Raw genomic sequence first — 57,671 nt, forward strand, 5'->3', positions numbered from 1 at the left:
AGAGCTACAAGGGCTTCAAGGCCCTGAAGGGCGTCTCCTTGGACATCGAGGAAGGCGAGTTCTTCGGCCTCTTGGGCCCGAACGGCGCCGGCAAGACCACCCTGATCTCCACCATCGCGGGCCTGATCCGGCCCGATGCCGGCCGCGTGCGCATCCACGGCCACGACGTCGTGAGCGACTTCCGCGAAGCGAGAAAGCGCCTGGGCGTGGTGCCGCAGGAACTGGTGTTCGATCCCTTCTTCACGGTGCGCGAGACCCTGCGCCTGCAGTCGGGCTACTTCGGCATTCGCAACAACGACGCCTGGATCGACGAGGTGATGCACAACCTCGATCTCACTGACAAGGCCGACGTGAACATGCGCGCGCTGTCGGGCGGCATGAAGCGGCGCGTGCTGGTGGCGCAGGCCCTGGTGCACCGTCCGCCCGTGATCGTGCTCGACGAGCCGACCGCCGGCGTCGACGTCGAGCTGCGCCAAACCCTGTGGAAGTTCATCGCGCGTTTGAACCGCGAGGGCGGCCACACCGTGGTCCTCACTACCCACTACCTCGAGGAAGCGCAAGCCATGTGCCAGCGCGTGGCCATGCTCCGGCGCGGCAACGTGGTGGCGCTCGACACCATGAGCGCGCTGCTGCGCCGCGTGTCGGGTTCGCAGCTGGTGGTGCACCTGAAGTCGGGGGATCTGCCCGAGTCGCTGCGCCATCTCGTCTCGCACGACGAGCACACCAACGGCAATGGCAATGGCGGCGGCAACAAGTACACGCTGCGCGTGAACGATTATTCGGAGGTCGAGCCGATCCTGGCGCGCCTGCGCGAGAACGGCGCCGTCATCGACGAGATGCAGCTGGAGCAGGCCGACCTCGAGGACATCTTCATCCAGATCATGGAGGAGGGTAAGTAATGTTCTCGATCGGTTTCCGTACCCTGTTCTACAAGGAGTCGCTGCGCTTCTGGAAGGTCGCGACCCAGACCGTGGCCGCGCCGGTGGTCACCGCCATGCTCTACCTCCTGATCTTCGGCCACGTGCTCGACGGCCGGGTCGAGATGCTCGACGGCGTCGCCTACACCTCGTTCCTGATCCCGGGCCTGGTGATGATGAGCGTGCTGCAGAACGCCTTCGCCAATTCGTCCTCGTCGCTGATCCAGTCCAAGATCAGCGGCAACCTGGTCTTCATCCTGCTGCCGCCGCTGTCGCACGCCGAGATCCTGTCCGCCTACGTGCTGGCCTCGATGCTGCGCGGGATCGTGGTCGGCGCCGGCGTGTTCGTCATCACCGCCTGGTTCGCCCACCTGGAGTTCGTGGCGCCGGTGTGGATCGTGGTGTTCGCCCTGCTGGGCGCGGCCATCCTCGGCACCATGGGCACGATCGCCGGCATCTGGGCCGAGAAGTTCGACCAGCTGGCGGCCTTCCAGAACTTCCTGATCATGCCGGCGACCTTCCTGGCCGGCGTGTTCTATTCCGTCCAAAAACTGCCGCCTTTCTGGCTCGCCGTCTCGCATTTCAACCCGTTCTTTTATATGATTGACGGGTTCCGCTATGGGTTCTTCGGCCAGTCCGACGTTTCGCCATGGACCAGCCTGGCCGTCGTGACCGTGTTCTTCGCGGTGCTGACGGGCGTGGCGATCAATCTGCTCAAGCGCGGCTACAATCTGCGCCATTAATAGTACAAAGTTTAACTGGAGTTATCGTGGCGACCACACCCGAACTGATCCACGGCTATATCAGCGCCGGCCTCGAATGCACCCACCTCGACGTGAAGGGCGATGGCCATCACTTCGAGGCCGTGATCGTCTCGCCTGCCTTCGCCGGCAAGCGTCCCATCCAGCGTCACCAGATCGTGTACGCCGCGCTGGGCGACCGCATGCGCGAGGAAATCCACGCGCTGTCGATGAAAACCCTGACCCCTGAAGAATTCGGAGGATAAGCATGGACAAGCTCCAGATCGTCGGCGGCAAGCGCCTGGCTGGTGAGATTTCGGTATCCGGCGCCAAGAACGCGGCGCTGCCCATCCTGTGCGCCGGCCTGTTGACCGCCGGCGACCTGCAGCTGTCGAACGTGCCGCGCCTGCATGATGTGCGCACCATGCTCAAGCTCCTGGAAAAGACCGGCCTGAAGGTCGTGCAGGATGACGAAAAAGTCACCCTGAACGGCGGCGCCATCGACACCCTCGAAGCGCCGTACGAGCTGGTGAAGACCATGCGCGCCTCGATCCTGGTGCTGGGCCCGCTGCTGGCGCGCTTCGGCGAAGCCAAGGTCTCGCTGCCGGGCGGCTGCGCGATCGGCTCGCGTCCGGTCGACCAGCACATCAAGGGCCTGCGCGCGATGGGCGCCGAGATCACGATCGAGGGCGGCTACATCTACGCCAAGGCGAAGAAGCTGAAAGGCGCGCGCATCCACACCGACATGATCACCGTGACCGGCACCGAGAACCTCCTGATGGCCGCGACCCTGGCCGAAGGCGAGACCGTGCTCGAGAACGCCGCGCGCGAGCCGGAAGTGACCGACCTGGCCAATCTGCTGGTGGCCATGGGCGCGAAGATCGAGGGCATCGGCACCGACCGCCTGGTGATCCAGGGCGTGGACGAACTGCACGGGGCGACCCACGCGGTGATTTCGGACCGCATCGAGGCCGCGACTTTCCTGTGCGCGGTGGCGGCCACCGGTGGCGACATCGTCCTGACCAATACCCGCACCGACATCTTCGACGTGGCGCTCGACAAGCTGCGCGAGATCGGCCTGCAGCTGACCGTGGGCGGCGACACCATCCGCGCGCAGATGGATGGCCGTCCGCGTCCGGTCTCGTTCCGCACCACCGAATATCCGGGCTTCCCGACCGATATGCAGGCCCAGTTCATGGCCGTGAACACGATCGCGGACGGTCCGTCGAAAGTCACCGAGACGATCTTCGAGAACCGCTTCATGCACGTGCAAGAGATGAACCGACTCGGCGCGCACATTTCGACCGAGGGCAATACCGCCTTCATCAAGGGCGTCGAACGCCTGGTCGGCGCGCCGGTGATGGCGACCGACCTGCGCGCCTCGGCTTCGCTGGTGATCGCCGGCATGGCGGCCGAGGGCACGACCCTGATCGACCGCATCTACCACCTCGATCGCGGCTACGACCGGATGGAAGTGAAACTGTCGGCCGTTGGCGCCGATATCGTACGTATTAAATAAGCGTATTAAATAAGCTCAAGCACATGACATTCAATGGCGTACATGGAGAACCCCAGCTGATCCTGGCGCTTTCCAAGGGCCGCATCTTCGAAGATACCCTGCCGCTGCTGTCGGCGGCCGGGATCGAGGTGCTGGAAAACCCCGAGACTTCGCGTAAACTCATCCTCTCGACCAACGATCCGGGCGTGCGGGTGCTGATCGTGCGCGCGTCCGACGTGCCGACCTACGTCCAGCATGGCGCGGCCGATTTCGGCGTGGCCGGCAAGGACGTGCTGCTCGAGCATGGCGGAGAAGGGCTGTACCAGCCGATCGACCTGCGCATCGCCCAGTGCCGCATGTCGGTCGCGGTCAACGCCGGCTTCGACTACGACAGCGCCGTGCGCCAGGGCGCGCGCCTGCGGGTGGCGACCAAGTTCGTCAACACCGCGCGCGAGCACTTCGCCAGCAAGGGCGTGCACGTCGACCTGATCAAGCTGTACGGCTCGATGGAACTGGCGCCGCTGGTCGGCCTGTCGGACGCTATCGTCGACGTGGTCTCGACCGGCGGCACCCTGCGCGCCAACAACCTGGTCGAAGTCGAAAAGATCATGGACATCTCCTCGCGCCTGGTGGTGAACCAGGCCGCGCTCAAGCTCAAGCGCGAGCGCCTGCAACCAATTCTCGAGGCGTTCGAACGCGCCTCCCAACGACAAGGCTGAAGCATCATGGCAGTACAGATCCGCAAGTTAGACTCCACCGCGCCCGACTTCAAGAACACCCTCGACGCCCTGCTGGCGTTCGAAGCGGAAACCGATGACGCCATCGAGACCGCGGTCGCGCATATCCTGCGCGACGTGAAGGCGCGCGGCGACGCGGCTGTGCTGGAGTACACCAACAAGTTCGACCGCATCCCCAACGGCGGCGCGAAGTCGATGGCCGAATTCGACATTGGCCAGGCCGAGTTGGACCAGGCCCTGGCCGCGCTGCCGGAAGCCCAGCGCGCCGCGCTGCAGGTGGCGGCCGACCGCGTGCGCGTGTTCCACGAGCGCCAGAAGGACGCCTCGACCGGCTTCACCTTCACCGAGCCCGATGGCACGGTGCTGGGCCAGCGCGTGACCCCGCTGGACCGGGTCGGCATCTATGTCCCGGGCGGCAAGGCGGCGTATCCGTCGTCGGTGCTGATGAACGCGATTCCGGCCCACGTCGCCGGCGTGAAAGAAATCATCATGGTCGTGCCGACCCCGGACGGCGTGAAGAACCAGATGGTCTTGGCCGCCGCCGCGATCGCCGGCGTGACCCGCGTGATCACCATCGGCGGCGCGCAAGCCGTCGGCGCGCTGGCCTACGGCACCGAGACCATCCAGCCGGTCGACAAGATCGTCGGCCCCGGCAACGCCTATGTCGCCGCCGCCAAGCGCCGCGTGTTCGGCGTGGTCGGCATCGACATGATCGCCGGCCCGTCCGAGATCCTGGTGCTGTGCGACGGCACCACCGATCCGGACTGGGTGGCGATGGACCTGTTTTCGCAGGCCGAGCACGACGAACTGGCCCAGGCCATCCTGCTGTGCCCCGACGCCGACTACATCGCGAAAGTGGAGCAGAGCATCCACAAGCTGCTGCCGACGATGCCGCGCAAGGACACGATCACCACGTCGATGACCGACCGTGGCGCGCTGATCAAGGTGCGCGACATGGACGAGGCCTGCGAGATTGCCTCAAGCATCGCCGCCGAACACCTCGAAATCTCGGCGCTCGATCCGATGCAGTGGGCGGATAAAATCCGCCACGCGGGCGCGATGTTCCTGGGCCGCTTCTCGTCCGAATCGCTGGGCGACTATTGCTGCGGCCCGAACCACGTGCTGCCGACCTCGCGCACGGCGCGCTTCTCGTCGCCGCTGGGCGTGTACGATTTCCAGAAACGCTCGTCGATCATCCAGGTCAGCGAAGCGGGCGCGCAAACGCTTGGTAAAGTGGCCGCGACTCTCGCCTACGGCGAAGGCCTGCAGGCGCACGCGCGCAGCGCCGAGCTGCGCTTGAACCCAGTGCCGCCGCAGCAATCATGACGTCCTGGGTCAACCAGGTATTCTGCGAGGATGCGCTGGCCGGCCTGGCGCGCATCCCGGACGGGTCCATCGACCTGATCCTGACCGACCCGCCCTACAACTTGGGCAAGGACTACGGCAACGCGTCGGACCAGCAAAGCGTCGAGGCCTACCTCGCCTGGACCGAGCAGTGGATCGACGCCGCCATCCCCAAGCTCAAGCCCAACGGCAGCCTGTACATCTTCCTCACCTGGCGCTTCGCGCCCGAGATCTTCGTGATGCTGAAAAAACGCATGACGATGATGAACGAGATCATCTGGGACCGCCGCGTGCCGTCGATGGGCGGCAGCGTGCGCAGCTTCTCCTCGGTGCACGACACCATCGGCTTCTTCGCCAGGCGCAAGGATTACTATTTCGACCTGGACGCGGTGCGCATCCCGTATGACGCCGAGACCAAGAAGGCGCGTTCGCGCTCGATCTTCGTGGGCGCCAAGTGGCTCGAAGTCGGCTACAACCCGAAGGACGTGTGGAGCGTGTCGCGCCTGCACCGCGAACATCCGGAGCGCGCCGACCATCCGACCCAGAAGCCGCTCGAGATCATCGAGCGCATGGTCAAGGCCTCCTGCCCGCCGGGCGGCATCGTGCTCGACCCCTTCATGGGCAGCGGCACCACGGCCATCGCCGCCAAGCGCCTGGGCCGCCAGTACACCGGTTTCGAACTGAATCCCGACTACTGCGCCATCATCGCCGAGCGGCTGGCCGCGCCCGAGGTGCCGCTCAGCGGGGCGAAAGCAAAAAAACTGCGCAAGGCCGCCAAGGCCCTCACCACCACGGAAGAGACATCATGACCGACATCGCCAAACTGATCGAGAACACCATCCGCGCCGACGTGCGCGCCGTGGGCAGCTATCACGTGCCGGACTCGATCGGCTACGTCAAGCTCGACTCGATGGAAAACCCATACCAGCTGCCCGAGCCGCTGCGCGCCGAACTGGGCGCGCGCCTGGCCGAGGCGGCCCTGAACCGCTATCCGGTGCCGTCCTACCGCACCCTCAAGGACAGGATCTGCAGCAAGCTGGGCGTCCCGGAAGGCTATGACGTCCTGCTCGGCAACGGCTCGGACGAGCTGATCACGATCCTGGCGACCGCGATCGCGCGCCAGGAACGCGAAGCCGGCAGCAAACGTGCCGTGGTGATGGCCCCGGTCCCGGCCTTCGTGATGTTCTCGCGCTCGGCCCAGTTCGCGGGCGCCGACTTCGTCGGCGTGCCGATCCAGTCCGATTTCTCGCTCGACCTGCCGGCCATGCTGGCGGCGATTGCCGAGCACAAGCCGTCGCTGGTATTCCTGGCCTATCCGAACAACCCGACCGGCAACCTGTACGATGCCGGCGACATGGTCGCGATCATCGAGGCCGTGGGCGAGCACGGCATCGTGGTGGTCGACGAGGCGTATCAACCGTTTGCCCGGGTCAGCTTCATGGAGCGGCTGCCGCAACACCCGAACCTGGTCGTGATGCGCACCCTGTCCAAGCTGGGCCTGGCCGGTATCCGCCTCGGCTATATGTCGGCCGCCGCGCCGCTGCTGGCGGAGTTCGAGAAGGTGCGCCCGCCGTACAACGTCAATGTGCTCACGCAAGTGGCGGCCGAGTTCGCGCTCGACCACCTGGACGTGCTGGACCGCCAGGCCGGCCTGCTCAACGAGGAACGCACCCGCCTGGCCGCCGCCCTGGCGGCCCTGCCCGGTGTGGAAGTGTTCCCGTCGGCCGCCAATTTCATCTCGCTGCGCGTGCCCGATGCCGAGCGCGCCTGTGCGATTCTCCATGGCGAGAAGGTCTTGATCAAAAATTTGAGTAAAATGCATAAATTGCTGGCCAACTGCATCCGCGTCACGGTCAGCACCCCCGAAGAGAACGACCAGTTCCTGGCAGCCCTGAAGACGTCGCTGTAATCCAGCGCCCCTGACGGACACCATTTAATCCAGTCGGCTCCTGCCCAGCAAGAGACCGACCGACGACCGCCCTTAGCAATGACCCGCACTGCCGACATCACGCGCAATACCAACGAGACGCAGATCCGCGTCTCGATCAACCTCGACGGCACCGGCCGCCAGAAGCTCAATACCGGCGTCCCCTTCCTCGACCATATGCTCGACCAGATCGCGCGTCACGGCATGTTCGACCTCGAGGTCGAGGCCGTGGGCGACCTGCACATCGACGCCCACCATACGGTGGAAGACGTCGGCATCACGCTGGGCATGGCCGTGGCCAAGGCCATCGGCGACAAGAAGGGCATCGTCCGCTACGGCCACTCGTACGTGCCGCTGGACGAAGCGCTGTCGCGCGTGGTGATCGATTTCTCGGGCCGTCCCGGCCTGGAGCTGCACGTGCCGTTCACGCGCGCCATGATCGGCGCCTTCGACGTCGACCTGACCGGCGAATTCTTCCGCGGCTTCGTGAACCACGCGGCGGTCACCCTGCACATCGACAACCTGCGCGGCGTGAACGCCCACCACCAGTGCGAGACGGTGTTCAAGGCCTTCGGCCGTGCGCTGCGCATGGCCACCGAGCTGGACCCGCGTGCGGCCGGCATCATCCCATCGACCAAGGGCAGCCTGTAATCATGGCCAACAAGATCGTCGTCGTCGATGGACTCGGTAACCTGCGCTCGGTGGCGCAGGCGCTGCGCGCCGCCGCGCCCGAGGCCGACGTCCTCATTTCCAGCTCGGCCGCGGACCTGGACCGCGCCGACCGCATCGTGCTGCCGGGCCAGGGCGCCATGCGCGACTGCATGCGCAGCCTGCGCGAATCCGGTCTCGAAGACGCGCTGATGCGCGCCGCCAAGACCCGTCCGATCATGGGCGTGTGCGTGGGCGAGCAGATGCTGTTCGATGAAAGTGAAGAGAACGAAGGCACCCCCGGCCTGGGCCTGTTGCCCGGCAAGGTGGTGCGGTTCCAGTTGGACGGCAAGCTGCAGGCCGACGGCTCGCGCTTCAAGGTCCCGCAGATGGGCTGGAACCAGGTGCGCCAGGCGCGTCCCCACCCGCTGTGGGAGGGCGTCGAGGACGGCAGCTATTTCTATTTCGTGCATAGTTACTACGCCGCGCCGGAGAACCGCGACGACGTGATCGGCGAGACCGACTACGGCGGCCCGTTCTGCTGCGCCGTCGGCCGCGATAATATCGTCGCCACCCAGTTCCACCCCGAAAAGAGCGCCGCCGCCGGGCTGCGCCTGTACCGCAATTTCATTCACTGGAATCCGTGATTCCGCGTTTTAAACCGTCAACCAACCGACAACGACCATGCTGCTGATCCCCGCCATCGACCTGAAAGACGGTCACTGCGTTCGCCTGAAACAAGGCGATATGGACCTCGCCACCGTGTTTTCCGAAGATCCCGCCGACATGGCGCTGCATTGGCTGAAGAAGGGCGCGCGTCGCCTGCACCTGGTCGACCTGAACGGCGCATTCGCGGGCAAGCCGAAGAACGAGTCCGCCATCAAATCGATCCTGCAGGTGGTGCAGGAATACGCCGAAGACAATGGCCTGGACGAGATCCCGGTCCAGCTGGGCGGCGGCATCCGTGACCTCGACACCATCGAGCGCTACCTGGACGACGGCATCAGCTACATCATCGTCGGCACCGCCGCGGTCAAGAACCCGGGCTTCCTGCACGACGCCTGCGGCGCCTTTCCGGGCCACATCATCGTCGGCCTGGACGCCAAGGACGGCAAGGTCGCGACCGACGGCTGGAGCAAGATGTCGGGCCACGAAGTCATCGACCTGGCCAAGAAGTTCGAAGGCTATGGCGTCGAATCGATCATCTACACCGACATCGGCCGCGACGGCATGATGGCCGGCGTGAACATCGAGGCGACCGTCAAGCTGGCGCGCGCGGTGAAGATTCCCGTGATCGCCTCGGGCGGCGTGCACGTGCTGGCCGACGTCGAAGCGCTGTGCGCGGTGCAGGACGAGGGCATCGAGGGCGTGATCTGCGGCCGTTCGATCTACGAAGGCACGCTCGACCTGGCCTCGGCCCAGGAGCGCGCGGATGAACTGACGGAAGGCGCCGGCGCGTAACCCATGCTAGCCAAACGCATCATCCCCTGCCTCGACGTCACCGGCGGCCGCGTGGTCAAGGGCGTCAATTTCACCGAGCTGCGCGATGCCGGCGACCCGGTCGAGATCGCGCGCCGCTACGACGCCCAGGGCGCCGACGAGATCACCTTCCTCGACATTACCGCCTCCAGCGACGGCCGCGACCTGATCCTGCCGATCATCGAAGCCGTCGCCTCGACCGTGTTCATCCCGCTCACCGTCGGTGGCGGCGTGCGCAAGGTCGAGGACGTGCGGCGCCTGCTCAATGCCGGGGCCGACAAGGTCAGCATGAACACCTCGGCCGTCACCAATCCGCAACTGGTGTTCGACGCCGCCAACAAGCACGGCTCGCAGTGCATCGTGGTGGCGATCGACGCCAAGCAGACCGGTCCCGGCAAGTGGGAAGTCTTCACCCACGGCGGCCGCAACGCCACCGGTCTCGACGCGGTGGAATGGGCGCGCAAGATGGAGAGCCTCGGCGCCGGTGAGTTGCTGCTCACTTCGATGGACCGCGACGGCACGAAAATCGGCTTCGACCTGGGCCTGACCCGCGCCGTCTCGGACGCCGTGGGCATCCCCGTCATCGCTTCCGGCGGCGTCGGCGGTCTGAAGGACCTGGCCGACGGCGTCCTCGAAGGCCATGCCGATGCGGTGCTGGCCGCCAGCATCTTCCACTACGGGCAGCACACGGTCGGCGAGGCCAAGCGCTACATGCTCGACCGTGGCATCCCGATGCGCCTCGCTTAAGGAAAGCCACATGCCGACCAATGCCAAGTGGCTCAACAAGGTGCGCTGGGACGAGCACGGCCTGGTGCCGGTGATCGCCCAGGAAGCGGCGACCGGCGACATATTGATGTTCGCCTGGATGAACCGCGACGCCCTGACCCGCACCGTCGAGACGGGCGAAGCCGTGTACTGGAGCCGCTCGCGCAAGAAACTGTGGCACAAGGGCGAAGAGTCCGGCCACATCCAGAAGGTGAGCGAGATCCGCCTCGATTGCGACGAAGACGTGGTCCTGCTCAAGATCGAGCAGGTGGGCGGCATCGCCTGCCATACCGGCCGCCATTCCTGCTTCTTCCAGAAGTACGACAACGGCGACTGGCACAGCGTCGAGCCGGTGCTGCAGGACCCCGACACCATTTATTCCCCGGACAAGAAGAAGACCCCATGAGCGTTACCCTGGCCCGCGTCGCGGCCGTGATCGAATCGCGCAAGCCCGAACACGGCGGCGACCCCGCGACTTCCTATGTCGCCAAGCTGTTCGCCAAGGGCGACGACGCCATCCTCAAGAAGATCGGCGAGGAAGCCACCGAGCTGGTGATGGCGGCCAAGGACGCCCGCGTGGCGAACGACCCGTCCAAGGTGCTCTACGAATGCGCCGACCTGTGGTTCCATTCGATGGTGCTGCTGGCCAGGTTCGACCTCACGCCGCAACAGGTGCTGGACGAGCTGGCACGACGCGAAGGCGTGTCCGGCATCGTTGAAAAAGCTGCACGCAAGGAATAAATATTCCCTGAAGCGTTGCAAGTGAGCACCTGCTGACTGTGCGTGGCCCTGCTTCCGGTGTCATAATCGGAGACTGAGCGTCATACCGATGTCATGCGGCGTTGATACGATGCCTCGGCTTCATGGGCCTGTAAGTCCTTGAAATGTTGTAATAATCTGGAGACAAGATGGATAACTGCATTTTTTGCAAGATCGTCGCCAAGCAGATCCCGGCCGCCGTCGTCTATGAAGACGAGGACGTGCTGGCATTCAAGGACATCAACCCGGCGGCGCCGGTGCACTTGCTGGTGATTCCGAAGCAGCACGTGTCCACCTTGTCCGACTGCACCGAGGAGCATACGGCGCTGCTCGGCAAGATGCTGGCGCTGGCGCCGAAGCTTGCAAAAGAGAATGGTATTGACGTCAAGACCAGCGCCGACGGCAAGCCGGGCGGCGGCTTCAAGACCCTGATCAATGCCGGTCCAGACGGCGGGCAAGAGGTGTATCACCTGCACCTGCATATGTACGGTGGCCCGCGTCCATGGCGCGGACTGGGCTTGTGAAGCGGCCTCTAAGCCAGGACTAAGTTTCAATGGGGGCAGAGTGCCCCCGCATCGCGTATACTGTGGTAGACGCTTTCCCGATTTTTCAGGCGCGTGCGCCTTGCTAGGAGAAATAACATGGGTGGTTTGAGTATTTGGCACTGGGTCATCGTGCTGGTGGTCGTGATGCTGATCTTCGGCACCAAAAAGATCAGCAATATGGGTTCTGACCTGGGCAAGGCCGTCAAGGGCTTCAAGGATGGCGTCAAGGGCGACGAAGAGAAGGCTGCCGAAGCCAACCCGGCCCAGCCGACGCAGCAGGTGGCCGACAAGTCGACCATCGACGTGGAAGCCCGCGACAAGACCCGCCTGTAAGCCGCAGTCCCCATGATCGACCTCGGACTGTCGAAAATCGCGATCATCGGCGTGGTCGCCCTGATCGTGATCGGCCCTGAAAAGCTGCCCAAGGTGGCGCGCATGGCCGGTACGCTGTATGGCCGCGCCCAGCGCTACCTGCATGACGTGAAGTCCGAGGTCAGCCGCGAGATCGAGCTCGACGAGCTGCGCAACCTGCACAAGGAAGTGCAGGAGAAAGCGCAATCGTTCAAGAGCGAGGTCGAATCGGCCACCAGCGATTTCGAGTCGTCCGTCACCAGCCACGTCGACGAGGTCGAGGCCTTGTGGGATGACCGCGCGGCGCACGACAGCAGCGCGAGCACGATCACGCCGACCGTGGCCGACATCGACCGCAAGGCCAGGGATTTCCGCCGCAAGAAGCTGGTGCGCACCTCGAGCGTGCCGGCCTGGTACAAGAACCGCCATGGCACCAAGCGCCATGTGATGTCGGGCGCCGCCCGGGTGCGCAAGTTCCGCCCCGGCAATGCCAGCAAATCCAATTCTTCCTTCTTCTAAATGACTGAGCAAGCCGCCGGCGAAGACACTTTCATCTCGCACCTGGTCGAGCTGCGTGACCGCCTGGTCAAGGCCTCGATCGGCATTGCGATCGTGTGCGCCGCGCTGATGGCGTGGCCGGGGCCGTCGCATATCTACGACCTGATCGCCGCGCCGATGATCGCCTCGATGCCTCCCGGCTCGACCATGATCGCCACCGGCGTCATCTCGCCGTTCCTGGTGCCGATGAAGGTCACCCTGCTGCTGTCCTTCATCCTGGCGCTGCCCTGGGTGTTCTACCAGGCCTGGGCCTTCATCGCGCCCGGCCTGTACGCCCACGAAAAGCGCCTGGTGCTGCCGCTGGTGATCTCGTCCTCGGTCCTGTTCATCGCCGGCGTCGCGTTCTGCTACTTCTTCGTGTTCGGCCGCGTGTTCCACTTCATCGGCGAATTCGCGCCGACCTCGATCGCGGTCATGCCCGATATCGAGAACTACCTCGATTTCGTGATGTCGATGTGCCTGGCCTTCGGTGCCTCGTTCGAGGTGCCGGTGGTGGTCGTGATCCTGGTGCGCATGGGCATCGTCAGCCTCGAGAAGCTGCGTGCGGTGCGTTCCTACGTGATCGTCGGCGCCTTCGTGATCGCCGCCATCGTCACCCCGCCGGACGTGGTCAGCCAGCTGGCCCTGGCCATTCCGATGTGCCTGCTCTACGAGCTGGGCCTGCTGGTGGCGCCGATGTTCGCGCGCGCCACCCGCGCGCCGGAAGAAACCGCGTAACCACGCGATAGCGCCGGGCGCTGCCCCGGCGCTACGGACAATTCCCTACGATGTAATACCCCTGCGCCGTCTGCGCCAGCGTGCTGGTGAAGAAGACGTTGTACAGGCCCATGTTCTGGTTCGAGCCGTTGGCCAGCGCATAGCCGCCGCTCGCGTGCGCGCGGCCGGCCTGGACGTGGGCGTAGTTGCTGGCCGTGCTGGTCGTGCAGGTGAACGGCGGCGGTGGCGTGCCCGTGCCTACCTGGAAGGCGGGAATGGCGCAGGCATTCGACGTTTGTCCGTTATTGCCGATGGCCGTCACGCTGCCGCCGTAGCTGCCGTCCGCGCGGTTCGCATAGGCCTTGCTGAAGGCGGCGCCGCTGCCGGCCGCATCGTCGTCGACCGGCGACGGGCCATCGAGCAGCACCCGGTAGCCGGCGATCGACCCTTCGGCGAAGCTGGCGGCGCCGTTCACCGTGACCGTCGATCCCGACACGCTGGCGCTGCACGAGGCCATGACGGGCGCCGGCGCCTGCGACACCCGCAGGTTCTTGTTGAACCAGAAATCCATGATGAAGGCGGGGTAGTTCACCCGGGTCGCGTTCACATAGTTGGCGTTCTGGCCGCCGGCGCCGGCCGGCCAGGCGTGGGCCAGGCCCGTCACCGTGATCTGCGAGGTGCGCACCTTGCCGTTCGCGTCCGTGTATTCCACATTGCTGCCGCTGCCCGGCACGGTCACCGCCGCGCCTTGCGTCCAGGCGTCGCCATACACCTGGCGCATGGCGGCGGCGTCCAGCGGGCCATAGGCCTGCGCCACCGTGTAGTCGCTTGTGCCCCAGATCACGCCCGTGACCTGGGTCGCGAAATGGTCAAGCGCGCTGCCCGCCATCGCGCGGCAGGCGTTGGCCGCGGTGGTCGCCGTATAGCCGGAAGGGACGATCGAGATCTGGCCGGTGGTGACGCCCGGCGGCGGGGCGGCGGACAGGCCCAGGCCGGCGAAGACCTCGGGCGCGGTGCAGCCCAGCACCATGGCCTTGGCGCCGCCCGAGGACAGGCCGGCCACGTACACCTGTTTCGGATCGATCGCGTATTGCGGGTTGGCGAGGAAGCGGTTGATCAGGTCGAGCAGCACCGCCGTGTGGCCATAGGAGCGGCTGCGGTTGGTGGCGGCCCAGTCCCAGCAGTGGGTGCCGTAGACGTTGCCGGTGGCGTTCGGCGCCAGGATCACCGCGCCGTACTGGTCGGCCACCGCCTTCCAGTTGTAGCCGGCGTCGCCGCTGCCGTTGATCACGTCGCCGCCCGCGGTCTGGGCGCAACCGTGCAGCACCAGCACCAGCGCGCGCTTGTTGTCCAGGCTAGGTGGCGTGGCCGGCCAGTAGTAGTAGCCGCTCAGGGCGCCGCCATGGGTGGTGTCGTTGGCCCAGACCTGGTTGGCGCTCCAGGCGCCGGGGCCGGCCTGGACCGGGGTTTGTGCGAGGGAAGAAGTGAACGGCGCACTGAGCGCCAGGCAGATCGCGGCTTGCGCCGCTCGTCGATGGAAGGGCTGCATGCGATGTCTCCGAATATGGTTGTCGTGGGCTTGCCGGGAGCCGGCCTGCCAACTTCATCATAGTTCGGGAGACGGGGCGCACAAGCGGGCGTGGGAGCACGCCGCTTGTGCGTTTTTGCACGGCCTGGACAGCCATGCGGAGCGGGTTACTGCATCAGTTCCGAGATCATCTTGACCGGCGCATTGCCGTAGCTGAGGAACTGGTCGTGGAATTCCTTCAGCTTGAAGCGCTCGCCCAGCTGCTGCTTGCGGCGTTCGCGTAGTTCCATGATCTGGTGGTAGCCGCTGAAGTAGCTGGTCAGCTGCACCGAGGTCAGGGTCACGCGGCGCCATTTTTCGTCGGCTTCCTGGCGCGTCTGGAAGGCCTGGCGGGTGAGCAGGTCGATCGCCGCCTCTTGCCCCATGCCGTTCACGTGCACGCTGTAGTCGAGGATGGTGTTGGTCACGCTGCGCAGGTTCCATTTCGAGTACATCAGCCACATCTCGGGCGCGTTGTCGCCGTAGCCCGATTCGAGCATCATGCGCTCGCCATACACGGCCCAGCCTTCGACCATGGCGCCATTGCCGAACAGCGACTTGATCAGGGAAGGCGAGCGGTTGGCGTGCACCAGTTGCGCATAGTGGCCGGGGATCGCTTCGTGGATGTTCAGGATCTGGAGGATCCACTCGTTGTACTCGCGCAGGCTGCTCTCGGCCTGTTGCGGCGTAAGGTTGTCCATCGGCGTGACGTTGTAATACGTCTTGTCCTTCGAGCGGTAAGGGCCCGGCGCGTCGATGCTGGCGCCGGCCACGCCGCGCTGGTACATCGGCGTTTCGCGCACCTCGAGCGGCTTGCTCGGGTCCAGCGTCAACAGGTCGTGCTTGATCACCCAGTCCTGCAGGAGCGGGATCTGGCGCCGGATCTCGGCGAAGAAGTTCTCGCGTGCGACGTGGCGGCTCGATAACTTGTCGATCATCATGCCGATCTTCTGGAAGCGGTCCTGCGGCTTGGCGACGCCCGCCATATAGCGCGGCCACAGCTCGTCCGAGATGCGGTCCATGTTCGACAGCAGTTCCTCGCGCGTGACCAAGGCCTTGCGGAAGGTCTCTTCGGCGCTGGAGGACGACTGGATGTCGAGCGCGAACTTCTGCTCGTACAGCGCCTTGCCGGCGCGGAAGGGACGCGCCTTGCCGTTGGCCGCCTGGCGCTGCTCGACACCGTTCAAAAAGTCGACGTAACCCAGCACCGCGCTGCCGGCGTTGGCGATGCGCTGGGCGAAGATCGCCTTCTCTTGCGGCGTCAGGATCGATTCCTCGGCCGCCTTGCCCAGGTCGGCCAGCACGGCCAGCGTGCCCGGCGCCTGGCCGATCGCGAGCTGGGTGTGCTCGCGCGTCGGGTTGGTGATGGACGCCTGCGCCGCCGCGTAATAGTCGGGCACGTCGGCCAGGCGCTTGAGGATGGTGCGCAGGCGCTGCGGCTTGGCCGCGTAGTCGGTGTTCAGGATCAGGTCGAGCGGCGCGGCGACGTTGTACTGCGATGGGTTCCACTCGTGTTCGCGCCAGGTGGTGAGGCGCCAGCGGTCCTTCTCCAGCTTGTTGACCAGGAGGGCCAGGTCGGTGCGGTAGCGCGGCGACAGCTGCTTGGGATCAAGCTTGCCGAATTTTTCCAGCCACTCGTTGGCGAAGGCGAGCTGTTTCGCGCGCGTGTCGGCGTTCGGGATGGTGAGATTCGCGGCGTGGTCGAACTTGCCGACGTAGATGCCGCCCTCGGGATCCATGCGCCACAGGGCGGTCAGGTATTGCATGCTCAGGGTCGACATGCGGCGGTCGACGCGCGTTTCCGCGGCGTTGGCGCTGGCCGCCCCCGCGGCTGCGGCGCCGGCGCCGACGGCAGCGGCGCCGACCAGGGCCTTCTTGCCCTTGCTGGAAGTCTTCTTCTTGACGACCTTCGAGGATTTCGCCTTGCCCTTGGCTGGCTTGGAAGTGGCGGCGATGGCCGGCGTCAGTGCGAAACACGCCAGCAAGGCCGCCAGCGCGATTTTCGTTTTCATCATCGTATTCAGCCCTGTAACTAAGGAGATGTCTTGCTCGCGGGAGGCGCGAAGGCGTGCAGATTAGCACTAATTGCATCATTTGCGGGCAGCTGAAACATTCCGACACGCATGAATACCAATATTGACGAATCGATAAAATCAGCGCCCGAGTCCCGCCTTGAGCATCTCCAGCATATCCCCCGGCGACATGCGCGCCGCCATCTCGGTCCCTTCCAGCAGGCTGTCGGCCAGGTCGCGCTTGTGGCGGTGCAGGTCGACGATGCCTTCCTCGATCGTGCCGCGCGCGACCAGGCGGTAGATGGTCACCGGCCGCTGCTGGCCCATGCGGTGGGCGCGATCGGACGCCTGGTCCTCGACCGCCGGGTTCCACCACGGGTCCATGTGGATCACGTAGTCGGCCGCCGTCAGGTTGATGCCAACGCCGCCCGCCTTCAGGCTGATGAGGAACAGGTCGCCCTCGCCGGCCTGGAAGGCGTCCACGCGGCGCTTGCGTTCCTGGATCGGGGTCGATCCGTCCAGGTACTGGTAGGCGATGCCCTGGGCGTCGAGATACTGGCGGATCAGGGTCAGGTGGTCGACGAACTGGCTGAACACCAGCACCTTGTGCCGGTTCTCGAGCAGGTCCGTGGTCAGGCGCGCGAAGGTCGCCAGCTTGCTGCTGGCGATGCCGGCGCCGGGCGCCACCAGCTCGGGATTGCAGCAGGCGCGGCGCAGCCGCATCATCTCGGCCAGGATCTCGATCGCCTTCTGTCCCTCGGGCGCCTCGAGCGCGGCCAGCTTGTCGAGGGCCTGGCGCCGCAGCGATTCGTACAGCGCGTTTTCCTCGGCGCTCAGTTCCACCGGGACCACGATCTCGGTGCGCGGCGGCAGCTCGGACAGCACCTGCGCCTTGGTGCGGCGCAGGATGAAGGGCGCGGTCAGGCGTCGCAGGCGCGCGCGCGCGCCTGCTTCGGCGCGTTTGTCCTGGGCTTTCTCGATCGGGCCGGCGAAACGCAGCTGGAACTGGTCGGCGCTGCCCAGCAAGCCCGGATTGATGAAGCGGAACAGGTTCCACAATTCTCCCAGGTGGTTTTCCAGCGGCGTGCCGGTGGCCGCCATGCGGAAGTCCCCCTGCAGCGCCATCACCGCCTGCGAGCGCTTGGTGTGCATGTTCTTGATCGCCTGGGCCTCGTCGAGCACGATGCTGTGCCAGCGCCGGCCCTTGAAGCGCGCCGCTTCCAGCTGCAGCAGGCCGTAGCTGACCACGACCACGTCGAACGGCCCCGCGTCGTCGACCGTGGCGGCGCGTTCGCCGGGACCGAACAGCTTCAGGTTCAGGGTCGGCGCGAAGCGCGCCGCCTCGTCGATCCAGTTCAGGCACACCGAGGTCGGCGCCACCACCAGCGCCGGGCCGTCCTTGGCGCGCGTGAGCAGCAGCGCCAGCGCCTGCAGCGTCTTGCCGAGGCCCATGTCGTCGGCCAGGCAGGCGCCCACGCCCCAATGGGCCAGGCGCGCCAGCCACTGGAAGCCTTCGATCTGATAATCGCGCAGCTCGGCCTGCAGGGTGGACGGCAGTTCGGGCAGATGCGCCGCATTGTCGGCCATGCGTTTCAGGTGCCCCTGCCAGGCCTTGTCGGCGTCGACGTGGCCGGCGTCGCGCGCCAGCTCGTCCAGCGCGAAGCTGGCCAGCGCATGGGTGCGGATGCCGTCGCCGTGCAGTTCGCCATACGCGCCCAGCTCCGTCAGGCGCCGGTGCAGCTCGTCGGACAGGGCCAGGTATTCGTTCTCGCCCAGGGCCACGAAGCGGCTGCCGCTCTCCTGGATCTTTTCCAGCAGGGTGCGCAGGTTCATCACGCGCCCTTCGTCGATGACCACGTCGCCGCTGGCCGCGAACCAGTCGCGTTCGCGCCGGATCTGCACCCGCACCGACTTCGTCGTGGCCTTCTTCGTGACCCTGAACTTTTCTCCCTCGGGCCAGGCGACCACGATGGCGTCGGCATCCAGCGCGCGCAGCTGGTCGACCAGTTCCAATGCCAGCAGCGGCTGGCCGAGCAGCCATTCGCCGTGGTCCGGCTCCGCGTGTTCGAGGGCCTGGCATTTGCCGATCAGCTGGCGCTCGGCTTCGCGCTCGGCGTTCAAGTCGCGCCGCGCTTCGGTGCGGATGCCCTCGACGTCGGCGATCACATTGGCCGCGCCTTCCCCAGGGCCGTAATAGGCGCCGTCCGGCAGGGGGCGCACCAGCAGCTGCATACGCATGCCCTGCTGGTAGGGACGCAGCAGCACGTGCAGGCGCGGGTCGGCCGGCATGGTCTCGATATCGCTGCTGCTGGCGCCGATGTCCGATTGCACGGTGACGATCGACGACACCGCCCCGATCGCGCGCAGCACGCGGCGCTCGGCCGCCATCGGCACCGTCAAGCCTGCGCCGACGATGGCGGCGATGCGTCGGTGCTCGTCCCTGACGTGCACCAGGCGCAGGCGGGTCGGCGTCTCGCGCGTGACCACGACCTCGCCGTCGCCGTCTTCCACCGGCGGATGCAGCACGATCGACACCATCTCGCCCTGTTTCTTGACCAGCAGTTCCGGCTCGCCCGGCAGCAGCTCGACCCGGGTGCCGGGCGAATCCATCCAGAACAGCAGCGGATGGCCGACCAGGGCGGCCAGCGCCTTGTGCACCTCGAGCTCGAAACGGATGCCGCTGCCGGCGTAGTAGCGGCGGCCGGCGATCGCGTTCACCGCCTGCAGGTCTTGCGCGGTGAGGAAGTCGAGCGCGGCGCCTTCCTCGGCCAGGCGTTTCAGGCCCATGGCGCGGCCGCGGCTCCAGCCGCCTTGCGCGTCGCGCTTCTGCTCGCGCGGCTCCAGCTCCTGCACCCCCAGGTGCGGGTCGTAGCGGATCAGCCAGACCAGGCGCGACTCGCGGACGTTTTCCACGTTCGCCGCCGGCTGCAGGTTGATCAGGGCGTTCAGCTGGCGTTCCCACGGTTCCTCGCGCGCGAACCAGCCGGTCATGTCGGGCAAGCGGTGCCTGCGTCGCAGTTCACTGGCGCGCGCTTCGTGGGCCAGGTGGCCGGCCTGGCCCATCTGCGCCAGCACGCCGGCCAGCTGGGCCGACCACAGGTCGAAGCCGGCCGCCTCGGATTGCAGCAGCATGTCTTCCAGCCGTGCGCGCTGGTCGTTCAATGCGGGCAGGGCCAGCCAGTGATGGATCAGGGCGCGGAACACGGTCGGTTCCAGCGACAACTCCCAGCTGCGCGTGCCGAACAGCGCGGCGTCGACGGTGCCGCGCTGGATCTCGTGCAGCATGCCGAGCTGGAACCAGACCGCGTTGTCGGGCCGCTGCACCGCGCGCGTCTCGATCTCGAGCCAGGCATCGGCCAGCTTGCGGTAAGCCGGATCGCTGCTGCGCAGCAGGGCGGCCATCGCGATGTGCGCGCAGTGGCCGTCGAACACGGCCTTGCGCTTGCCGGTTTCGCGCCTCAACTGCTTGAGGGAGGCGTCGATCCCGGCCAGGCCGCTATCCAGATCGTCGCGCAGCACCTGCACCACGCTGCGCAGGAACAGGCCGGGCGAATCGCCTGTTTCGTTCACCAGCGACAAGGCGTCATCCAGGCGCCCGCACAGGATGTAGTGCTCGCCCAGCGAGCGGCGCAGCGGACTTTCCGGGCTGCTGCGCGCCACCAGTCGCTCGGCGTACTCGCGTACCGCTGGCGCAAGCGCCGGTTCGCTGCGCGCATGCATGACCAGGATGTGCAGGATGCCTTCGCGCAGGCGCGGGTGGATGCGCTCCATCATGCCTGGCGCGAACGGGCGCGCGCAGACGTCGACCAGCGGATGCAGGTAGCTCGCCTCGTGGCAGCGCTGGCAGGCGTCCAGCAGGGGGGAAACGACGTCGTGTTCCTGTCCGGTCAGCAGGGCGATGCGCAGCAGGGCCAGGCCCTGGCGGTAGCTGCGCAGCATCAGGTTGCCCTGCCAGTCGCGGCGCACGGTCGAGACCTGGCCATAGGCGGCGGCCACGCTGTCGAACAGGCCATCGTCGAGGGCCGCGTCCAGCACCGGCCAGGACAGCTCGGGCGCGATGGCGGCGCCGCGCTCGCCCATCTCGACCACCAGCCGCCGCTCGCGCAGGCGCGCCAGTTCATCGACCCATTGCGCGATCGGCAGCGCCACCCCCAGCGCCCGCATATGCTCCAGGATGCGCTGGCGGCCCATCGGTTCGCCCGCGATCGCCAGCACGACCAGCAGCGCCCGTTCTTCCGCCGTGCAGGCGGCCAGGCGCGCGTTCACATCGTCAGTCGTCATGCGAGGTTGTCGATCTCCACCGCCGGCAGGCCGTCCGGCACCGGGATGCCGAACACGCGCAGATAGAAGTACAACTCCGCTTCCAGCGTGCGCACCACGCTGTCCGCCTTGCGGAAGCCATGGCCTTCGCCTTCGAGCGTCAGGTAGGCCACCGGCAGCTTGCGCGCGCGCAGCGCCTCGACCACGCTCTCGGACTGCTGCGGCGGCACCACCTTGTCGTCCAGGCCCTGGAAGAAGATCATCGGCCGCCGCAGTTTATCGGTATGGTGGATCGGCGAGCGCTCGCGGTACACCGCCGCGGCGGTTTCCGGCGGCGCGATCAGGTACTGGTTGTAGTGCGACTCGAACTTGTGCGAGTCGGCGTCCAGGCCGGCCAGGTCGGACACGCCGTAGTAGCTGGCGCCGGCCTTGAAGACGTCGTGGAAGCCGAGCGCCGACAGCACGGTCAGGCCGCCGGCGCTGCTGCCGCGGATCAAGAGGCGTTCGGGATCGACGATGCCCTGCGCCGCCAGGTGGCGCGCGCCGGCCACGCAATCCTCGACGTCGACCACGCCCCATTGATGCTTGAGCAGGTTGCGGTAGGCGCGCCCGAAGCCGGTGCTGCCGCCATAGTTCACGTCGAGCACGGCGAAGCCGCGGCTGGTCCAGTATTGGGTGGACAGCTTCAGGGTGCTGGCCGCCATGCCGGTCGGGCCACCGTGGCCGATCACGATCAGCGGCGGCAGTTCGCCCGCCGGGGGCGCGTGGTCGGCATTGGTCGGCGCGTAATAGAAGGCGTGGGCGGTGCGACCATTCGCACTCGGATAATCGATCGCCAGCGGCACCGACAGGTAGCCGGTGGCCGGCAGTTGCGGGATCGAATGGGCCAGCACCTCGCTGCTGTTGTTGGCCAGGTCGATCCGCGCCAGTTCCGGCGCGATGGTCGGCGCGCCGCCCAGCACGGCCACGACGTCGCCCTGCACCCGCAGCTCGCGGATCTCTTCATACGGCGACTCGAGCGGCAGCAGCTTGCCGCCCGACAGGCGCGCCAGATAGCTGACGCCTTGTTCGACGTAGGCGCACACGATCTCGTCCTCGGAACGGAAGCCGTACAGCGAACCGCCGAAACTCCAGTGCGGGCCGCCGAATTCGGCATCGACCGGGCACAGCGCATGCACCACGCCGTGGTCGTAGCGGTACAGGTTCCACCAGCCGCTGCGGTCCGACACGAAGTGCAGCACGCCGCCGGGCGACCACTCGGGCTGGCAGATCGATTCGTCAAGGCCGCCCGCGACCAGGCGGCCGTTCACCAGCGTCCCATCGGCGGCCACGTCGGCCAGCCACAGTTCCGTGCCTTCCCACGGCATGCGCGGATGGTCCCAGCACAGCCAGGCCAGCTGGCGGCCATCGGGCGACAGGCGCGGCGCCGCATAGAAGTCGTTGCCGTCCACGAGCACGGTCTCGACACCGTCGAAGCCGACCGCGGCCAGCGTATTGACGGGGTGGGCGGCGCCGGCCGAATGGTCCTCGCGTACCGCGACCAGGCGCTGGCGCGCGCCGTCGAGCACGAAGTCGGCGAAGCGGTGGCCCGTGCCCTCGGCGCTCACGGCGACCGGCTGTCCGCCGATCTCGACCCGGTACAGGCGGTTGTCCACATGGTGCGAGAACCAGGCCACGCCGCCCGCCAGCAGGCAGGCGCCGCCGCCGTATTCATGGACGCGGCTGCGCACATTGAAGGGCGCCGGCGTCAGCTCGCGCGTGCCGGCGGCGTCGTGCAGCATGAGCGTCGTGCGTCCGCCCTCGCTGGCGCGGCCTTCGAGCCAACCCAGGCGCGGACCGTCGAGCATCGTTTGGGACAACGGCACCGCGCCGGCCGCGACCACCGCGGCGCTGATCGGGGAGGGCCAGGCGCCGCAAGGCAAAGGATGTTTGCTGGTGGCAATCGTCATGATCCGGACTCTTTCCTTGGTGGGGGCGCCTATTATAGTGTTCGCCCAAGAATGCGATAATAGCCGTTTCTTTACCAACGCCATTGTCAGCCATGCCACAATTTGCCCCGCTCCAGAACGACACCTTCCTGCGTGCGCTGTTGCGCCAGCCAACCGACTACACCCCGGTATGGCTGATGCGGCAGGCAGGCCGCTACCTGCCGGAATACCGCGCCACCCGCGCGCGCGCCGGCTCGTTCCTGGGGTTGGCGAAGAATCCCGACTACGCCACCGAAGTCACGCTGCAGCCGATCGACCGCTATCCGCTGGACGCGTCGATCCTGTTCTCGGACATCCTGACGGTGCCGGACGCGATGGGCCTGGGCCTGTATTTCGCCGACGGCGAAGGCCCGAAGTTCGAGCGTCCGCTGCGCAGCGAGGCCGAAGTCAACGCCCTGGCCGTGCCCGACATGGCGTCGCTCGACTATGTGTTCAAGGCGGTGACCTCGATCCGCACCGCGCTGAACGGCCGCGTGCCGCTGATCGGTTTCTCGGGCAGCCCATGGACGCTGGCCTGCTACATGGTCGAAGGCGGCGGCTCGCGTGAATTCCATACGGTCAAGAAGATGCTGTACAGCCGTCCGGACCTGATGCACCGCATCCTGGACATCAATGCGCAGGCCGTGACCCAGTACCTGAATGCCCAGATCGACGCCGGCGCCCAGGCCGTGATGATCTTCGATTCCTGGGGCGGGGCGCTGGCCGACGGCGCCTACCAGGAATTCTCGCTGGAGTACATGCGCAAGATCGTCGCCGGCCTGAAGCGCGAACACGACGGCGTGCGCATCCCGGCCATCGTCTTCACCAAGGGCGGCGGCATCTGGCTGGACGAGATGGCCGACATCGGCGCCGACGCGCTGGGCCTGGACTGGACCATGAACCTGGGGCGCGCGCGCAAGCTGGTGGGCGACCGCGTGGCGCTGCAGGGCAACCTCGATCCGGCCATCCTGTTCGCCGAACCGGACCAGATCCGCGCCGAAGTCGAGCGCTCGCTCGCCGCCTACGGCGCGCCGTCGAGCGGCCATGGCCACGTGTTCAACCTGGGCCACGGCATCTCGCAATTCACGCCGCCGGAATCGGTCAGCGCCATGGTCGACGCCGTGCACAGCTTCAGCCGCAAGCAGCGCGCCGCCTGAGTCATCCTCCGGACTGGCGGCCCTCTTGACAAGGCCGCCAGTCACCCCCTCACTTGTTCACAACTTCCTAAAAGCGGGTAAAAATTCCTGTGGACATCTCAGCATCTTCTGAATCAACGTAAAACGATGATTTATAAGTGTTTTTTGCTTGAGGGTAGTGCTGAGTGCGTCCTGCACCACAAGGTTGTCCAGTAGAATTCAGCCAATTTTGGCTCTTGTTCACAAAGTTATCAACAGACGTTTTAGCAATGGGGAAAAGTGCTTGGTTTACCGGGACTTAGCGTGCTTCTTCAAGTATTGCCTTAGGTTTGTGATGCAACGCAGCGAGTTTTCCACCTCCGCCACCCCAGTTATGCACAACGCGGAAAAAGCCCTCGAGCTTGTTAACAGGTGTCAGGGTGAATATGCAAGTCATTGATTCATAAGAAAAAAATTCTCTTGAATTTGAGAATTATCGATTGCGACTTGATCTAACGTAAACCTTTGATGGGGTCAAGTCCCACGCTATTCACAAAGTTTTCCACAGATTTGCACAGGGCCCAGATTGTCAACCAGCACCGATAGCACGCATTGCTTCCTCGAAGTCGTGCTCGATACACCGCTGAACAGCAGTTTCGACTACCGCTGGCCATGCCGGCCGGGCGAAGAACCGCTGCCCGGCCAGCTGGCGCTGGTGCCGTTCGCGCGCCGCGAGGTCATGGCGCTGATCGTGGCGGTCAAGTTCGAGACCGATGTCGCGCCCGAAAAACTGAAGGATGCGCTGGCCGTACGCAGCCAGCTGTCCCCGTTGCCGGAGCGCTGGATCGCCCTCGCGCGCTTCGCCGCCGACTACTACCAGCGTCCGCTGGGCGAGGTGGCGCTGCCCGGCCTGCCCAAGAACCTGCGGGTGCCCAAGACGGTGGCGCTGGACCGGGCCCTGAAAAAACTGGCCAAGCTCGACCAGGCACAAGATGCGACGGCGGTCGACATGCCGGTGCTGAACCCCGCCCAGCAGGAGGCGGCCGACGCGATCGGCGGCGCCGACGGCTTCACGCCGCTGCTGCTGTGGGGCGTGACCGGCAGCGGCAAGACCGAGGTCTACCTGCAGGCTTGCGCCCGGGTGCTCGCGCGCGACCCGCAGGCGCAGATCCTGATCATGGTCCCCGAGATCAACCTGACGCCCCAGCTCGAAGGGAATATCCGGGCCCGCTTCCCGGGCATGATGCTGGCCACCCTGCACAGCAGCCTGTCCGAGGGCGAGCGCATGCTGCACTGGCTGGCCGGGCACACAGGCCAGGCGCGCATCGTGCTCGGCACCCGGCTGGCGATCCTGGCCTCGCTGCCGAACCTGCGGCTGATCGTGATCGACGAAGAGCACGACCCTTCGTACAAGCAGCAGGAAGGCTTGCGCTATTCGGCGCGCGACCTGGCCGTGTGGCGCGCGCACCAGCTGGGAATCCCGATCGTGCTCGGCTCGGCCACGCCGTCGCTCGAATCGTGGCATCACGCGCGCTCGGGACGCTACCGGCGGCTGGACCTGCGCGAGCGCGCCGTGCGCGACGCCGTGCTGCCGAAAGTCAGGCTGGTGGACATGGAACGCGACCGTCCGCGCGACGGGCTGACGAGCGAGGTGCTGGCGGCCCTGCGCGGGCGGCTGGAGCGCGGCGAGCAGTCGCTCCTGTTCCTGAACCGGCGCGGCTACGCCCCGGTGATCTGTTGCGACGCCTGCGGCTGGATCAGCAACTGCACCCGCTGCACCGCCTTCATGGTGCTGCACAAGCCCGAGCACCGGCTGCGCTGCCACCACTGCAGCCTGGAGTTGCGCATTCCCCGCTCCTGCCCAACTTGCGGCAACGTGGACCTGCAGCCGCTGGGACGCGGCACCCAGCGCGTGGAAGAGGGATTGCAAGCGATGTTTCCCGAGGCGCGCATCCTGCGCATCGACGCCGACTCCACGCGCCTGAAGGGCAGCGCGCAAGCCGCCTTCGACAGCGTGCACCGGGGCGAGGTGGACATCCTGATCGGCACGCAGATGGTCGCCAAGGGCCACGACTTCAAGAAGCTGACCCTGGTCGGGATCCTGAACCCCGACACCGCCCTGTTCTCGCAGGATTACCGCGCCAGCGAGCGCCTGTTCGCCCAGCTGATGCAGGTGGCGGGGCGGGCCGGCCGCGCCGGCGCGCCGTCCGAGGTGCTGGTGCAGACGCGGTATGCGCAGCATCCGCTGTACGGCGCGGTGATGCGCCACGATTACGAACGTTTCGCCGGCCAGCTGCTCGAAGAGCGCAGGGAAGCAGGCCTGCCGCCCTTCATGTACCAGGCCTTGCTGCGGGCCGAGGCGAAGGAGCTGCCGATCGCGATCGCATTCCTGGAAGCGGCGCGCGACTGCCTGCCCAGCGACGCCATCCTGATCAACGACCCGATCCCGATGACGATGACGCGGGTCCACAACGTGGACCGCGCCCAGCTGCTGGTCGAGTCCAGCTCGCGGCCCGCGCTGCAGGCCTTCCTGCGGGTCTGGGTCGATCAGCTGCGGGCGATGAAGTCGCGCGTGAAGTGGTCGCTCGAGGTCGACCCGCTCGACATTTAAGTCAAACCGCAGCCCTGGCGCCGCTGCGGCGGCGCTTGGCATAGCCCATCAGCGCCAGGCCGGCGCCGAGCAGCAGGCCGGTGGCCGGTTCGGGCACTTCGCCAGGTTCTTCCCCGGCCGCCGGTTCCACATTGAAGGTGATGGTGCCGAAGTCCCACTGGCCGTCCACTCCCAGCAGATCGTCCCAGTCTTCGAAGAATTCCAGGCGCAGGATGCCGTCGACGCCGACTTCGAACGCCAGGCCCAGGTCGACCAGGTCGGCGAACCCCGAGTAGCTCAGGGTGCCCGGGAACCACTCCGCGATGCCCGGCGTGAAGAACACGCCTTCGGTCTGCTTGGAATTTTCGAAAGCGACGACCATGTCCGCCAGCCAGCTCGGCGAATCGGCGGTCAGGGTGAAATCGTAGGCGATGCTGGTGACGAGCGAGTTGGCGCCGATGTCGAGCAGGACGACCGTGTTGTCGGCGTCGCCGCGCAGTCCATAGCTCTGGACGCCGGTGACATCGAAGGTGATCGGCGCGGCGAACAGCGACGACGAGGCGAACAGCGACAAGCTGACAAGCAGTTTCTTGAAGGTAGCAAGTTTCATGACGATCTCCCTGGTTGTGGAATTCACCGATGAGCAACAAGCGTGCCGGGGCACGTGGCTTCTTGCAATCAACTGATTTCTAAGGAGAAATTAATAAAGTATGGCTGCGATACCGGAGGGTATGTAAAGTTGCTCGACATGCAATATGAATACGGCGCCGGATGCGGCGCCGATCCGGCGCATGCGGCAGGGCCGGATTCGTCACCGGCAGCGGCAAAATAGCGTATCGTTTTGCCTGTCATTAGCGCAGCAGCGGAGACCAGCAATGAAACAACTGAACGTGGACGTCGCCGTCATCGGCACCGGCACCGCCGGCATGACCGCCTACCGCGCCGCCAAGGCGCAAGGGGCGCGCACGGTGGTGATCGAGAGCGGCCAGTACGGCACCACCTGCGCCCGGGTCGGCTGCATGCCGAGCAAGCTCCTGATCGCGGCGGCCGAGGCGTCCCACGTGATCGACACCTGCGCGCCATTCGGCGTGCATGCCGGTGAAAAACGCATCGACGGCCGCGCCGTGATGGACCGGGTCAAGCGCGAACGCGACCGCTTCGTCGGCTTCGTGCTCGAAGGCGTGGAGGCGATGCCGGTGCAAGACCGCCTGCAGGGCCGCGCGCGCTTCACCGGCCCCTGCACGCTGGTGGTCGACGACCACACCGAGATCCAGGCCGGCCGCATCGTGATCGCCACCGGCTCCACGCCGCTGCGCCTGCCGCAACTCGAGAACGTCGGCCCCGGCGTCGTCACCAGCGACGACGTGTTCTATTGGGACGACCTGCCGCGCTCGGTGGCCGTGATCGGCACCGGCGTCATCGGTCTCGAACTGGGCCAGGCCATGGCGCGGCTCGGCGTGCGCGTGCGTTTCTACGCGCGCGGCGGCAGCATCGCCAACATCACCGATCCGGAAGTGCTGCGCTGCGCGGGACGGGTCTTGATGGAAGAACTCGACATCGCCTTCCAGACCGAGGTGGTCGGGGCCGTGCAAGAGGGTGACGAGGTGGCGCTGACGGTGCGCGATGCGCTGGGCAAGGAAAGCACCGAGCGCTTCCAGTACGTGTTGATGACGGCCGGCCGCACGCCGAACGTGCACGACCTGGGACTGGAGCATACGGGGCTGGAGCGCGGGCCGGACGGCATCCCCGTGTTCGATGCGCGCACCATGCAGTGCGGCACCAGCAACATCTTCATCGCGGGCGACGCCAACAACGAACGCCCGCTGCTGCACGACGCGGCCGACCACGGCAAGATCGCCGGCGACAACGCGGGCCGCTACCCGGACGTGCGTCCGGGCCTGCGCCGCGCGCCGATCGCGGTCGCCTTCACCGAGCCGAACATCGCCACCCTGGGCAAGAACTACAAGGCCCTGTGCGCCGGCGGCCAGCGCAAGTTCGCGGTCGGCAGCGTGTCGTTCGCCAACCAGGGCCGCAGCCGGGTCATGTTGCAGAACAAGGGGATGTTGCGGGTGTATGCCGAGTATGGCACCCGGCTGTTCCTGGGCGCCGAGATGATCGCGCCGCGCGCCGAACATTTGGCCCATCTGCTGTCATGGGCATTCCAGATGCGCCTGACGGTCGACCAGATGCTCGAGATGCCGTTCTACCACCCGGTGATCGAGGAGGGCGTGCGCACCGCGCTGCGCGACCTGGCCGCCAACCTCTCCAAGGGCGAGAGCCAGACCGATGCGGCCGATACCGAGCCCGGCACCTAACGCAGGATGGAAGGCTGCGCCCTCCACGCGGTCGGCGCAGCGAATTAATTCAGCAACGCAGTGTTCAGCTTGCCTTCGCTGGCGAGCTTGCGCAGGATGCGCACCGTGTCGAGGTCGGCTTCTTCATATGCCGACTTCTTGAACTCGTCATACATCGCATTGGCCGGATCGACGTGCTCGCCGGTGCCGTCGTCGTAGCAAAAACGCACCAGCAGCATGGCGTTGGTCGGCGCTTCGATGATCATGCGCAGGCTCGAGGCCGCGATCTCGCCCTGGGCCGGCACCTCATAGCGCACTTCCTGCAGCGGGGTCAGGAAAACCTGGTCTTCGATCACCAGGTCGCCGAAGGTCAGGCGGCGGCGGAAAGCGCCCGCCTCGCGCTCGACGATCTCGCTGGCGTCCAGGTGCGGAATGAACATCTTCGGGTCCTCGGCGCGCAGGACCAGGCCATGCCAGACCTGCTCGCGGGTGAGGGTGTCGATCAGCGGGTTCATCGGGTCGTTGATTTCTACGAGATGTTCGAATTTCATAGGGCGTATGTCCAGAAAATAGAGCCGCAGCGGAGCAAACCGCAAAGGACGCATGTTACTCGATTGCGCGCCCGCGTGTCCGGGGCGTCCGATCGGCCCATCCCGGCCGGTGTTGCAATCCGCAGTGTGTTGCAATCCGGTATATGCGGCGCGCGCCATCGCCCGCTGGGCCCGCCAGATTGTTACAATCGCTGCCTGTCCCTCCAGAAATAATTCCCATGTCCAATGCACCAAGATTCGGCCTCAACGGGCCGCAGAGCGAAGCCGCGCTATACCTCGACGGCCCATGCCTGGTGCTGGCCGGCGCCGGCTCGGGCAAGACCCGCGTGATCACGCAAAAGATCGCCTACATGATCGAGCATTGCGGCTACGATCCGCGCACCATCGCCGCCCTGACCTTCACCAACAAGGCGGCGCTCGAGATGCAGGAGCGCATCGGCAAGCTGCTCAAGCAGCCCAAGCAAGCCAAACAATTGACCGTGTCCACCTTCCACTCGCTGGGCGTCAAGATCCTGCGCCAGGAAGCGGCCGGGGTGGGCCTGAAGGACAAGTTCTCGATCATGGACAGCGACGATTGCTACACCATCGTGTCGAGCCTGGCCCTGACCACGGACAAGCAGGAAATCCGCGGCATCCAGAACGCGATCTCGCTGTGGAAGAACGGCCTGGTCGACCCGGAAGACGCGATCAAGGCGGCGCGCGACGAGGACGAGGCCCTGGCCGGACGGGTCTACCGCAGCTACGTGGCGACCCTGCAGGCTTACCAGGCGGTCGACTTCGACGACCTGATCCGCCTGCCGGTGGAACTGTTTCGCAATAACGAACCGATCCGCGACCGCTGGCAGCGGCGCCTGCGCTATCTGCTGATGGACGAATACCAGGACACCAATACCTGCCAGTACGAGCTGGTCAAGCTGCTGGTGACGGGCCTGGGCAAGAAGCCGATGTTCACGGCGGTCGGCGACGACGACCAGGCGATCTATGCCTGGCGCGGCGCCTCGGTCGAAAACCTCAAGACGCTGGGCGACGATTTCCCCGACCTGAAGGTGATCAAGCTCGAGCAGAACTACCGCTCCACCACCCGCATCCTGCAGGCGGCCAACGCCGTCATCGGCAACAACCCGAAGCTGTTCGAGAAGTCGCTGTGGTCCGAGCACGGCCTGGGCGAGCCGATCAAGGTGCTGGGCATGCAGAACGACGACCAGGAAGCCGACCAGGTCGCGATCATGATCTCGGCCGACCACTTCCAGCGCAAGAACAAATGGACGGACTACGCGATCCTGTACCGCGGCAACCACCAGGCGCGCGTGATCGAACAGGCGCTGCGCAAGGAGCGCATTCCCTACACGATGTCCGGCGGCCAGAGCTTTTTTGACAAGGCGGAGATCAAGGACATCATCGCCTACCTGCGCCTGATCGCCAACCAGGACGACGACCCGGCCTTCATCCGCGCCGTGACGACGCCCAAGCGCGGCGTCGGCATGGCCACGCTGGAAGTGCTGGGCGAGTTTTCCAAGCAGTGGAACTGCTCGCTGTTCGAGGCGGCGAGAAAGGGCGGTATCGAGGCCAAGCTGGCCGAGCGCCAGCTGGGGCCGCTACGCGACTTCTGCCACTTCATCGCCGAGCTGGAAGACCGCGCCACCCGGCCGGGGCCATCGGGCAGCGGCGACCATGCGGCCGAGGTGCTCGACGACATGATGAAGGAGATGAACTACGAGCACTACCTGTACGAAAACTTCGACGACCGCGCAGCCCAGGGCAAGTGGCAGAACGTGCTCGAGTTCACCAACTGGCTGAAAGACCGCGGCCGTGGCGGACGCGACCGCGATGGCGAGGAAAAGAACCTGCTCGAATTGACCCAGATGGTGGCCCTGATGTCGATGCTCGAGGGAGCCGACGAGGAACAGGATGCCGTGCGCATGTCGACCCTGCACGCCTCCAAGGGACTGGAATATCCGCACGTCTACCTGGTCGGGGTGGAAGAGGGCATCTTGCCGCACAAGGGCGATCCGGACGCGTCGGTCGAGTCGATCGCGGCGCGCATCCAGGAAGAGCGCCGCCTGATGTATGTGGGCATCACGCGCGCCCAGCGCACGCTGCACGTGAGCTGGTGCAAGCGCAGGAAACGAGCGGGCGAACTGGTCAATTGCGATCCCTCGCGCTTCATCAAGGAGATGGCGCTGGACGTGGGCGAAGCGGCGCCGATGGAAAGCGAAATCCTGAGTCCCAAGGAAAGATTGGCGAACCTGAAAGCCTTGTTGGCAACACCTAGACCGGTTCCTGAATAAGTTGGAAATTGAACGTTGCGCGTAAGCCTTGGCGGATCGACAAGACCTGCGCACGATTGAAATCGCATTTGACTTCGACTGTCGAGCAAGAAATACTTGCCCGAATGCGAGTTTTTCGATAGCTAAAGTTCCACGGCAATTGCTGTGTGGCAAGCGCAACGTTTTTTATTCCGATTCATGGCCACCGTTTCCGATATCACCGACACCCCGCTCTCGGGCTTGAACCACATCGACGCCCTGCTGGACAAGGGGCCCGACTGGAATTACCTCAGCAATTCCAACGCCAACGTCCTGTTCTACACCTTCTCGACGGCGTCGGGCAACGAAACCGGCAAGACCGGCCAGGAAGCGTTCAGCGCCGCCCAGCAGGCGGCAACCCGCGCCGCCTTCACCTATCTGCAGCAAATTACCGGCATCGAATTTCGCGAGACGGGATCCGGGACGGCGGCCCAGATTCACCTGGCGAACATCGATCTCGAGGGCCAGTACACGACCGGCCTGTGCAGCTGGCAGGCCGGCTACCGCGCGACCTCGAACGGCGCGCTGACCGAGTACACGGCCAACGCCTATGTGTACCTGGACAACGCCGAGTGGCGCCACATCACCGAGAACCTGACGGCGGGCACCCAGGGCTATGAAACCCTGTTGCACGAGCTGGGCCACGCCTTGGGCCTGAAGCATTCTTTCCGCGAGGGTGTGGCAGGCGAGATCGTTTTGCCCGGCAACGAAAACAATACCAGCAACACGCTGATGTCCTACGACTCCCTCGGCGGCTGGCACAGCACCTACAGTCCCTATGACATCGCCGCCTTCAACTGGCTGTACGGTGGCGACGGCCTGCGCGGAGAGCTCGGTCTCAACGGCAGCGGCGGTCGCTATATCACCGGCAGCTATAAGGACGACGTCCTGGTGGGCACCCAATTCAACGACACTTTGCAAGGTAATGGAGGCAACGACATGATCGACGGCGGAGCAGGAATCGATACGGTGGTCTACAACGGCAACCGCAACAGCTATACCTTCGGCACCCTGGCCGATGGCGGACTAGCGGTCTCGGGAGCGGAGGGAACGGATACCCTGCGCAATATCGACTGGCTGCAGTTTGCCGACATGAAGGTCGAGCGCGCCAACGTGGTGAGCTCGGACACGGTGGCCCCGGCGGCGCCGGTGATGGCGATCACCCAGAATGGGCTGCTGTATGCGAACAGCAACCGGCCGCTCATCAATGGCACTGCGGAAGCGAATGCCACCATCAAGGTCTATATCGGCGACCGCCTGATCGCCACCGCCACCGCCGACGCCAATGGCTTGTGGAATGCCCGGGCCACGGAAACGCTGGCGGATGGCTTCAACTACCAGGCATTCGCGACCGCGACTGACGCGGCGGGCAATGTGTCGGCGAACAGTGCGGTAGTGCCTTTCCACGTGGACGCCACGGCGCCATCCGTCCCGACGGTGAGCGCGACGCTGGCCGCCGGCGGCAACCGTCCGGTGTTCACCGGCACCGGCGATGCCGGCACCACGATCGAGCTGTATCGCGACAGCGACTTTACCAAGATCGGCAGCGCGGTCGTCGGCGCCGACGGCAAGTGGGTGCTGAACTCGCATCCACTGCCCAATGGTAATTACAATGTTGTCGTCACCTCGCTCGATGCCGCGGGTAATGCGCGCGCCGGACAAGCCACCGTCAGCCTGGCGATCAACAACAACGGTTACCAGGCCGGCACCGCCAATGGCGACACCATCACCATCAATCCTGGCAGCACCGCGGTGGACGCGGGCGCCGGCATCGATACCGTCGTGTTCAACGGCAACCGCGCGGACTACAGGCTGCGCGACGAGACCTGGGGCTTCTCGGCGACTGCCGCCAACGGTGAAGTGGACGGCCTGTTCAATGTCGAGCGGATCAAGTTCAACGATGGCTACAAGGCGATCGACATCGACGGCGCGGCCGGCGAAGTGTTCCGCCTCTACCAGGCCATCTTCGACCGTGCGCCTGACCTCGGCGGCATGGGCTATTGGCTGCACCGCCGGGATACGGGAACCGAGCTGATGCAGATTGCCAAGGAGTTCATGAGCATTACGGCGCCGGACGGCACCATCGAATTCGAGACGCTGTACGGAAAGAACTTGAGCAATGAACAATTCATTGTCGAGCTGTATGACAATGTGCTGAACCGCGCTCCCGATGCCGGCGGCCAGGCCTACTGGCTGCAGCAGATCCAGCTGCACAGCCGCGAGCAGATCCTCATGGCGTTCAGCGAGAGCCCGGAAAACAAGGTGAACGTGGTCGAGCTGATCGCCCAGGGCATCGACTACGTGCCTTTCGCCTGATCGGGCGGCGGCAAGGCTGGCATAATGCCGGCTTTGCCGGAGTCCGCCATGACCCAGGAAGACCGCTTCGTCAGTCTCGAAATCAAGCTCGCCCAGCAGGAAGACCTGTTGGACGAGCTGAACAAGACCATCTACCGCCAGGATCGCCGCATCGACCAGCTCGAGGCGATGGTCGCCAAGCTGGCCGACCACGTGCGCACCCTGCGCGACGCCGGCCAGGCGCCCCTCAACGAACGTCCACCGCATTACTGACGCCGCGCCGCATGGCCGGCCTGGCCATGCATACATGTCTTTACGCGCGTAAGTACGGGACGTGTTTCCTGATACATTGCAATACTTTTTAATTGTGACGGTGGGCATGCAAGCCTGCTATGATCTTCAGCGCACTGCCGTCGAGCTAGCCCCGACGGCGCCTTCCCTAGTGTTCGCGAAAGACCTCATGACCCGTCCACAACTGCTCATCATCGCAGCCAGCGTGGCGCTGGCGCATGCAACCGCAATTGCCGCCCCCGCCGCTCCCGCGCTCGACGCCTCCAACCCCTTCGCCCAGCCCAGCAGCCTGCCGCTGAACTACCCGGCCTTCGACAAGATCAAGGACGCGCACTTCCTGCCCGCCTTCAATGCCGGCATGCGCGAAGAACTGCGCGAAGTCGAAGCGATCGCGGGCGACAAGGCCGCGCCTACTTTCGAGAACACCATCGTGGCGCTGGAACGTTCCGGCCAGCTGCTGGCGCGTGTGTACGCGACCTTCTCGAACCTGCAGGGCGCCAACACCAACGACACGCTGGACGCGGTCGACCGCGAGATGTCGCCCAAGCTGGCGGCCCACTCCGACGCCATCCACCTGAACCCGAAACTGTTCGCGCGCGTGAAAGCGCTGCACGACAAGCGCGATACGCTGGGCCTGGACGCCGAGTCGGTCCACCTGCTCGAGCGCTATTACAAGGAATTCGTGCGCGCCGGCGCCAACCTGTCCAAGGCCGACCAGGCCAAGCTGAAGAAATTCAATGGCGAGATCGCCTCGCTGCAGTCGGACTTCCAGCAGCGCGTGCTCAAGGGCGCCAATGCCGCGGCCCTGATCGTGAACACCCGCGCCGAACTGGCCGGCATGAGCGATGCGCAGATCAGCGCCGCCGCCGACGAAGCGGCCAAGCGCGGCCAGAAGGGCAAGTTCGCGATCCCGATCGTGAACACCTCGAGCCAGCCGGCCCTGTCGTTTTTGACCTCCCGCGCCACCCGCGAGCGCCTGATGAAGGCGTCGCTGGAACGCGGCACCCATGGCGGCCAGTTCGACACCACGAAGCAGGTGCTGCGCCTGGCCAAGCTGCGCGCCGAGCGCGCCGTGCTGCTGGGTTACCCGAACTTCGCGGCCTATTCGCAGGAACTGGAAACCGCGCGCAACCCGGCCGCCGTCAACAAGCTGCTGGGCGACCTGGCCGCGCCTGCCGTCAACAACGCCAAGAAGGAAGCCGCCGAGATCCAGAAGGTGATCGACAAAGAAGGCGGCAAGTACCAGGTCGCGGCCTGGGACTGGCCGATGTACCAGGACAAGGTGCGCGCCGCGACCTTCAACTTCGACGAGAGCCAGCTGCGCCCTTACTTCGAATTGAACCGTGTGCTGGTCGACGGCGTGTTCTTCGCCGCCACCAAGGAATTCGGCATCACCTTCAAGCAGCGTACCGACCTGCCGGTATACAACCCGGACGTGACCGTGTACGACATCTTCGACGTCGACGGCAAGCCGCTGGCGATCTTCATCTTCGACCCCTATGCCCGCGGCAACAAGCAGGGTGGCGCCTGGATGAACGAATACGTCTCGCAGTCGCACCTGCTGGGTCACAAGCCGGTGATCGGCAACCACCTGAACATCCCCAAGCCGCCGAAGGGCGAGCCGACCCTGCTGACCTACGATGAAGTGGTCACCACCTTCCACGAGTTCGGCCACGCGCTGCACGGCATGTTCTCGGACGTGAAGTATCCGAAGTTCTCGGGCACTAACGTGCCGCGCGACTTCGTCGAGTATCCGTCGCAGGTCAACGAGATGTGGGTGACCTGGCCCGAGGTGCTGGCCAACTACGCCAAGCACCACCAGACCGGCGCGCCGATGCCGAAGGACTTGCTGGACAAGGTGGTCGCCTCGAAGAAGTTCGCCCAGGGCTACCGCACCACCGAATACCTGGCCGCGGCGCTGCTCGACCAGCGCTGGCACCAGCTGACCCCGAGCCAGATCCCGACCGACGTGCTGTCGTTCGAAGCCAAGGCGCTGCAGGATGCCGGCGTGGCCTATCCGCCAGTGCCGCCGCGCTACCGCACCGGTTACTTCTCGCACTCGATGGGCGGCGGCTATTCGGCCGGCTACTACGCCTACCTGTGGAGCGAGCGTCTCGACGCCGAGACCGTCAAGTGGTTCACCGAAAGCGGCGGCCTGACCCGCAAGAACGGCGATCACTTCCGCAAGACCCTGCTGTCGCGCGGCGGCACGGCGGAAGCGATGGACCTGTTCCGCGACTTCCGCGGCCGCGATCCGGAAATCGGACCGCTGCTCGAGCGCCGCGGCCTGGTCGAGACCAAGCCCTCCAGCAACTGATATCGCGCCGCCCTCATTCGCTGTCACGAGCAGCGGGTGAGGGCGGCGTGCTATTTGCAGTACTTCTTTCCCACAACGCACAAGAGACACAATGAACCGTCCACAAATGCTGCTGATCGCAGCCAGCGTCGCCATGGCCACCTTCTCCTTCGCCCAACCCGCCGCCGCGGCCCTGGAGGCCTCGAATCCGTTCGCCAAGCCGAGCACCCTGCAGTACGGCTACCCGGCTTTCGACAAGATCCGGAACGAGCACTTCGCGCCGGCCTTCGCCGAAGGCATGCGCCTGGAAGCGCTCGAGGTCGCGAAGATCGCCGACAACAAGGCCGCGCCGACCTTCGAGAACACGATCGTGGCGATGGAACGTTCGGGCGAACTGCTGACGCGCGTGCGCTCGGTGTTCTCCGCCCTGACCGGTTCGTACACCAACGACACCCTGCAGGCGCTGCAAAAAGACCTGGCGCCGAAGTTCGCCGCCCACGGCGATGCGATCCGCCTGAACCCGAAGCTGTTCGCGCGCATCAAGACCCTGCACGACAAACGCGATTCGCTGGGCCTGGACGCCGAATCGAAGTTCCTGCTCGAGCGCTACTACAAGGACTTCGTGCGTTCCGGCGCGAGCCTGGCAGATGCCGACAAGGCCAAGCTGAAAGGCTACAACGCCCAGCTGGCGGCACTGCAGACCCAGTTCAGCCAGAACGTGCTGCGTGAAGTGAACGCCTCGGCCTTCGTGGTCGACACCCGCGAAGAGCTGGCCGGCCTGCCGGAAAAAGCAATCGAAGCGGCCGCCGTGGAAGCGAAGAAGCGCGGCCTGGACGGCAAGTTCGTGATCCCGGTGGTGAACACCACGCAGCAGCCGGCGATGGCGCAGCTGAGCGTGCGCGGCACCCGTGAGAAGCTCTTGACCACCTCGATGATCCGCGGCGCCCGCGGCGGCGAATTCGACAACCGCAACGTCGTGCTGCAGCTGGCCAAGCTGCGCGCCGAGCGCGCCGAACTGCTGGGCTACGACAGCTACGCCGCCTATTCGCTGGAAGACCAGACCGCCAAGGACACCGCCTCGGTCAACAAGCTGCTGGGCGACCTGACCGCGCCGGCCGTGCGCAACGCCAAGAAAGAGGCTGCCGAGATCCAGCAGGTGATCGATGCCGAAAAAGGCGGTTTCCAGGTGGGAGCCCAGGACTGGAGCTACTACAGCGACAAGGTGCGCACCGCCAAGTACGCCTTCGACGCCAACCAGCTCAAGCCATACTTCGAGTTCAACAACGTGCTGGAGAAGGGCGCCTTCTTCGCCGCCAACCAGCTGTGGGGCATCACCTTCAAGCAGCGCACCGACCTGCCGACCTATGATCCGGACGTGCGCGTGTACGACGTGTTCGAGGAAAACGGCGAGCACCTGGCGATCTTCGTGATCGACCCGTATGCGCGTTCGAACAAGCGCGGCGGCGCCTGGATGAGCTCCCTGGTCGACCAGAGCTTCCTGCTGAACCAGAAGCCGGTCATCACCAACAACCTCAACCTGACCAAGCCGGCCGCCGGCGAACCGACCCTGCTCACCTGGGACGAAGTGCGCACGACCTTCCACGAGCTGGGCCACGCCACCCACGGCTGGTTCTCGAAGGTGAAGTACCCGCGCTTCTCGGGCACCAGCGTGCCGCGCGACTACGTCGAGCTGCCGTCGCAGGTCTACGAGATGTGGATGGCCTGGCCTGAAGTGCTGGCCAACTACGCCAAGCACTACCAGACCGGCGCGCCGATGCCGAAAGAGCTGCTGGACAAGCTGCGCGCCGCCCAGCGCTTCAACGAAGGCTACCGCACCACCGAGTACCTGGCGGCCGCGGTGCTGGACCAGAAATGGCACCAGCTGGGTTCGAAGCAGATGCCGAGCGACGTGATCGCCTTCGAGCAGCAGGCGCTGAAGGACGCCGGCCTCGATTTCGCGCCGGTGCCGCCGCGCTACCGCAGCACTTACTTCTCGCACGCCATGGGCGGCGGTTACTCGGCCGGCTACTACAGCTACCTGTGGGCCGAGCGCCTGGACGCCGATGCCGGCGAGTGGTTCAAGGAAAACGGCGGCCTGCTGCGCAAGAACGGCGACGTGTTCCGCCAGAAGGTGCTGTCCAGGGGCGGCACCATGGACGCGGTCGAGATGTACCGCGACTTCCGGGGCCGTGACCCGGTCATCGAGCCGCTGCTGGAACGCCGCGGCCTGAACTAAGCCGCCCGGCAAGCCGGCCCCGCGCCGGCTTCCTTCCGCACTACCTTCACAACGAGAAGCAAACAATATGAAACGTACCCACTTCCTGCTGGCCGCCGCCGTGAGCGCAGCCGTCCTGAACATCGCCCACGCCGCGCCAGCCGCGCCAGCGGCAGCGGCCAGCGCCGCGTCGGCCAGGTTCGACGCCTCGAACCCGTTCGCGAAAGAGAGCGCGCTGCCGTTCAACTACCCGGCCTGGGACAAGATCCGCAACGAGCACTTCGCGCCGGCCTACGAAGAAGGCATGCGCCAGCACGCGCTCGAGATCGAGAAGATCGCCAACAACAAGGCCGCGCCGACCTTCGAGAACACGATCGTCGCGATGGAGCGCTCGGGCCGCATGCTGGCGCGCGTGAGCACCGCCTTCGGCACCCTGTCGGGCTCCTACACCAACGACACCCTGATCGCCCTGGGCCGCGAGATGGCGCCGAAGCTGTCGCAGCACAGCGACGCGATCCGCCTGAACGCCAAGCTGTACCAGCGCATCAAGACCCTGTACGACAAGCGCGACAGCCTCAAGCTGGACGCCGAATCGGCCTACCTGCTGGACCGCTACAACAATGACTTCGAGCGCGCCGGCGCCAAGCTGTCCGAAGCGGACAAGGTCAAGCTGAAGGAATACAACAGCAAGCTGGCCGCCCTGCAGACCCAGTTCGCCCAGAACACGCTGAAGGAAGCCAATGCATCGGCGCTGGTGGTCGACACCCGCGCCGAGCTGGCCGGCATGAGCGACAAGGCGATCGACGCCGCCGCGCTTGAGGCCAAAAAGCGCGGCCTGGACGGCAAGTTCGTGATCCCGGTCGTGAACACCACCCAGCAGGCGGCCCTGTCGGTATTGACCAACCGCGACACCCGCGCCAAGCTGCTGTCGGCCTCGATGGCGCGCGGCAGCCGCGGCGGCGAGTTCGACACCCGCCAGATCGTCCTGCAGATTGCCAAGCTGCGCGCCGAGCGCGCCGTGCTGCTGGGCTACCCGAACCACGCCGCCTACAACCTGGAAGAGCAGACCGCGAAGACCACCGACGCCGTCAACGCCTTGCTGGGCGAACTGGCCACGCCTGCCGTCAACAACGCCAGGAAAGAGGCGGCCGACATCCAGAAGGTGATCGATGCCGAAAAAGGTGGCTTCAAGGCCGCCGCCCATGACTGGGCCTTCTACAGCGACAAGGTGCGCGCCCAGCGCTACGCTTTCGATGCCGGCCAGCTGCGCCCGTACTTCGAACTGAACCGCGTGCTGGTCGACGGCGTGTTCTTCGCCGCCAACAAGGAATTCGGCCTGACCTTCAAGGAGCGCAAGGACCTGCCGGGCTACAACGAAGACGTGCGCATGTTCGACGTGTTCGACGCCGACGGCAAGCAGCTGGCGATCTTCACCTTCGATCCGTACGCGCGCTCGAACAAGCGCGGCGGCGCCTGGGCCAACGCCTGGGTCCCTCAGAGCAAGCTGCTGGGTACCAAGCCGGTCATCGCCAACAACCTGAACGTGACCAAGCCGGCCGCCGGCGAGCCGACGCTCTTGACCTACGACGAAGTGCGCACCACCTTCCACGAGTTCGGCCACGCGCTGCATGGCATGTTCTCGGACGTGCAGTACCCGCGTTTCTCGGGTTCGCGCGTGCCGCGCGACTACGTCGAGTTCCCGTCGCAGGTGAACGAGATGTGGATGGCCTGGCCCGAAGTGCTGGCCAACTACGCCAAGCACTACCAGACCGGCGAGCCGATGCCGAAGGAATTGCTGGACAAGGTCCAGGCCTCGTCGCAGTTCAACGAAGGCTTCCGCACCACCGAGTACCTGGCCGCGGCGCTGCTGGACCAGGCCTGGCACCAGCTGGCCCCGAACCAGATCCCGCAGGACGTGCTGGCCTTCGAGGCTGAGGCGCTCAAGAAGGCCGGCGTCGACTTCGCCCTGGTGCCGCCGCGCTACCGCAGCACCTACTTCTCGCACACCTTCTCTGGCGGCTACTCGGCCGGCTACTATGGCTACCTGTGGGCCGAGAAGCTGGACGCCGACACCGTCGAATGGTTCAAGGCCAACGGCGGCCTGACCCGCAAGAACGGCGACCACTTCCGCAAGACCCTGCTGTCGCGCGGCGGCACGCTGGATGCGATGCAGATGTACCGCAACTTCCGCGGCAAGGATGCGGACATCAAGCCGCTGCTGGAGCGTCGTGGCTTGACCGGCGAGTGATGGTGCCGGCGCCGGTCGCGGTGACGCGACCGGTAGCCATGCAAACACTTGGGCTCCCGCCTTCGCGGGAGCGACGTTGTTTGAGGGTGGGGTAGAGTTGACTGCGACTCTTTAACCGATAACTCAAGCACGTCGCTCCCGCGGAGGCGGGAGCCCAAGTCCATTGCAGACCACCAGCGCGTACAGCCGTGTTCCTTCTCCCGCCCCCATGGCTTACAATGAAATCGAGCCAACACCGGAGAACACGATGCAATCCGAACACGATGCCGACCTGAAGGCACGCCTGAAAGCCCTGCACCGCGAACTGCAAGAGACGGGCGACACCGATGTCGAACTGGAAACGCTGCTGCGCCAGCTCGATGGCGACATCGAGAAAGTGCTGGAGCGCCGCGCCGAGCAGCAGCTCGACGCCAACACCTACGGCCTGGGTTCGCGCACCCAGGAACTGGCGGCGCGCTTCGCCGCCCGCCACCCGCGCGTCGAGTCCGGCCTGCGCGAACTGGGCCAAATCCTGTCGAATATGGGTATCTAATGCGAGCCTACCGCGGCAGGTGGGAGTCGCTCCTGGCGCGCCTGGCAGGCGTGTGCTGCGTTGCTCGTCGTTGCATGGCTCGCCATGCGGCCTCCTCGCGCCTTGCCCACGCCAGCCATGCATCGCCATGAGCTTCCCCCCACCTACCGCGATAGCCTCGTAGGCATCCACGCCACAAGTCATTGATTTTAAGCCATTTTTCGGGGCTGTCCGATGCCCCATAAATGGTTTTCCGGTACAATGCCGGCCAATGAACTCGCCAGCCAATCTCTTTGCGACGGTCGCCAAGCGCTCCAGCCGCGCCGCTGCCGCACCTTTTCTCCCGATGTCCCGTGCCGAAATGGACAAATTGGGCTGGGATTCGTGCGACATCATCCTGATCACGGGCGACGCCTACATCGACCACCCGAGCTTCGGCATGGCCCTGGTCGGCCGCCTGCTGGAAGCGCAGGGTTACCGCGTCGGCATCATCAGCCAGCCCGACTGGACCTCGGTCGAACCGTTCCGCGCGCTGGGCAAACCCAATCTGTACTGGGGCATCACCGCCGGCAATATGGACTCGATGGTCAACCGCTACACGGCCGACCGCAAGATCCGCTCCGACGACGCCTATACCCCTAACGCCGAGCCGAACAAGCGTCCCGACCGCGCCGTCACCGTGTATTGCCAGCGCGCCCGCGAAGCCTTCCCCGGCGTGCCGGTGATCGCCGGCAGCATCGAAGCCTCGCTGCGCCGCATCGCCCACTACGATTACTGGTCCGACAAGGTGCGCCGCTCGGTGCTGTTCGAGTCGAAGGCCGACCTGGTCATCTTCGGCAATGCCGAGCGGGCCCTGGTCGACGTCACGCGCCGCATCGCAGCGGGCGAGAACATCAAGACCATCCGCGACCTGCGCGGCACCGCCTTCCTGGTGCCGCAGGGCTGGCTGCCGGACGAAGAGTGGTCGGTGCATAACTCCACCCGCGTGGACGTGCCGGGCCGCATCGACAAGCAGCCGAACCCGTATGCGATGGCGCTGGAAGACCCGAAGACCTGCGCGCTCGACAACGCCGCGCCGGAGCCGGAAGTCAAGCCGGTGGTCATCATGACGCGCGAGCAGCGCCAGGCCGCGGCCCGCGAAAAGGCCGCCAAGACCGTGGTGCGCCTGCCGTCGTTCGAAACCGTGAGCGAAGATCCTGTGATGTATGCGCACGCTTCGCGCGTGTTCCACCTGGAGTCGAACCCGGGCAATGCGCGCGCGCTGGTGCAGGCGCACGGCGACCGCGACGTCTGGCTCAACCCGCCGCCGCTGCCGCTGGCCATGGACGAGATGGACAACGTCTACGACCTGCCATACGCGCGCGCGCCGCACCCGAGCTATGGCAAGGCCCATATCCCGGCCTGGGAAATGATCCGTTACTCGGTGAACATCATGCGCGGCTGCTTCGGCGGCTGCACCTTCTGCTCGATCACCGAGCACGAAGGCCGCATCATCCAGAGCCGCTCGGAGCCGTCGATCCTGCGCGAGATCGAGCTGATCCGCGACACGACCAAGAACTTCGCCGGCACCATCACCGACCTGGGCGGCCCGACGGCGAATATGTACCGCCTGGCCTGCAAGGACAAGAAGATCGAGGAAAGCTGCCGCCGCCTGTCGTGCGTGTATCCGACCATCTGCTCCAACCTGGGCACCGACCACAGCAAGCTGATCTCGCTGTACCGCAAGGCGCGCGCCATCCCCGGCATCAAGAAGATCCTGATCGGTTCCGGCCTGCGCTACGACCTGGCCGTGCGCTCGCCCGAATACGTGAAAGAGCTGGTGACCCACCACGTGGGCGGCCTGCTGAAAATCGCGCCGGAGCATACCGAGCAGGGCACGCTGTCGAAGATGATGAAGCCGGGCATTGGCGCCTATGACGAGTTCAAGCGCCTGTTCGACAAGTATTCGGTCGAGGCGGGCAAGAAGCAGTACCTGATCCCGTACTTCATCGCGGCCCACCCCGGCTCGACCGACGAGGACATGCTGAACCTGGCGCTGTGGCTGAAGAAAAACAACTTCAAGCTGGACCAGGTGCAGACCTTCACGCCGACGCCGATGGCGATGGCGACCACCATGTACCACTCGCGCAAGAACCCGCTGGCCAAGGTGACCGAGGATTCCGAGGTCGTCGAAACCGCCAAGAGCGGCAAGACGCGCAAGCTGCACAAGGCCTTCCTGCGCTACTACGATCCGGAGAACTGGCCGATCCTGCGCGAAGGCTTGAAGCGCATGGGACGGACCGACTTGATCGGCAATGGCGAGCGGCACCTGATCCCGCCGCCGGGCGGCGAATTGCCGGGCGCGGCGCGTGAAGAGCGTCGCCCTGCAGGTGCGCCGCCGAAGGGCCGTGTGATCGAGGTGGCGCCGAAGCGGGCTGCGGGCCCTGGCGGCCAGCGTAGCGAACGTCGTAATGATCGCGCGTCGGCGGGAACGCCATTCATGGCGCCGCCGTCGAAGGTCAAGCCGTCGATCCTGTCGACCATCAAGTCCAAGCCGAAAGCGGCGGGACGGAAATAGCGGTGCAATACCGATCGGAACCGGGACTAGCCTCCCGGTTTTTTTTCGTCCATACAATACAGTCGTAATGAATTTGTGAAGCATCAACCCACAAGCGAAGGATCACGCACGCCGTTGCGTTTATTTCGTTTATTTCGCAGAATTCGTTTACAATGCATTTAGGCAGGCGTGCAAGAACGCACTCCGAACAACACCAGGAGCAAAATGATGTCTGAAATGATTGATCGCTTGGAAAGTAAGGAAGATGTCGAGCTTGCGAAAGCCGCACAACGGTGCATCGTCAGTGCTCTTGACCACTCTCGGGCGGTTAATATCGCAATTTTGGAAGATGGCGTAGAGCGTATCGAAGACTCTCCGATTCTGAAATTGCCCCCAAAAGTGCTGCGTTTGTTTGCGGATATGTTGGGTTCGCTGGCCCAAGGCAATGCGGTTGCTATCATGCCCAAGGAGCTTTATGTCACTACTCAAGAAGCAGCAATGTTCTTGAATGTATCTCGTCCCTATTTAGTCAAGATGCTGGATGATGGAAAGATTCCTCACCATAAAGTAGGGACGCATCGTCGTATCAAGTTTGAGGATGTGGTTGCATATAAAGAGCAGCGCAAGAAAACCGCTCATTCAGCGCTTCAAGAATTAGTTGATCAAGCACAAGAACTCGATATGGGATATTGATGGCAGGGAACGTCCAGTATACGGCTGTTCTAGACGCGTGCGTTCTTTATCCCGCGCCTCTCAGGGACATCCTGATGACGCTAGGTGCCGAAGGGGTTTGCCGTGCGCGCTGGACGGCCGAGATACAGGATGAGTAGATTCGCAATCTGATTGACAAGCGCCCGGATCTGAACAAGGAAAAGCTGCTGTATACGGCATCCCTCATGAATGTAGCTGTCGAAGATGCCATTGTCCGGGACTATGAGTATCTCATTCCAACGTTAGCGTTACCTGATATCGATGATCGACATGTCCTGGCGGCCGCGATCTTTGATTATGCAGACGCTATCGTCACTTTCAATCTTAAAGACTTTCCTGAAGGAATAGTTTCTCGACATGCAATCGAGATTCTGCACCCTGACGATTTTCTTGTTGCGCAATACGACTTGGACAAGATTGGCATCCTCAGCATTATGAAGACGTGTCGCATGAAATTAAGAAAACCGCCGAAATCAGCTGAGGATTATATTGCCACGCTTGAACAGCAAGGTTTGCCTCAGATGTGCCAAATATTGCGCAATGCAATTGGGCTGATCTAGCTTTCATGGCTTCGAATTGGGCGTCGGCGCCCCGCGCCGCTCGCGCGCGATGTCCAGGTCCACGCTGGCCTGCCTGGTGCGCAAGGCCCGCGCATACCGATGCCTCGCCCGCAAGCGCGGATTGGTCACCAGCGTCCCCAGCGTTTCGCCGATCACCATCACCACCCCCAGCAGCGGCAGCACCAGCATCAGCCCGACCACGCCGGCCAGCATGCCGCCAATGAAAATCATCAGCACCGTCACCAGCGGGTGGATGTGCAGGCTGCGGCCGAGGGTGAGCGGCATGAACAGGAAATCGTCCAGCAGCCGCACCAGCACGAACACCCCGATCGCCCCGTAGGCCATCAGCGGATTGCCCGGCGCATCGGTCGACGCCACGATCACCACCAGCACGCAGCCGGCAATCGACCCGACGAACGGCACCCAGGCCAGCACGGCCGAGATCAAGCCGAGTAGCAAGGGCGACGACACGCCGATCACCCACAGGCCCAGCGCCAGCACCAGCGTGTCGAGCACGGTCAGCTTCAGCAAGCCTTCGAAATAGCGGCGCGCGGTCTGGTCGACTTCGTGCAGCAGGTACAGCGCACGCTCGAAGTAGGCGTTCGGCACCGCCCGCGCCAAGAACTTCTTGAAGCGCACGCCGTCGCGCAGCAGGAAGAAGGTGAGGAAGGGCGCCAGCAGCAGCGACGGCACCCAGGTCATGACGCCGACCACGATGTCGCCCAGGTGGTTCTGCGCGAAGTCGTTGGTATAGGTGGTGAAGGCCATGTCGACGGTCGAGGTCAGCCGCATCTCGGCCAGGATCGGGAATTTCGCCTCGAGCATGGCCAGCGAGGTGCGAACAAAAGCCACCCCGCCATCGAGGTACAGGCCGATGGTCGCTTCCCACGAGTCTTCTTCCGGTCCGTCGCTCCAGCTCAGGGCCGCCGCCAGCGCCAGCGCGGCCAGCCCGAAGAACAGGGTGCAGACCCAGACCGCGGCCGCATTGCGGCTGAAACCCGAGCGCACCATGCGCTGCATCGGTCCCAGCAGGATGTAATAGAGCACGGTGCCGAAGATGAAGGGCAGGAATAGCCACAGCAGTTGCTGGACCACCAGCAGCAACAGGCAGGTGGCGGCGACGATCCCGGTCCAGACCACCGGACCGGCGCGCTCGGGGCCGTTGACGATGCCCGGCACCGGACTCATAGCGCTTCCAGTTGCGGCCGTCCGGTGCCCATCCATTCGCGCAGGCGCAGGCCGATGTGGCGCGCCAGCGCCAGCGAGATCTTGTAGCCGAGGACGGCGTCGGTTTCCATCAGGCCCAGGAAGTCGGCGCGGAAGAACACCGCCACTTCGCAGGGTTCGAGCGCGCGCGCCTGGGCATTGCGCGGCGAGTTGTCGAGCAGGGCCAGGTCGCCGAAGAAGCCGCCCGGCTCCAGCTCGGCCACCACCTGGGTCATGCCTTCGTGCAGGCGGCTGATGCGCACCCGGCCGCTCATCAGGAGATACAGCGCCTGGCCTTCCTCGCCCTCGTCGAAAACGATCTCATCCTTTAGATAGCGGCGCTCGTGCAGCAATCCATCGACGATCTTCAATTCCAGCGGAGTGAGCGCACTGAACAGCGATGAACTCTTCAGCCGGTGCAGGCGCGGCGACATCCGAGGGGGCTTGAGGAAACGAAAAATCACGTGATGCTCCGGCGTGGTGCGGTGTGTTGTCTGTTTGATTATCCGCGATTGGATGCTGCTACGCATCAAAAAGCTGCAGCCGTGCACGACAGTGTGGCGTGTTGTTCATACATCCTTCAAACGTGCGCACCACGATTTTGGAAACCGTGTAACATAAATTCTTTACGGCAACAGTAGTTGTTGTAGTGATATTTGCCATGCGAGCCGTCGCGCATGGCCCGGCCAACGTTCCCGAAGAGGACAGGCAGTGATCGATATACAGACTTTTCTTCTTGCGCTCGGGATCGGTAACGTCGGCTTTGCGATCCTGATGGCAGGATATACCCACGGGGCGCAGCGCAATCCGGGATTGCACCTGTGGATGTGGGCGCGCCTGGGCATGGGCCTGAGCCAGCTGGCCGGCTGGGCCCGTCCGATGGTCGGCCTGGCCTTCCTGGGCGGCCTGGAAGGCATCGGCTGGATCCTCGCGGTATCGCTCGAGATGGCGGCCTACTGCGTGTTCTTCGGCTTCACGCGCTGGGGCCGGATCGTGTTGCCGATTGCCGTGCTGTCGTCCGCGGTGGTGATCGCGGCCGGCGTCCATGGCGCCAGCCACGCCCAGCTCAGCGCCCTGGTGGCGGGCGTGGTGGCGCTGTTCGCCGCCGCCATGGCCTGGGTGCTGCTGCGCCGGCGCCATGCGTCCCTGCTGCAGCGGATCATCGGCATCAACGATGCGCTGTTCGCCGTCGCGGTCTCGCTGTGGGCCGGCTCGACCCTGCTGGGCAAGGGGCCGTTCGACCACGTGCTGGCGCGCGAAGCGGCCTACCTGGCCGGCTACATGCTCATGATCGTCAACGGCTTCGGCTTCCTCTTGCTGTGCAAGCAGAAGGACGATGCGCGCATGGCCCGGCTGGCCTCCACCGACTGCCTCACCGGCCTGCCCAACCGCCACGCCTTCATGGAGCGCGCCGAGCGCGCGCGCCTGGCCTCCCAGCGCCAGCGCCACCCGCTGGCGCTGATGATGATCGACATCGACCACTTCAAGCAGATCAATGACCGCTGGGGCCACGCCAGCGGCGACGACGCGCTCCAGGTGTTCGCCCGCACCGCGCGCGACGTGATGCGCGAGCACGAGACCATCGGCCGCCTGGGCGGCGAGGAATTCGCGATGATGCTGCCCGGCGCCGACATCGACGCCGCGATGCAGGCGGCCCAGCGCCTGCGCCAGGCGGTGCGCGCGGCCACCGTGATCACCAGCGGGCCGAGCTACACGATGACGGTCAGTATCGGCGTGGTGGTGCTCGATCCGAACGAAGACCTGAGCGCGGCGCTGGCGCGCGCCGACCATGCCTTGTATACGGCCAAGCGCGCGGGACGCGATCGGGTGGAAGTCGGGGATCCGGTGCGGCGCCGGGCGTGAACCGAAGACCGCAGATAAAACCAGGAACGGAAAAAGAAAAAGGGTCCGACGAATCGGACCCTTCTTCCTTGATGCTGGCGGAGCGGACGGGGCTCGAACCCGCGACCCCCGGCGTGACAGGCCGGTATTCTAACCAACTGAACTACCGCTCCGTTTACTCTGATCGTACCTTCGATCGACCATCGAGATGCTTTGGTGGGCGCTGAGAGGCTCGAACTCCCGACCTAATCCTTGTAAGGGATCCGCTCTACCAACTGAGCTAAGCGCCCATCTCGGTGGTTTCTATCTGACGCTTGTCATTGCGTCCGAAGAGGCCCGAATTATAGAGGGTGGCTTTCAAGGTCTGCAAGGGTTTTTCGAAAAAATATCAAAAACCTTTTTTCGACCCATGGCGGATGGACCGGAAGGCGGAGCCCGAGCCGGCACATCTGCATGTGTTGTAATCGCGGCGACACACGCGATATTTACTTGCCGTCGCACATGCCCATCACGGACAATACCGCCTTTGACAAGTCGGCAACCTTAAAAACATCGCAAAGATGTGCGCCTGAGATGCGCTGCCGAGGGCGGGTCATATCCGCTCGCGCACCCGGCGGGGGTAGCGTCCATAAGAAGAGGAACGGGGACATCGGTTCTTTTTTTAATCAACAGGAAACACTCCAATGACCAAGATGTCCAAGATGCACAAGCGCGTCATCCGCGCGCATGGCGCAATGCTGGCGCTGTCCGCCGCGTTGCCGATCGCACCGGCGTTCGCCCAGACGACCGAGTCCGACCAGTCCCTCCAGCTGCAATCCGTGACCGTGACGGCCCAGCGCCGCACCGAGAACATCCGCGACGTGCCGGTCTCCGTCACCGCCCTCAAGGGCGACAAGCTGGATGTGCTGGTCTCCGGCGGCGAAGACATCCGCCTGCTGGCCGGCAAGGTGCCGAGCCTGAACGTCGAATCGTCGAACGGCCGCACCTTCCCGCGCTTCTACATCCGCGGCTACGGCAACACCGACTTCAACACCTTCGCCTCGCAGCCGGTCTCGCTGGTGTACGACGACATCGTGCAGGAGAATCCGATCCTGAAGGGCTTCCCGATCTTCGACCTGGCCAGCGTCGAAGTGCTGCGCGGCCCGCAGGGCACCCTGTTCGGCCGCAACACCCCGGCCGGCGTCGTGAAATTCGAATCCGAAAAGCCGAACCTGAAGAAGGTCGAGGGCTACTACAACCTGTCGGCGGCCTCGCACTACACGATGAACGCCGAAGGCGCCGTCAACGTGCCGCTGTCGACCAATGTGGCGATGCGCGTGTCGGCCGTCGGCCAGCACCGTGACGACTACGTCAACAACTTCAGCGACGTCGCCAAGACCCGCAAGACCGGTGAACTGGACGGCTACAACGAGCACGCCGAACGCGTGCAGTTCTTGTACAGCAAGGACGGCTTCAGCGGCCTGCTGGGCTTCCACCAGCGCCAGACCAACGGCAGCGCGCGCCTGTTCCGCGCCAACCTGATCAAGAAGGGCAGCAACACCTTCGCCGACGGCACCGACCTGGACGACATCGTCACCAACGCCCAGAACTTCCAGAGCCTGAAGACCAACGGCATCAACCTGCGCCTGCAGTGGGACCTGGGCAACTACAAGCTGCACTCGATCACCGGTTACGAGCACATCATCGATTACTCGAGCCGCGGCGACATCGACGGCGGCACGCCGGCCGGCCCGGGCTTCATCCCGTTCCAGGTCGAGACCAACGGCTATATCGAAAACCTGGACCAGTACACCCAGGAATTCCGCCTCGAGTCGGCCTACGCCGGCCCGTTCAACTGGCAGGCCGGCCTGTACTTCTTCGACGAAGACGTGACTGGCGGCAGCGACAACTTCAACAGCACCACCTATGCGCGCACCTCGCGCCTGCGTTCGAACCAGAAGAACGAAGCCTGGGCCGCGTTCGCATCGGCAAGCTACGACCTGACCCCGGACTGGACCATCCGCGGCGGCCTGCGCTACACCAAGGACGAGAAGGAATTCCGCACCATCGAGGCGACCAACGTCGTCCAGATCGGCCCGTCGTCGGTGGAAGAGAGCAAGGACAAGATCAACTGGGACCTGTCGGCGACCTACAAGCTGACCCCGACCGTGAACGTCTATGGCCGCGCCGCCACCGGCTTCCGCGCGCCGAGCATCGCCGCCGCCTCGGCCGAAGTGCCGATCACCGTGGCCGATTCGGAAACCATCAAGTCGTTCGAGCTGGGCGTGAAAGCCGACCTGTTCGACCGCCGCGCCCGCACCTCGTTCTCGATCTATGACTACACGATCGAAGACCAGCAGCTGACCGTGGTGGGTGGCAACTCGAACGTCAACCGCCTGATCAATGCCGACAAGACCAAGGGCAAGGGCGCCGAGTTCGACTTCGAAGCGGCCGTCAGCACCGCCCTGCGCGTGAGCGCCGGCGCCAGCTACAACTACACGCAGATCCGCGACGGCAGCCTGTCGGTGAACAAGTGCGCCCAGTGCACGGTCACCAACCCGCTGAACGCCTTTGGTCGCGTGGTCATCGACGGCAACCCGCTGCCGCAGGCGCCGCGCTGGACCTTCAACGCGACCGCCCGCTACGGCGTGCCGTTCCGTGACGGCGAGCTGTACGTCTTCACCGACTGGTCGTACCGCAGCAAGATCAACTTCTTCCTGTACGAGGCCACCGAGTTCACCGGCGCCCCGCTGACCGAAGGCGGCGTGCGCGTCGGCTACATCTTCGGCAACGGCAAGTACGAAGTCGCCGCGTTCGGCCGCAACATCCTCGACCAGCGCCGCATCACCGGCGCCATCGACTTCAACAACCTGACCGGTTTCACCAACGAGCCGCGCCAGTGGGGTATGCAGTTCAAGGGCAATTTCTGATCGTTTGACAGTCAGTTCGCCTGAACCGAAGGGCCGCGCATTGCGCGGCCCTTTTTTTCGTTTTGCCCACGGTGCATGACACAAAAAACCAGAAGTGTTGCATGAATATTTATCTGCCAATTACACTACTCACAATGCATACTTGTTCAACATCTTTATCATGGCACTAAATATTTTGCATATTTAACGATTTGCCGAAGAAATCATGTTTCTGCTGAATATGCCGAGTTAACCGTTGTATGCACGCCGAAAACGGTTGGAATTTATTCCTGCCAGTTCTTTTCTTCAAGCTAAGCTGAGTTTGCCGCCTCGAGACGGCACCGGCACCGCCGGTCCTACAACGACACAAGCGAGCCATCGCTTGACGGAAAACCTTGAAGAAGGAAGAACCATGAAGCAAACGCATTCGATTCATCCGACCGTGTTGAAGATGTGTGCAGCGGTCGCGCTGGCGCTGGGAGCCGGATCCGCCCTCGCGGCCGCCGGCGCGAGCGGCAGCGGCGCACCGCAGTTCGTCGTGGAGACAGACCGTATCATCGTGAAGTACCGCGACTCGAAGGCCGCCGCCAATGGCGCCGCGGCCAGGGTCGCCGGCCTGAGCAGCGACCGCAAGGCGAAGCTCGACCGCGCCGGCCAGCAGTTCGGCATGGTGGTCAAGGAAAGCCATGCCATCTCGACCGGCGCCCAGGTGTTCAAGCTGGACCGCCGGCGCCACCTGAAGGAAGTCGAATCGCTGGCCGCCGAGATGATGGCGCGCGACCCGTCCATCGAGTACGCCGAGCCGGACCGCATCATGACCCATATGGCGACGCCGACCGACCCGCGCTACACCGACCAGTGGCACTACTATGAAACCGCCGGCGGCCTGCGCCTGCCGACCGCCTGGGACAAGTCGACCGGCAGCGGCGTGGTGGTGGCGGTGATCGATACCGGCTACCGCCCGCACGCCGACCTCTCGGGCCAGCTATTGGCCGGCTATGACTTCATCAGCACCGCCACCATCGGCAACGACGGCAACGGCCGCGACAGCGACGCCAGCGATCCGGGCGACGCCGTGGTGGCCGGCGAATGCGGCAACGGCCAGCCGACCCGCGACCAGGGTTCGAGCTGGCACGGCACCCACGTCGCCGGCACGGTGGCGGCGCGCACCAACAACGGCACCGGCGTGGCGGGCGTGGCCTACAACGCCAAGATCGTCCCGGTGCGCGTGCTCGGCAAGTGCGGCGGCTATACCTCGGACATCGCCGACGCGATCACCTGGTCGTCGGGCGGCAGCGTGTCGGGCGTGCCGGCCAACGCCAACAAGGCGCGCGTGCTGAACCTGTCGCTGGGCGGCGGCGGCGCCTGCGGCGCGACCACCCAGAACGCCATCAACGGCGCCCGCTCGCGCGGCGCGGTGGTGGTGGTCGCCGCCGGCAACGACGCCGTCAACGTCAGCAACGCCAGCCCGGCCAACTGCTCGGGCGTGATCGCGGTGGCGGCCACCGGCCGCACCGGCGGGCGTGCTTCCTATTCGAACTACGGCACCCTGATCGACGTGGCGGCGCCGGGCGGCGACGGCGCCTATGGCGTGCTGTCGACGCTGAACACCGGCACCACCGCGCCGGCCTCGGACAGCTATGCGGCCTACCAGGGCACCTCGATGGCCACACCGCACGTGGCCGGCGTGGCGGCGCTGATGCTGGCGCTGAACACCAACCTGACGCCGGACGACATCGAGTCGAAACTGAAATCGACGGCGCGCGCCTTCCCGGCCAGCTGCTCGGGTTGCGGCACCGGCATCGTGGACGCCACCGCGGCGGTCAATGCGGCCACCACCGGCGGCACCGCGGCCACGACCCTGGCCGAGAGCGAGGCGAACAACACCATCGCCACCGCCGACCTGGTCACGGTCGGCAACACGACCGTGAACGGCAACCTCGGCTCGACCACCGACACGGATTACTTCCGCGTCGACCTGCCGGCGGGTAAAACGCTGAGCGCGGTCCTGACCCCGGGCCTCTCCAATGCCGACTACGACCTGTACGTGTACAACGCATCGGGTACGCAGCTGGGCACCAGCCAGAACGGCGTCGGCGCGGTGGACAGCGTCAGCTCCAGCAATACGGGCACCAGCGCGGCGACCCGCTACGTGCGCGTGACCTACTACAGTGGCGGCACCGGCGCCACCAATGGCAAGTACAGCCTGAAGCTCACCTGGTAAGCGCGTCGGCGCCAGGAGGAGGTGAACGCGCGGTCTCGGCCGCGCGTTTTTTTTTGCCGGTACACGCCGGGTTCCCGGGATGGCCGGACGCCGCCTGATGAGGGACAGGAAGTTCGAACAGGACTGTTGCGCACGGTTGGCATTTGTGCAAATGTTTTTATGTCCATAGAATGTATGCATGCAAATTGCCAATCCCGAGCCGACGCCGGCCGCGTTTCCTTCCTGAGCTTCTCCATGCAGCTTCCGAACCGCTTGCAGTTCCTGCTCAATCGCCTGCGCGAGCGGCTGTGGGTCAAGCCGCTGCTCGCCTGTATCCTGTCCATCGCGGGCGTGGCGCTGGCGCATCTCGCCGACAACATCCCGATCGACTGGAAGGTGCCGGAGATCGCACAGAACTCGGTCATCGAATTATTGAAGGTGATTGCCGCCAGCATGCTGGGCGTGGCCACGTTCGCGGTCGCGTCGATGGTGGCGGCCTACGCGTCGACCGGCCAGTCGGCCACCGCGCGCGCCTTCCCGCTGATCGTCGCCGACGACGTCTCGCAGAACGCGCTGTCGATCTTCGTCGGCGCCTTCATCTTCGCGATCGTGGGCCTGAGCGCCACCACCAACGATTATTTCGGCAAGGCGGGGCGGTTCACCTTGTTCATGCTCACGCTGTCCTCGCTGGCGCTCGTGATCGTGGTGTTCGTGCGCTGGGTCGACAGCATCGCGCGGCTCGGCCGCCTGGGCGCGGTCATCGCCAAGGTCGAGCAAGCCACGTCGCGCGCCATGGCCCAGCGCAGCCGCCGCCCCTGCCTGGGCGGCATGGCCGCTTTCGGTCCGGCCATCGGCCTGGCCTTCCACAGCGACACCAGCGGCTACCTGCAGCGGGTCGACATGGCCGCCCTGCAGCGGATCGCGGCGGCGCGCAAGCTGCGCATCACGCTGGCCGTCGTGCCGGGATCGATGGTGGTGCCGTCCCGGCCGCTGGGCTATGTGCTGCCGGACGGCGCCTGCAGCGAAGCGGTCGAGCCGGCCCTGTTGCGCGAGGCCTTCACCATCGGTCCGCTGCGCCACTTCGACGACGATCCCCGTTTCGGCCTGGTCGCGCTCGCGGAAATCGGCAGCCGCGCCCTGTCTCGCGGCATCAACGATCCCGGGACCGCGATCGGGGTGCTCGGTTCGGTGTACCGGATCCTGAGCGAGTGGGCGCGCCCGGTCGAGGTCGAGGCGCCGGAATACGACCTGGTGGAGGTGCCGGCCTTATCGGTCGACGATCTGTTCGACGACGTGTTTCCCGCCATGGCCCGCGATGGCGCCGGGGCCATCGAGGTCGCGCTGCGCGTGCAACGGGTGCTGGGCGAACTCGGTTGCTGCGGGGAGCAGCAGATGCGCGCCGTGGCGCGGCGCCATGCCTGCATGGCGATGGCGCGCTCGGAACGCGCCCTCGACTTCGCGCCCGACCTGGAGCAGCTGCGGTGGCGTCATGAGGATTTCTGGGGCAAGGCGGCTTGCACGAAACGGCGTTTCGGATAATACTGTATGCAATTACAGTAGCCGGCCCCAGCTCCCGTTCCCGGGGCGCCGCCTCAGAGTGAACGCCCCGCTTCGAAAAATCATCCACTGCGATTGCGATTGTTTTTATGCGTCGGTCGAGATGCGCGACGATCCGTCGCTGCGCGGCCGACCGCTCGCCGTGGGCGGCCGGCCCGACCAGCGCGGCGTGGTCGCCACCTGCAACTACGAGGCGCGGCGCTACGGCATCCATTCGGCGATGGCCACCGCCACCGCCATCAAGCTGTGTCCCGACCTGTTGGTGATCCCGCCGGCGATGGAAAAATACCGCATCGCCTCACGCCAGATCATGGCGATCTACCAGGACTACACCGAGATCGTCGAGCCGCTGTCGCTCGACGAAGCCTACCTGGACGTCACCGATTCCCCGCACTGCAAGGGCAGCGCGACCCTGATCGCGCAAGAGATCCGGCGCCGCATCTTCGAGACCGTCGGCATCACCGCCTCGGCCGGCGTGGCGCCGAACAAGTTCGTGGCCAAGATCGCCAGCGACTGGAACAAGCCCGACGGGCTGTTCCTGGTGCGCCCTGACGAAGTCGACGCCTTCGTGGCGGCGCTGCCGGTCAAGAAGCTGCACGGCGTGGGCAAGGTGACGGCGGAAAAGATGAACCGCCTCGGCCTGCAGACCTGCGCCGACCTGCGCGCCTGGAGCATGGACCAGCTGCAGGAACACTTCGGCAGCTTCGGCGCGCGCTTATACGACCTGAGCCGCGGCATCGATCACCGCGAAGTGAACGTCTCGCGCGAGCGCAAGTCGATCAGCACCGAAGAGACCTATACGCCCGACGTGCCCGACCTGGCCGGCTGCCTGGCCTTGCTGCCCGATTTATATGAGCACCTGCTGGGCCGGATCAAGCGCGCGAATGCCGAAAAATTCATCAACAAGTTGTTCGTGAAAATCAAATTCTCGGATTTCCAGCAGACGACGGTCGAGTGCGTGGGCTATGCGCCACATATTCCGACCTATGCGCGCCTGATGGAGACCGGCTGGGCTAGAGCCAGCCGCCCGGTGCGCCTGCTGGGCGTGGGCGTGCGCCTGGGCGACACCGAAACCGTCGAGCAGCTGCGGCTGTTCGACGACGTTCTGGACGATTCGATAAGGTCCTGAGCTTTTTATGCGACGTTGCCATATAGCAGCGTAGAATATCGATCCTTTGAAATACTGACACAACCGGATAACCTATGTGGTTCAAGAATCTACAGATTTACCGTCTGCCGGCCCCATGGGCCTATACCCCTGAACAACTGGAAAAAGCCCTCGAGCCGCAGAGCTTCGTGCCTGCCAGCAGCAATGAATTGCTGCGCCAGGGCTGGGACAAGCCGCGCCCGAACGGCGGCCTGGTCCACGTGGTCAACAAGCAGATGCTGATCATGCTGGGCACCGAAAAGAAGCTGCTGCCGGCATCGGTCATCAACCAGGTGGCCAAGGCCAAGGCGGCCGAGCTGGAAGAGCAGCAAGGCTTCCCGCCAGGCAAGAAGGCCATGAAAGAACTGAAGGAACGCGTGGCCGACGAACTGCTGCCGCGCGCCTTCACCCTGCGCAGCAACGTCTGGACCTGGATCGACCCGGTCAATGGCTGGCTGGTGGTCGATGCGGCGAGCCCGGCGAAGGCCGACGACATCGTCAAGCTGCTGCTCAAGGCCGTCGACAAGATGCCGCTGGAATCGCTGCGCGTCCAGAAATCGCCGGTCGCCGTGATGACCGGCTGGCTGGAAGCCGATGAAGCGCCGTACGGCTTCACGATCGACCAGGACACCGAGCTGCGCGCGACCGGCGAAAGCCGCGCCGCGGTGCGCTACGTGAAGCACACGCTGGAACCGGACGACATCCGCCGCCACATCGCGGCCGGCAAGCAGTGCACTCGCCTGGCCATGACCTGGAACGACCGCATCAGCTTCGTGCTGACCGAGTCGCTGGCGATCAAGGGCATCAAGCCGCTGGACGTGATCAAGGAAGGCGAAAGCCCGACCTATAGCGACGACGAGCGTTTCGACAACGACATCGTGCTGATGACGGGCGAGCTGGCCAAGTTGCTGGCCGACGTGGTCGAGGCGCTGGGCGGTGAAGCCAAGGCGTAATCAAGGCCCGCTAAGGTGATGGGGTGGACGGCAAGCCGTCCACCCCACGATATTCAACGGATCACATCATTTCGCCGCCGCGACTTCCTCGCTCGTGGCCGGCTCCGACTTCCCACCCGCGCCACCGCCATTTTCCAGCTCCCCGCTGGTATAGGTCGGCCCCTGGCGGTCCTCGTGCGGCGCCGGACGGTTCGGCAACGGCGGCAGCGCCTTCGCCTTCTCCAGGTCGATCCCGGCGATTTCCGCCACGCGGCGGCCATAATCCTCGTCGCAGTGCCACAGATGCCACACCATGCGCAGCTGGATCGGTTCCGGGCATTGCTTCAGGTCGCCTCCGACGTTATTGACCAGGTCGTCGCGCTCCCAGTCCTCGAAGGTGCGGTAGCGCGCGCCTGCCTGCTTGTAGTCGTCGCGCGTGGTGGTGGTCTGGTAGCGGCCCAGGTGGCCTTCCACCCACTGGTGGTATTCGTAGCCCGGCTGCTCGGCTTCCTGGTAGCCGCCCATCAGGCTCGGCTCGTAGTTGATGTGCTTGTCCTCGTCCGAACCATCGACGCCGTCCACATAGAACGTCATCTGGCCGTCGCGC

General features: G+C 65.0%; 46 protein-coding genes and 2 tRNA genes (2 of these 48 running past the window's edge). 37 read left to right on the plus strand and 11 right to left on the minus strand.

Annotation, left to right across the window (positions count from 1 at the left end; all coding sequences use genetic code 11):
* The 18 genes from LO55_RS07705 to tatC form a co-directional block, all read left to right on the plus strand.
* Positions 1-899: the 3' portion of an ABC transporter ATP-binding protein gene (locus tag LO55_RS07705; RefSeq protein WP_005664382.1), read on the plus strand. It extends 31 nt beyond the left edge of the window; the window shows 899 of its 930 coding nt (coding positions 32-930); its start codon lies beyond the left edge, outside the window; the stop codon is at positions 897-899.
* Positions 899-1,660, plus strand: a complete 762-nt coding sequence (locus tag LO55_RS07710; RefSeq protein ID WP_071361035.1) for an ABC transporter permease — start codon at positions 899-901, stop codon at positions 1,658-1,660. The genes LO55_RS07705 and LO55_RS07710 overlap by 1 nt, the downstream gene beginning before the upstream one ends.
* A gap of 26 nt (positions 1,661-1,686) precedes the next feature.
* Complete coding sequence (locus LO55_RS07715) at positions 1,687-1,923, plus strand: BolA family protein (protein ID WP_005664385.1); 237 nt, start codon at positions 1,687-1,689, stop codon at positions 1,921-1,923.
* 2 nt (positions 1,924-1,925) lie between these two features.
* Positions 1,926-3,176 (plus strand): UDP-N-acetylglucosamine 1-carboxyvinyltransferase, encoded by a 1,251-nt coding sequence (murA, locus tag LO55_RS07720; protein WP_071361036.1) that lies wholly within the window; start codon positions 1,926-1,928, stop codon positions 3,174-3,176.
* 23 nt (positions 3,177-3,199) lie between these two features.
* Positions 3,200-3,874 (plus strand): ATP phosphoribosyltransferase, encoded by a 675-nt coding sequence (gene hisG / locus LO55_RS07725; RefSeq protein WP_005664389.1) that lies wholly within the window; start codon positions 3,200-3,202, stop codon positions 3,872-3,874.
* A gap of 6 nt (positions 3,875-3,880) precedes the next feature.
* On the plus strand, positions 3,881-5,218 hold the full coding sequence (hisD, locus tag LO55_RS07730) for a histidinol dehydrogenase (RefSeq protein WP_071361037.1): 1,338 nt from the start codon (positions 3,881-3,883) through the stop codon (positions 5,216-5,218).
* Entirely contained in the window at positions 5,215-6,045 is an 831-nt protein-coding gene (locus LO55_RS07735; protein WP_071361038.1) for a DNA-methyltransferase, read from the plus strand. The genes hisD and LO55_RS07735 overlap by 4 nt, the downstream gene beginning before the upstream one ends.
* On the plus strand, positions 6,042-7,145 hold the full coding sequence (gene hisC, locus LO55_RS07740; protein WP_071361039.1) for a histidinol-phosphate transaminase: 1,104 nt from the start codon (positions 6,042-6,044) through the stop codon (positions 7,143-7,145). Before LO55_RS07735 ends, hisC begins: the two co-directional genes overlap by 4 nt.
* Before the next feature lie 78 nt (positions 7,146-7,223).
* Positions 7,224-7,814 (plus strand): imidazoleglycerol-phosphate dehydratase HisB, encoded by a 591-nt coding sequence (gene hisB, locus LO55_RS07745; RefSeq protein WP_005664397.1) that lies wholly within the window; start codon positions 7,224-7,226, stop codon positions 7,812-7,814.
* A gap of 2 nt (positions 7,815-7,816) precedes the next feature.
* Positions 7,817-8,458, plus strand: coding sequence for an imidazole glycerol phosphate synthase subunit HisH (gene hisH, locus LO55_RS07750; protein WP_071361040.1), 642 nt, complete (start codon positions 7,817-7,819; stop codon positions 8,456-8,458).
* 37 nt (positions 8,459-8,495) lie between these two features.
* Positions 8,496-9,272: a 1-(5-phosphoribosyl)-5-[(5-phosphoribosylamino)methylideneamino]imidazole-4-carboxamide isomerase gene (hisA, locus tag LO55_RS07755; protein ID WP_071361041.1), complete on the plus strand. Its 777-nt coding sequence runs from the start codon at positions 8,496-8,498 to the stop codon at positions 9,270-9,272.
* Positions 9,273-9,275: 3 nt separating this feature from the next.
* Positions 9,276-10,037 carry an imidazole glycerol phosphate synthase subunit HisF gene (hisF, locus tag LO55_RS07760; RefSeq protein WP_071361042.1) on the plus strand — a complete coding sequence of 254 codons (762 nt, stop codon included), beginning with the start codon at positions 9,276-9,278 and terminating at the stop codon, positions 10,035-10,037.
* A 10-nt stretch (positions 10,038-10,047) separates the two neighbouring features.
* Positions 10,048-10,461, plus strand: coding sequence for a phosphoribosyl-AMP cyclohydrolase (gene hisI, locus LO55_RS07765; RefSeq protein ID WP_005664403.1), 414 nt, complete (start codon positions 10,048-10,050; stop codon positions 10,459-10,461).
* Complete coding sequence (locus tag LO55_RS07770) at positions 10,458-10,796, plus strand: phosphoribosyl-ATP diphosphatase (protein ID WP_005664404.1); 339 nt, start codon at positions 10,458-10,460, stop codon at positions 10,794-10,796. The genes hisI and LO55_RS07770 overlap by 4 nt, the downstream gene beginning before the upstream one ends.
* Positions 10,797-10,963: 167 nt before the next feature.
* A complete protein-coding gene (locus LO55_RS07775) occupies positions 10,964-11,338 on the plus strand; it encodes a histidine triad nucleotide-binding protein (protein WP_071361043.1) in 375 nt (124 codons plus the stop codon).
* Positions 11,339-11,455: 117 nt separating this feature from the next.
* The gene (gene tatA / locus LO55_RS07780; RefSeq protein WP_005664406.1) at positions 11,456-11,692 is read left to right on the plus strand and encodes a Sec-independent protein translocase subunit TatA; all 237 of its coding nucleotides are present in this window, start codon (positions 11,456-11,458) and stop codon (positions 11,690-11,692) included.
* A 12-nt stretch (positions 11,693-11,704) separates the two neighbouring features.
* A complete protein-coding gene (gene tatB / locus LO55_RS07785) occupies positions 11,705-12,229 on the plus strand; it encodes a Sec-independent protein translocase protein TatB (protein WP_071361044.1) in 525 nt (174 codons plus the stop codon).
* Positions 12,230-12,985: a twin-arginine translocase subunit TatC gene (tatC, locus tag LO55_RS07790; RefSeq protein ID WP_071361045.1), complete on the plus strand. Its 756-nt coding sequence runs from the start codon at positions 12,230-12,232 to the stop codon at positions 12,983-12,985.
* A 31-nt stretch (positions 12,986-13,016) separates the two neighbouring features.
* Here the strand turns inward: tatC and LO55_RS07795 are convergent, their stop codons facing one another.
* From LO55_RS07795 to LO55_RS07810, 4 genes are all read right to left on the minus strand, one after another.
* Entirely contained in the window at positions 13,017-14,528 is a 1,512-nt protein-coding gene (locus LO55_RS07795) for an extracellular catalytic domain type 1 short-chain-length polyhydroxyalkanoate depolymerase (RefSeq protein ID WP_071361046.1), read from the minus strand.
* A 131-nt stretch (positions 14,529-14,659) separates the two neighbouring features.
* Positions 14,660-16,546 carry a DUF885 domain-containing protein gene (locus tag LO55_RS07800; RefSeq protein WP_071361047.1) on the minus strand — a complete coding sequence of 629 codons (1,887 nt, stop codon included), beginning with the start codon at positions 16,544-16,546 and terminating at the stop codon, positions 14,660-14,662.
* A 138-nt stretch (positions 16,547-16,684) separates the two neighbouring features.
* Positions 16,685-20,824, minus strand: a complete 4,140-nt coding sequence (locus tag LO55_RS07805; protein WP_071361048.1) for a DEAD/DEAH box helicase — start codon at positions 20,822-20,824, stop codon at positions 16,685-16,687.
* On the minus strand, positions 20,821-22,752 hold the full coding sequence (locus LO55_RS07810; RefSeq protein WP_071361049.1) for a S9 family peptidase: 1,932 nt from the start codon (positions 22,750-22,752) through the stop codon (positions 20,821-20,823). Before LO55_RS07810 ends, LO55_RS07805 begins: the two co-directional genes overlap by 4 nt.
* 92 nt (positions 22,753-22,844) lie before the next feature.
* Here LO55_RS07810 and hemE point away from each other — a divergent pair, with 92 nt between their 5' ends.
* Together hemE and LO55_RS07820 are read left to right on the plus strand one after the other, a co-directional pair.
* Complete coding sequence (hemE, locus tag LO55_RS07815; protein WP_071361050.1) at positions 22,845-23,927, plus strand: uroporphyrinogen decarboxylase; 1,083 nt, start codon at positions 22,845-22,847, stop codon at positions 23,925-23,927.
* Positions 23,928-24,471: 544 nt separating this feature from the next.
* The gene (locus tag LO55_RS07820; protein ID WP_071361051.1) at positions 24,472-26,496 is read left to right on the plus strand and encodes a primosomal protein N'; all 2,025 of its coding nucleotides are present in this window, start codon (positions 24,472-24,474) and stop codon (positions 26,494-26,496) included.
* Position 26,497: 1 nt separating this feature from the next.
* Here LO55_RS07820 and LO55_RS07825 read toward each other — a convergent pair whose 3' ends face one another.
* On the minus strand, positions 26,498-27,085 hold the full coding sequence (locus LO55_RS07825; protein ID WP_071361052.1) for a PEP-CTERM sorting domain-containing protein: 588 nt from the start codon (positions 27,083-27,085) through the stop codon (positions 26,498-26,500).
* A gap of 265 nt (positions 27,086-27,350) precedes the next feature.
* Here LO55_RS07825 and LO55_RS07830 point away from each other — a divergent pair, with 265 nt between their 5' ends.
* Positions 27,351-28,790, plus strand: coding sequence for a dihydrolipoyl dehydrogenase (locus tag LO55_RS07830; protein ID WP_071361053.1), 1,440 nt, complete (start codon positions 27,351-27,353; stop codon positions 28,788-28,790).
* 44 nt (positions 28,791-28,834) lie between these two features.
* On the opposite strand, the gene LO55_RS07835 is transcribed toward LO55_RS07830, so the two are convergent.
* Positions 28,835-29,320: an SRPBCC family protein gene (locus LO55_RS07835; RefSeq protein WP_071361054.1), complete on the minus strand. Its 486-nt coding sequence runs from the start codon at positions 29,318-29,320 to the stop codon at positions 28,835-28,837.
* Between the two features lie 218 nt (positions 29,321-29,538).
* Here LO55_RS07835 and LO55_RS07840 point away from each other — a divergent pair, with 218 nt between their 5' ends.
* The 10 genes from LO55_RS07840 to LO55_RS27275 all read left to right on the plus strand — a co-directional run bounded on the left by LO55_RS07840 (position 29,539) and on the right by LO55_RS27275 (position 45,289).
* Positions 29,539-31,608 (plus strand): UvrD-helicase domain-containing protein, encoded by a 2,070-nt coding sequence (locus LO55_RS07840; protein ID WP_071361055.1) that lies wholly within the window; start codon positions 29,539-29,541, stop codon positions 31,606-31,608.
* A 177-nt stretch (positions 31,609-31,785) separates the two neighbouring features.
* Positions 31,786-33,942 carry a DUF4214 domain-containing protein gene (locus LO55_RS07845; protein ID WP_005664420.1) on the plus strand — a complete coding sequence of 719 codons (2,157 nt, stop codon included), beginning with the start codon at positions 31,786-31,788 and terminating at the stop codon, positions 33,940-33,942.
* 48 nt (positions 33,943-33,990) lie between these two features.
* Entirely contained in the window at positions 33,991-34,194 is a 204-nt protein-coding gene (locus tag LO55_RS07850) for a SlyX family protein (RefSeq protein ID WP_005664422.1), read from the plus strand.
* A 187-nt stretch (positions 34,195-34,381) separates the two neighbouring features.
* Positions 34,382-36,529: a M3 family metallopeptidase gene (locus LO55_RS07855; RefSeq protein ID WP_071363712.1), complete on the plus strand. Its 2,148-nt coding sequence runs from the start codon at positions 34,382-34,384 to the stop codon at positions 36,527-36,529.
* 91 nt (positions 36,530-36,620) lie between these two features.
* Positions 36,621-38,744: a M3 family metallopeptidase gene (locus tag LO55_RS07860; RefSeq protein WP_071361056.1), complete on the plus strand. Its 2,124-nt coding sequence runs from the start codon at positions 36,621-36,623 to the stop codon at positions 38,742-38,744.
* 67 nt (positions 38,745-38,811) lie between these two features.
* Positions 38,812-40,971 carry a M3 family metallopeptidase gene (locus LO55_RS07865; RefSeq protein ID WP_071361057.1) on the plus strand — a complete coding sequence of 720 codons (2,160 nt, stop codon included), beginning with the start codon at positions 38,812-38,814 and terminating at the stop codon, positions 40,969-40,971.
* A 247-nt stretch (positions 40,972-41,218) separates the two neighbouring features.
* Complete coding sequence (locus LO55_RS07870; protein WP_005664429.1) at positions 41,219-41,503, plus strand: DUF4404 family protein; 285 nt, start codon at positions 41,219-41,221, stop codon at positions 41,501-41,503.
* Between the two features lie 250 nt (positions 41,504-41,753).
* A complete protein-coding gene (locus tag LO55_RS07875) occupies positions 41,754-44,039 on the plus strand; it encodes a YgiQ family radical SAM protein (RefSeq protein WP_083415231.1) in 2,286 nt (761 codons plus the stop codon).
* Between the two features lie 204 nt (positions 44,040-44,243).
* Entirely contained in the window at positions 44,244-44,711 is a 468-nt protein-coding gene (locus tag LO55_RS25755) for a helix-turn-helix domain-containing protein (RefSeq protein WP_083415233.1), read from the plus strand.
* Between the two features lie 203 nt (positions 44,712-44,914).
* Entirely contained in the window at positions 44,915-45,289 is a 375-nt protein-coding gene (locus LO55_RS27275) for a VapC50 family PIN domain-containing toxin (protein WP_307188245.1), read from the plus strand.
* A gap of 3 nt (positions 45,290-45,292) precedes the next feature.
* Here LO55_RS27275 and LO55_RS07885 read toward each other — a convergent pair whose 3' ends face one another.
* A complete protein-coding gene (locus LO55_RS07885) occupies positions 45,293-46,477 on the minus strand; it encodes an AI-2E family transporter (RefSeq protein ID WP_071361058.1) in 1,185 nt (394 codons plus the stop codon).
* Entirely contained in the window at positions 46,474-46,959 is a 486-nt protein-coding gene (locus tag LO55_RS07890; RefSeq protein ID WP_005664435.1) for a cyclic nucleotide-binding domain-containing protein, read from the minus strand. Before LO55_RS07890 ends, LO55_RS07885 begins: the two co-directional genes overlap by 4 nt.
* A 247-nt stretch (positions 46,960-47,206) precedes the next feature.
* Between LO55_RS07890 and LO55_RS07895 the strand changes: the two genes are divergently transcribed.
* Entirely contained in the window at positions 47,207-48,358 is a 1,152-nt protein-coding gene (locus tag LO55_RS07895) for a GGDEF domain-containing protein (RefSeq protein ID WP_071361059.1), read from the plus strand.
* Positions 48,359-48,433: 75 nt separating this feature from the next.
* Here LO55_RS07895 and LO55_RS07900 read toward each other — a convergent pair.
* A tRNA-Asp gene (locus LO55_RS07900) sits at positions 48,434-48,510 on the minus strand.
* Positions 48,511-48,551: 41 nt separating this feature from the next.
* Positions 48,552-48,627: transfer RNA gene (locus LO55_RS07905), tRNA-Val, on the minus strand.
* A 393-nt stretch (positions 48,628-49,020) separates the two neighbouring features.
* Here LO55_RS07905 and LO55_RS07910 point away from each other — a divergent pair.
* The 5 genes from LO55_RS07910 to LO55_RS07930 all read left to right on the plus strand — a co-directional run bounded on the left by LO55_RS07910 (position 49,021) and on the right by LO55_RS07930 (position 57,085).
* The gene (locus LO55_RS07910; RefSeq protein WP_005664439.1) at positions 49,021-51,246 is read left to right on the plus strand and encodes a TonB-dependent receptor; all 2,226 of its coding nucleotides are present in this window, start codon (positions 49,021-49,023) and stop codon (positions 51,244-51,246) included.
* A gap of 391 nt (positions 51,247-51,637) precedes the next feature.
* Positions 51,638-53,449, plus strand: a complete 1,812-nt coding sequence (locus LO55_RS07915) for a S8 family peptidase (protein WP_005664441.1) — start codon at positions 51,638-51,640, stop codon at positions 53,447-53,449.
* Between the two features lie 234 nt (positions 53,450-53,683).
* Positions 53,684-54,967 carry a DUF2254 domain-containing protein gene (locus LO55_RS07920; protein ID WP_071361060.1) on the plus strand — a complete coding sequence of 428 codons (1,284 nt, stop codon included), beginning with the start codon at positions 53,684-53,686 and terminating at the stop codon, positions 54,965-54,967.
* Between the two features lie 58 nt (positions 54,968-55,025).
* On the plus strand, positions 55,026-56,114 hold the full coding sequence (dinB, locus tag LO55_RS07925) for a DNA polymerase IV (protein ID WP_229409728.1): 1,089 nt from the start codon (positions 55,026-55,028) through the stop codon (positions 56,112-56,114).
* Between the two features lie 74 nt (positions 56,115-56,188).
* Positions 56,189-57,085, plus strand: a complete 897-nt coding sequence (locus LO55_RS07930) for a recombination-associated protein RdgC (protein WP_005664447.1) — start codon at positions 56,189-56,191, stop codon at positions 57,083-57,085.
* A gap of 66 nt (positions 57,086-57,151) precedes the next feature.
* On the opposite strand, the gene LO55_RS07935 is transcribed toward LO55_RS07930, so the two are convergent.
* Positions 57,152-57,671, minus strand: the end of a protein-coding gene (locus LO55_RS07935; protein WP_071361061.1) for a catalase. Its footprint extends 1,121 nt past the window's final position; only the last 520 of its 1,641 coding nucleotides appear in the window; its start codon lies beyond the right edge, outside the window — the gene reads right to left on this strand; its stop codon occupies positions 57,152-57,154.

The organism is Massilia timonae, from assembly GCF_001866515.1.
In the GTDB taxonomy this organism is placed as follows: domain Bacteria; phylum Pseudomonadota; class Gammaproteobacteria; order Burkholderiales; family Burkholderiaceae_D; genus Telluria; species Telluria timonae.

Coding starts and splice junctions, on each gene's coding strand:
- LO55_RS07710 (WP_071361035.1), top strand. CDS start 899: ATGTTCTCGATCGGTTTCCGTACCCTGTTCTACAAGGAGTCGCTGCGC.
- murA (WP_071361036.1), top strand. CDS start 1,926: ATGGACAAGCTCCAGATCGTCGGCGGCAAGCGCCTGGCTGGTGAGATT.
- hisG (WP_005664389.1), top strand. CDS start 3,200: ATGACATTCAATGGCGTACATGGAGAACCCCAGCTGATCCTGGCGCTT.
- hisD (WP_071361037.1), top strand. CDS start 3,881: ATGGCAGTACAGATCCGCAAGTTAGACTCCACCGCGCCCGACTTCAAG.
- LO55_RS07735 (WP_071361038.1), top strand. CDS start 5,215: ATGACGTCCTGGGTCAACCAGGTATTCTGCGAGGATGCGCTGGCCGGC.
- hisC (WP_071361039.1), top strand. CDS start 6,042: ATGACCGACATCGCCAAACTGATCGAGAACACCATCCGCGCCGACGTG.
- hisB (WP_005664397.1), top strand. CDS start 7,224: ATGACCCGCACTGCCGACATCACGCGCAATACCAACGAGACGCAGATC.
- hisH (WP_071361040.1), top strand. CDS start 7,817: ATGGCCAACAAGATCGTCGTCGTCGATGGACTCGGTAACCTGCGCTCG.
- hisA (WP_071361041.1), top strand. CDS start 8,496: ATGCTGCTGATCCCCGCCATCGACCTGAAAGACGGTCACTGCGTTCGC.
- hisF (WP_071361042.1), top strand. CDS start 9,276: ATGCTAGCCAAACGCATCATCCCCTGCCTCGACGTCACCGGCGGCCGC.
- hisI (WP_005664403.1), top strand. CDS start 10,048: ATGCCGACCAATGCCAAGTGGCTCAACAAGGTGCGCTGGGACGAGCAC.
- LO55_RS07770 (WP_005664404.1), top strand. CDS start 10,458: ATGAGCGTTACCCTGGCCCGCGTCGCGGCCGTGATCGAATCGCGCAAG.
- LO55_RS07775 (WP_071361043.1), top strand. CDS start 10,964: ATGGATAACTGCATTTTTTGCAAGATCGTCGCCAAGCAGATCCCGGCC.
- tatA (WP_005664406.1), top strand. CDS start 11,456: ATGGGTGGTTTGAGTATTTGGCACTGGGTCATCGTGCTGGTGGTCGTG.
- tatB (WP_071361044.1), top strand. CDS start 11,705: ATGATCGACCTCGGACTGTCGAAAATCGCGATCATCGGCGTGGTCGCC.
- tatC (WP_071361045.1), top strand. CDS start 12,230: ATGACTGAGCAAGCCGCCGGCGAAGACACTTTCATCTCGCACCTGGTC.
- LO55_RS07800 (WP_071361047.1), bottom strand. CDS start 16,546: ATGATGAAAACGAAAATCGCGCTGGCGGCCTTGCTGGCGTGTTTCGCA.
- LO55_RS07805 (WP_071361048.1), bottom strand. CDS start 20,824: ATGACGACTGACGATGTGAACGCGCGCCTGGCCGCCTGCACGGCGGAA.
- LO55_RS07810 (WP_071361049.1), bottom strand. CDS start 22,752: ATGACGATTGCCACCAGCAAACATCCTTTGCCTTGCGGCGCCTGGCCC.
- hemE (WP_071361050.1), top strand. CDS start 22,845: ATGCCACAATTTGCCCCGCTCCAGAACGACACCTTCCTGCGTGCGCTG.
- LO55_RS07825 (WP_071361052.1), bottom strand. CDS start 27,085: ATGAAACTTGCTACCTTCAAGAAACTGCTTGTCAGCTTGTCGCTGTTC.
- LO55_RS07830 (WP_071361053.1), top strand. CDS start 27,351: ATGAAACAACTGAACGTGGACGTCGCCGTCATCGGCACCGGCACCGCC.
- LO55_RS07835 (WP_071361054.1), bottom strand. CDS start 29,320: ATGAAATTCGAACATCTCGTAGAAATCAACGACCCGATGAACCCGCTG.
- LO55_RS07840 (WP_071361055.1), top strand. CDS start 29,539: ATGTCCAATGCACCAAGATTCGGCCTCAACGGGCCGCAGAGCGAAGCC.
- LO55_RS07845 (WP_005664420.1), top strand. CDS start 31,786: ATGGCCACCGTTTCCGATATCACCGACACCCCGCTCTCGGGCTTGAAC.
- LO55_RS07850 (WP_005664422.1), top strand. CDS start 33,991: ATGACCCAGGAAGACCGCTTCGTCAGTCTCGAAATCAAGCTCGCCCAG.
- LO55_RS07855 (WP_071363712.1), top strand. CDS start 34,382: ATGACCCGTCCACAACTGCTCATCATCGCAGCCAGCGTGGCGCTGGCG.
- LO55_RS07860 (WP_071361056.1), top strand. CDS start 36,621: ATGAACCGTCCACAAATGCTGCTGATCGCAGCCAGCGTCGCCATGGCC.
- LO55_RS07865 (WP_071361057.1), top strand. CDS start 38,812: ATGAAACGTACCCACTTCCTGCTGGCCGCCGCCGTGAGCGCAGCCGTC.
- LO55_RS07870 (WP_005664429.1), top strand. CDS start 41,219: ATGCAATCCGAACACGATGCCGACCTGAAGGCACGCCTGAAAGCCCTG.
- LO55_RS07875 (WP_083415231.1), top strand. CDS start 41,754: ATGAACTCGCCAGCCAATCTCTTTGCGACGGTCGCCAAGCGCTCCAGC.
- LO55_RS25755 (WP_083415233.1), top strand. CDS start 44,244: ATGATGTCTGAAATGATTGATCGCTTGGAAAGTAAGGAAGATGTCGAG.
- LO55_RS27275 (WP_307188245.1), top strand. CDS start 44,915: ATGAATGTAGCTGTCGAAGATGCCATTGTCCGGGACTATGAGTATCTC.
- LO55_RS07885 (WP_071361058.1), bottom strand. CDS start 46,477: ATGAGTCCGGTGCCGGGCATCGTCAACGGCCCCGAGCGCGCCGGTCCG.
- LO55_RS07910 (WP_005664439.1), top strand. CDS start 49,021: ATGACCAAGATGTCCAAGATGCACAAGCGCGTCATCCGCGCGCATGGC.
- LO55_RS07915 (WP_005664441.1), top strand. CDS start 51,638: ATGAAGCAAACGCATTCGATTCATCCGACCGTGTTGAAGATGTGTGCA.
- LO55_RS07920 (WP_071361060.1), top strand. CDS start 53,684: ATGCAGCTTCCGAACCGCTTGCAGTTCCTGCTCAATCGCCTGCGCGAG.
- LO55_RS07930 (WP_005664447.1), top strand. CDS start 56,189: ATGTGGTTCAAGAATCTACAGATTTACCGTCTGCCGGCCCCATGGGCC.